53 protein-coding genes and 1 tRNA gene (2 of these 54 cut by a window edge) are annotated in these 57,671 nt (G+C 52.0%); 31 read left to right on the top strand and 23 right to left on the bottom strand.

Features of this window, described 5'->3' with window-relative positions:
* Window positions 1-470, bottom strand: the 5' portion of a protein-coding gene (locus G367_RS0102800; RefSeq protein ID WP_020411574.1) for an aspartate/glutamate racemase family protein. It extends 226 nt beyond the left edge of the window; 470 of the gene's 696 nt are visible here — the first part of the coding sequence; the start codon lies at window positions 468-470; its stop codon lies off the left edge, out of view.
* 48 nt (window positions 471-518) lie between these two features.
* Window positions 519-1,091: an L-alanine exporter AlaE gene (gene alaE, locus G367_RS0102795; RefSeq protein WP_020411573.1), complete on the bottom strand. Its 573-nt coding sequence runs from the start codon at window positions 1,089-1,091 to the stop codon at window positions 519-521.
* 166 nt (window positions 1,092-1,257) lie between these two features.
* Between alaE and G367_RS0102790 the strand changes: the two genes are divergently transcribed.
* Window positions 1,258-1,821: a PadR family transcriptional regulator gene (locus tag G367_RS0102790; protein ID WP_020411572.1), complete on the top strand. Its 564-nt coding sequence runs from the start codon at window positions 1,258-1,260 to the stop codon at window positions 1,819-1,821.
* 46 nt (window positions 1,822-1,867) lie between these two features.
* Here G367_RS0102790 and G367_RS0102785 read toward each other — a convergent pair whose 3' ends face one another.
* Together G367_RS0102785 and G367_RS0102780 are read right to left on the bottom strand one after the other, a co-directional pair.
* Window positions 1,868-3,013 carry a beta-ketoacyl-ACP synthase III gene (locus tag G367_RS0102785; RefSeq protein ID WP_020411571.1) on the bottom strand — a complete coding sequence of 382 codons (1,146 nt, stop codon included), beginning with the start codon at window positions 3,011-3,013 and terminating at the stop codon, window positions 1,868-1,870.
* Window positions 3,014-3,172: 159 nt separating this feature from the next.
* Window positions 3,173-3,865, bottom strand: a complete 693-nt coding sequence (locus tag G367_RS0102780; protein ID WP_020411570.1) for a ComF family protein — start codon at window positions 3,863-3,865, stop codon at window positions 3,173-3,175.
* 151 nt (window positions 3,866-4,016) lie between these two features.
* Here G367_RS0102780 and bioB point away from each other — a divergent pair, with 151 nt between their 5' ends.
* From bioB to bioC, 3 genes are read left to right on the top strand one after another with little or no spacing between them, the layout of a single operon-like run.
* Window positions 4,017-5,084 (top strand): biotin synthase BioB, encoded by a 1,068-nt coding sequence (gene bioB, locus G367_RS0102775; protein WP_020411569.1) that lies wholly within the window; start codon window positions 4,017-4,019, stop codon window positions 5,082-5,084.
* Complete coding sequence (gene bioF / locus G367_RS0102770; RefSeq protein ID WP_020411568.1) at window positions 5,081-6,274, top strand: 8-amino-7-oxononanoate synthase; 1,194 nt, start codon at window positions 5,081-5,083, stop codon at window positions 6,272-6,274. The genes bioB and bioF overlap by 4 nt, the downstream gene beginning before the upstream one ends.
* Window positions 6,271-7,818 (top strand): malonyl-ACP O-methyltransferase BioC, encoded by a 1,548-nt coding sequence (gene bioC, locus G367_RS25540; RefSeq protein WP_020411567.1) that lies wholly within the window; start codon window positions 6,271-6,273, stop codon window positions 7,816-7,818. Before bioF ends, bioC begins: the two co-directional genes overlap by 4 nt.
* Here bioC and G367_RS0102760 read toward each other — a convergent pair.
* Window positions 7,809-8,297, bottom strand: coding sequence for a L,D-transpeptidase family protein (locus tag G367_RS0102760; protein WP_020411566.1), 489 nt, complete (start codon window positions 8,295-8,297; stop codon window positions 7,809-7,811). The genes bioC and G367_RS0102760 overlap by 10 nt on opposite strands.
* A gap of 229 nt (window positions 8,298-8,526) precedes the next feature.
* Between G367_RS0102760 and bioD the strand changes: the two genes are divergently transcribed.
* Both bioD and G367_RS0102745 read left to right on the top strand, forming a co-directional pair.
* Window positions 8,527-9,219, top strand: a complete 693-nt coding sequence (gene bioD / locus G367_RS0102750) for a dethiobiotin synthase (protein ID WP_020411564.1) — start codon at window positions 8,527-8,529, stop codon at window positions 9,217-9,219.
* A gap of 120 nt (window positions 9,220-9,339) precedes the next feature.
* Window positions 9,340-11,121: an acyl-CoA dehydrogenase C-terminal domain-containing protein gene (locus G367_RS0102745; protein WP_020411563.1), complete on the top strand. Its 1,782-nt coding sequence runs from the start codon at window positions 9,340-9,342 to the stop codon at window positions 11,119-11,121.
* A 75-nt stretch (window positions 11,122-11,196) separates the two neighbouring features.
* Here the strand turns inward: G367_RS0102745 and G367_RS0102740 are convergent, their stop codons facing one another.
* On the bottom strand, window positions 11,197-12,942 hold the full coding sequence (locus G367_RS0102740; protein WP_020411562.1) for a S8 family peptidase: 1,746 nt from the start codon (window positions 12,940-12,942) through the stop codon (window positions 11,197-11,199).
* A gap of 476 nt (window positions 12,943-13,418) precedes the next feature.
* On the opposite strand from G367_RS0102740, the gene G367_RS0102735 reads away from it, so the two are divergent.
* The 5 genes from G367_RS0102735 (at window position 13,419) to creD (ending at window position 17,932) form a co-directional block, all read left to right on the top strand.
* Entirely contained in the window at window positions 13,419-13,610 is a 192-nt protein-coding gene (locus G367_RS0102735) for a DUF3094 family protein (RefSeq protein ID WP_020411561.1), read from the top strand.
* Between the two features lie 10 nt (window positions 13,611-13,620).
* Complete coding sequence (locus G367_RS0102730; RefSeq protein WP_026304899.1) at window positions 13,621-14,289, top strand: nitroreductase family protein; 669 nt, start codon at window positions 13,621-13,623, stop codon at window positions 14,287-14,289.
* 70 nt (window positions 14,290-14,359) lie between these two features.
* A complete protein-coding gene (gene creB / locus G367_RS0102725; protein ID WP_020411559.1) occupies window positions 14,360-15,046 on the top strand; it encodes a two-component system response regulator CreB in 687 nt (228 codons plus the stop codon).
* 1 nt (window position 15,047) lies between these two features.
* Entirely contained in the window at window positions 15,048-16,472 is a 1,425-nt protein-coding gene (gene creC / locus G367_RS0102720; RefSeq protein ID WP_020411558.1) for a two-component system sensor histidine kinase CreC, read from the top strand.
* Between the two features lie 113 nt (window positions 16,473-16,585).
* A complete protein-coding gene (creD, locus tag G367_RS0102715) occupies window positions 16,586-17,932 on the top strand; it encodes a cell envelope integrity protein CreD (protein WP_020411557.1) in 1,347 nt (448 codons plus the stop codon).
* Window positions 17,933-17,968: 36 nt separating this feature from the next.
* Here creD and G367_RS0102710 read toward each other — a convergent pair whose 3' ends face one another.
* Window positions 17,969-18,430 (bottom strand): EVE domain-containing protein, encoded by a 462-nt coding sequence (locus tag G367_RS0102710; protein ID WP_020411556.1) that lies wholly within the window; start codon window positions 18,428-18,430, stop codon window positions 17,969-17,971.
* A 120-nt stretch (window positions 18,431-18,550) separates the two neighbouring features.
* Here G367_RS0102710 and G367_RS0102705 point away from each other — a divergent pair, with 120 nt between their 5' ends.
* From G367_RS0102705 to G367_RS0102650, 12 genes are all read left to right on the top strand, one after another.
* Window positions 18,551-19,639, top strand: coding sequence for a sensor histidine kinase (locus G367_RS0102705; protein WP_020411555.1), 1,089 nt, complete (start codon window positions 18,551-18,553; stop codon window positions 19,637-19,639).
* Between the two features lie 4 nt (window positions 19,640-19,643).
* A complete protein-coding gene (locus G367_RS0102700) occupies window positions 19,644-20,459 on the top strand; it encodes a LytR/AlgR family response regulator transcription factor (protein ID WP_020411554.1) in 816 nt (271 codons plus the stop codon).
* A gap of 292 nt (window positions 20,460-20,751) precedes the next feature.
* Complete coding sequence (locus G367_RS0102695) at window positions 20,752-23,847, top strand: efflux RND transporter permease subunit (protein ID WP_020411553.1); 3,096 nt, start codon at window positions 20,752-20,754, stop codon at window positions 23,845-23,847.
* Complete coding sequence (locus tag G367_RS24840) at window positions 23,844-24,968, top strand: efflux RND transporter periplasmic adaptor subunit (RefSeq protein ID WP_020411552.1); 1,125 nt, start codon at window positions 23,844-23,846, stop codon at window positions 24,966-24,968. Before G367_RS0102695 ends, G367_RS24840 begins: the two co-directional genes overlap by 4 nt.
* Window positions 24,969-25,064: 96 nt before the next feature.
* Entirely contained in the window at window positions 25,065-25,661 is a 597-nt protein-coding gene (locus tag G367_RS24835) for a DUF6515 family protein (protein WP_020411551.1), read from the top strand.
* A gap of 118 nt (window positions 25,662-25,779) precedes the next feature.
* The gene (locus G367_RS0102680) at window positions 25,780-27,945 is read left to right on the top strand and encodes a mechanosensitive ion channel domain-containing protein (RefSeq protein ID WP_020411550.1); all 2,166 of its coding nucleotides are present in this window, start codon (window positions 25,780-25,782) and stop codon (window positions 27,943-27,945) included.
* 148 nt (window positions 27,946-28,093) lie between these two features.
* The gene (locus G367_RS0102675) at window positions 28,094-29,506 is read left to right on the top strand and encodes a rhomboid family intramembrane serine protease (protein WP_020411549.1); all 1,413 of its coding nucleotides are present in this window, start codon (window positions 28,094-28,096) and stop codon (window positions 29,504-29,506) included.
* Window positions 29,507-29,583: 77 nt separating this feature from the next.
* Window positions 29,584-30,051, top strand: a complete 468-nt coding sequence (locus tag G367_RS0102670; RefSeq protein WP_020411548.1) for a cupin domain-containing protein — start codon at window positions 29,584-29,586, stop codon at window positions 30,049-30,051.
* A gap of 20 nt (window positions 30,052-30,071) precedes the next feature.
* Window positions 30,072-30,437, top strand: a complete 366-nt coding sequence (locus tag G367_RS0102665; RefSeq protein WP_020411547.1) for a thiol-disulfide oxidoreductase DCC family protein — start codon at window positions 30,072-30,074, stop codon at window positions 30,435-30,437.
* A gap of 410 nt (window positions 30,438-30,847) precedes the next feature.
* Window positions 30,848-32,137 carry an aminopeptidase PepB gene (gene pepB / locus G367_RS0102660; protein ID WP_020411546.1) on the top strand — a complete coding sequence of 430 codons (1,290 nt, stop codon included), beginning with the start codon at window positions 30,848-30,850 and terminating at the stop codon, window positions 32,135-32,137.
* A 215-nt stretch (window positions 32,138-32,352) separates the two neighbouring features.
* Window positions 32,353-33,489: a DUF3667 domain-containing protein gene (locus G367_RS0102655; RefSeq protein ID WP_020411545.1), complete on the top strand. Its 1,137-nt coding sequence runs from the start codon at window positions 32,353-32,355 to the stop codon at window positions 33,487-33,489.
* A 647-nt stretch (window positions 33,490-34,136) separates the two neighbouring features.
* A complete protein-coding gene (locus G367_RS0102650; protein ID WP_020411544.1) occupies window positions 34,137-34,862 on the top strand; it encodes a CARDB domain-containing protein in 726 nt (241 codons plus the stop codon).
* A gap of 60 nt (window positions 34,863-34,922) precedes the next feature.
* On the opposite strand, the gene G367_RS0102645 is transcribed toward G367_RS0102650, so the two are convergent.
* A complete protein-coding gene (locus G367_RS0102645) occupies window positions 34,923-35,198 on the bottom strand; it encodes a hypothetical protein (protein ID WP_020411543.1) in 276 nt (91 codons plus the stop codon).
* A 571-nt stretch (window positions 35,199-35,769) separates the two neighbouring features.
* Here G367_RS0102645 and G367_RS0102640 point away from each other — a divergent pair.
* Window positions 35,770-36,717 (top strand): GlxA family transcriptional regulator, encoded by a 948-nt coding sequence (locus G367_RS0102640; protein WP_020411542.1) that lies wholly within the window; start codon window positions 35,770-35,772, stop codon window positions 36,715-36,717.
* Between the two features lie 339 nt (window positions 36,718-37,056).
* On the opposite strand, the gene G367_RS0102635 is transcribed toward G367_RS0102640, so the two are convergent.
* Both G367_RS0102635 and G367_RS0102630 read right to left on the bottom strand, forming a co-directional pair.
* Complete coding sequence (locus G367_RS0102635) at window positions 37,057-38,070, bottom strand: zinc-dependent alcohol dehydrogenase family protein (RefSeq protein ID WP_020411541.1); 1,014 nt, start codon at window positions 38,068-38,070, stop codon at window positions 37,057-37,059.
* Entirely contained in the window at window positions 38,070-38,615 is a 546-nt protein-coding gene (locus G367_RS0102630; RefSeq protein ID WP_020411540.1) for an SRPBCC family protein, read from the bottom strand. Before G367_RS0102630 ends, G367_RS0102635 begins: the two co-directional genes overlap by 1 nt.
* 292 nt (window positions 38,616-38,907) lie before the next feature.
* Here G367_RS0102630 and G367_RS0102625 point away from each other — a divergent pair, with 292 nt between their 5' ends.
* Both G367_RS0102625 and G367_RS0102610 read left to right on the top strand, forming a co-directional pair.
* A complete protein-coding gene (locus G367_RS0102625; protein ID WP_157533303.1) occupies window positions 38,908-39,417 on the top strand; it encodes a hypothetical protein in 510 nt (169 codons plus the stop codon).
* A 775-nt stretch (window positions 39,418-40,192) separates the two neighbouring features.
* On the top strand, window positions 40,193-40,516 hold the full coding sequence (locus tag G367_RS0102610; RefSeq protein WP_020411536.1) for a hypothetical protein: 324 nt from the start codon (window positions 40,193-40,195) through the stop codon (window positions 40,514-40,516).
* A gap of 539 nt (window positions 40,517-41,055) precedes the next feature.
* On the opposite strand, the gene G367_RS0102605 is transcribed toward G367_RS0102610, so the two are convergent.
* The 6 genes from G367_RS0102605 to rpsU all read right to left on the bottom strand — a co-directional run bounded on the left by G367_RS0102605 (window position 41,056) and on the right by rpsU (window position 46,866).
* Window positions 41,056-41,132 (bottom strand) — tRNA-Ile (locus G367_RS0102605).
* A gap of 307 nt (window positions 41,133-41,439) precedes the next feature.
* Complete coding sequence (locus G367_RS0102595; protein WP_020411534.1) at window positions 41,440-41,859, bottom strand: diacylglycerol kinase; 420 nt, start codon at window positions 41,857-41,859, stop codon at window positions 41,440-41,442.
* Window positions 41,860-41,950: 91 nt separating this feature from the next.
* The gene (rpoD, locus tag G367_RS0102590) at window positions 41,951-43,813 is read right to left on the bottom strand and encodes an RNA polymerase sigma factor RpoD (RefSeq protein WP_020411533.1); all 1,863 of its coding nucleotides are present in this window, start codon (window positions 43,811-43,813) and stop codon (window positions 41,951-41,953) included.
* A gap of 195 nt (window positions 43,814-44,008) precedes the next feature.
* Window positions 44,009-45,985 carry a DNA primase gene (gene dnaG / locus G367_RS0102585; RefSeq protein WP_020411532.1) on the bottom strand — a complete coding sequence of 659 codons (1,977 nt, stop codon included), beginning with the start codon at window positions 45,983-45,985 and terminating at the stop codon, window positions 44,009-44,011.
* A 19-nt stretch (window positions 45,986-46,004) separates the two neighbouring features.
* A complete protein-coding gene (locus G367_RS0102580) occupies window positions 46,005-46,451 on the bottom strand; it encodes a GatB/YqeY domain-containing protein (RefSeq protein WP_020411531.1) in 447 nt (148 codons plus the stop codon).
* Window positions 46,452-46,650: 199 nt separating this feature from the next.
* Complete coding sequence (gene rpsU / locus G367_RS0102575) at window positions 46,651-46,866, bottom strand: 30S ribosomal protein S21 (protein WP_020411530.1); 216 nt, start codon at window positions 46,864-46,866, stop codon at window positions 46,651-46,653.
* A gap of 173 nt (window positions 46,867-47,039) precedes the next feature.
* Here rpsU and tsaD point away from each other — a divergent pair, with 173 nt between their 5' ends.
* The 3 genes from tsaD to folK are packed head-to-tail and all read left to right on the top strand — an operon-like array spanning window position 47,040 to window position 49,003.
* Entirely contained in the window at window positions 47,040-48,074 is a 1,035-nt protein-coding gene (tsaD, locus tag G367_RS0102570; RefSeq protein ID WP_020411529.1) for a tRNA (adenosine(37)-N6)-threonylcarbamoyltransferase complex transferase subunit TsaD, read from the top strand.
* 45 nt (window positions 48,075-48,119) lie between these two features.
* A complete protein-coding gene (folB, locus tag G367_RS0102565) occupies window positions 48,120-48,509 on the top strand; it encodes a dihydroneopterin aldolase (RefSeq protein ID WP_020411528.1) in 390 nt (129 codons plus the stop codon).
* A 2-nt stretch (window positions 48,510-48,511) separates the two neighbouring features.
* Complete coding sequence (folK, locus tag G367_RS0102560) at window positions 48,512-49,003, top strand: 2-amino-4-hydroxy-6-hydroxymethyldihydropteridine diphosphokinase (RefSeq protein WP_020411527.1); 492 nt, start codon at window positions 48,512-48,514, stop codon at window positions 49,001-49,003.
* A gap of 68 nt (window positions 49,004-49,071) precedes the next feature.
* Here folK and G367_RS0102555 read toward each other — a convergent pair whose 3' ends face one another.
* Window positions 49,072-50,184, bottom strand: coding sequence for an NADH:flavin oxidoreductase (locus G367_RS0102555; RefSeq protein WP_020411526.1), 1,113 nt, complete (start codon window positions 50,182-50,184; stop codon window positions 49,072-49,074).
* Window positions 50,185-50,598: 414 nt separating this feature from the next.
* Between G367_RS0102555 and G367_RS0102550 the strand changes: the two genes are divergently transcribed.
* On the top strand, window positions 50,599-51,060 hold the full coding sequence (locus G367_RS0102550; protein WP_026304897.1) for a winged helix-turn-helix transcriptional regulator: 462 nt from the start codon (window positions 50,599-50,601) through the stop codon (window positions 51,058-51,060).
* A gap of 21 nt (window positions 51,061-51,081) precedes the next feature.
* On the opposite strand, the gene G367_RS0102545 is transcribed toward G367_RS0102550, so the two are convergent.
* The 5 genes from G367_RS0102545 to G367_RS0102525 all read right to left on the bottom strand — a co-directional run bounded on the left by G367_RS0102545 (window position 51,082) and on the right by G367_RS0102525 (window position 56,296).
* Window positions 51,082-52,140 (bottom strand): type 1 glutamine amidotransferase domain-containing protein, encoded by a 1,059-nt coding sequence (locus G367_RS0102545; protein ID WP_020411524.1) that lies wholly within the window; start codon window positions 52,138-52,140, stop codon window positions 51,082-51,084.
* Window positions 52,141-52,351: 211 nt separating this feature from the next.
* A complete protein-coding gene (locus G367_RS0102540) occupies window positions 52,352-53,599 on the bottom strand; it encodes a sensor histidine kinase (protein WP_020411523.1) in 1,248 nt (415 codons plus the stop codon).
* Window positions 53,583-54,278: a response regulator transcription factor gene (locus G367_RS0102535; RefSeq protein ID WP_020411522.1), complete on the bottom strand. Its 696-nt coding sequence runs from the start codon at window positions 54,276-54,278 to the stop codon at window positions 53,583-53,585. Before G367_RS0102535 ends, G367_RS0102540 begins: the two co-directional genes overlap by 17 nt.
* 76 nt (window positions 54,279-54,354) lie before the next feature.
* Window positions 54,355-55,074: a pteridine reductase gene (locus tag G367_RS0102530; protein ID WP_342664441.1), complete on the bottom strand. Its 720-nt coding sequence runs from the start codon at window positions 55,072-55,074 to the stop codon at window positions 54,355-54,357.
* A gap of 1 nt (window position 55,075) precedes the next feature.
* Window positions 55,076-56,296, bottom strand: a complete 1,221-nt coding sequence (locus G367_RS0102525) for a multifunctional CCA addition/repair protein (protein ID WP_026304896.1) — start codon at window positions 56,294-56,296, stop codon at window positions 55,076-55,078.
* Between the two features lie 536 nt (window positions 56,297-56,832).
* On the opposite strand from G367_RS0102525, the gene G367_RS0102520 reads away from it, so the two are divergent.
* Window positions 56,833-57,405, top strand: a complete 573-nt coding sequence (locus G367_RS0102520; protein ID WP_020411519.1) for a helix-turn-helix domain-containing protein — start codon at window positions 56,833-56,835, stop codon at window positions 57,403-57,405.
* Between the two features lie 79 nt (window positions 57,406-57,484).
* Here the strand turns inward: G367_RS0102520 and G367_RS22930 are convergent, their stop codons facing one another.
* On the bottom strand, window positions 57,485-57,671 hold the 3' portion of the coding sequence (locus G367_RS22930; protein ID WP_020411518.1) for a SpoVR family protein. Its footprint extends 1,403 nt past the window's final position; the window shows 187 of its 1,590 coding nt (coding positions 1,404-1,590); its start codon lies off the right edge, out of view; it ends in the stop codon at window positions 57,485-57,487.

Below are 57,671 nucleotides of genomic sequence, written 5' to 3'. Positions count from 1 at the left end.
TCGACAATCTGCAAGTTGCCGATGCCAATTACTTTTGCAGTTTTATTGCGCTCGAGGATTTCACGTTCGATATTGGCGCAACTCTGGCAGTTAGCTGCGAGCAGGCCAAAGTTGCGATAGCGCTGTGTCAGTTCGGCGTAGACTTCCAGGGGCGAGACAACCTCAATGGGGGAGGCGGCTTTGACTGCCGGCATATCTACCGCACCGGAAAGGGAGTTGCAGTAGATCATGGCAGCATCAGCACCTGCTTCGTGCAATTGCTTGATGGCTTCGATCAGTTGCTGAGTGAGGGCACCGCGCTCCAGGGCTTGCAGTTGGGTCTGGGCTTGTGGCGATGCTGAAAGTGAAAGGCCCAGCCCGCGAAACTGTCGTGCAGCAAGGAAATCGAGACCAAAGCGGGTATCTGTGGGGGTGCCGGCGACTATGCCAATGGTCATGGAACTCTTCTCAATGGCGTTATAGGTCAACACAGCGAATTTCCTCTCTCTCGTAATGCTCAGTCGAGTGTTATTGTTCGCCTAGGAGACCCTTCTGCTCCACAGGGAACTGACATTATTAATCCATACTCGGCGCACCCAGTCGAGATAAATCCCATAAGGGCGCCCGAGAGCGCCGGCGATTAGCATAAACGTGATACTGGCAGTGGCGATTTCATCCCAGCTGGCGCCGCCGAGGCGCATATTGCACAGATACAGAGGAAACTGAAAGCTCAGAAATACGAAGGTGTCCACGAGGTAGGCATTGACCACACCGCCTCCGCCAAATCTGTTCACAATCCAGCTGCGATAAACACTGAAAGGACGTGCTATCAGAGTGTTGAATACCAGCGCCATCAATCGCACTTTCAGGTGTTCATTCCAGCTCATACCGGCCAGGACCAGCTCAATGGGAATTGCCACAGCCCAGGAGAAGCTGTTCATTGCGAAGATATCCAGCAGAAAGTCCCAGCGGCGAGCATTGGGCGTTTCTGTGTCGGCGTCTGGGCTGGATGGAGTGATTGCGGGCGCGGACATGGAGCTGGAAACCTCGTAGACTTCTGACCGCCTGATACAGGGTGGCGGCAAGCCGGCGATTATATCTACAATTGGCATAAATGCTAGCCCCTACATCTCGACTGGTAAGACTTGTCGAGATAAACATCCTAAATTTTTTTAGAAAATTAATCTAATTATCTTATTGGCTCCTGGTGCCTCCTGGCTATAAGGGCTATTCAGCAGTTAATATGCAACTCTTTGCATAAGCTTAATCGGAGTTCCTATGTCCTTGCGCTATGCTGTCCTCACCTTGCTGGATATCGAGCCCGGCAGCGGTTATGACCTAAAGCGCCGTTTCGAGCGCAGCGTTTCGCACTTCTGGAGCGCCAGCCACCAGCAGATGTATCGGGAACTACACAAGTTACACGCTGAAGGTCTGTTGAATTGCGTGGAACAGCCCCAGGAGGGAAAGCCGGATAAGAAAGTCTACAGCCTCACTGATAAAGGCCGAATGGAACTGCGCGACTGGGTGACCCAGCCAGCGGCGCCGCAAAAGATCCGCGAGCCCTTCTTGGTGCGTATGTTTGCCGGCCACCACCTGAGCCAGGAAGAGCTACGCTCGGCACTGAATACGCAACTAAGGCTTCACCGGGGACTTCTGGATAACTACAGTGAGCAAAACGAGCGAGTACTAAATAGTGATATTGCCCTGCAAGAGCGCTACTGGCTCGCGCACCAGACCCTGTTGTTGGGTATTGAGGCGGAGAAGACCTGGATCACCTGGGCGGAAAAGTTGCTCGAAGAGCTGGATGAGAAGTGCGAAGAGGATGGCCAGGCAGTGAAATAAAAAAACCGGGCCGGGCCCGGTTTTTTCAGGTCTGAAGTAAGTCTAATCAGACCGCGATCTTTTCTACCACCAGACTGCCGATGGAATAGCCGGCGCCGAAGGAACAGATAATGCCGCGATCTCCAAGCTGCAAGTCGTCACTGTGCAGGTTGAAGGCGATTACCGAACCGGCGCTTGCGGTATTGGCATAGCGGTCGAGTACTACTGGGGCGCGCTCGATGCTGGCTTCGTCTCCCATCAGTTTCTTGGCGATCAGGTTGTTCATATTGATATTGGCCTGATGTAGCCAGTAGCGGCTCACGCTTTGCGGATTGGTATCGGTTTCCTGCAGGTGCGCCTCAATATGGGCTGCAGCCATGGGGCAAACCTCCTTAAAAACCTTGCGACCGTTCTGGCGGAACAGTTTGCCTGGGCCGAAGGGATCAACATCCGCGGCGCGCGCTGCATATCCGAAGTTTGAGCGGATATTGTTGGAGTAGACGGTCTTGGCCTTGGTGCCGAGTATTTCCCAGGCACTATCTACAGAGCATGTCTCACGGCGCTCGATTACGCTGGCTACAGCCACGTCCCCGAAGATAAAGTGACTATCGCGGTCTGTGAAGTCCACTTGAGGGGAGGCCAGCTCCGCGTTAATCACCAGCACAGTGCGCGCTGCGCCAGAGCTGATCGCATCTACCGCTCGTTGTAAGGAGAAGGTTGCAGAGGAACAGGCGACTTCCATATCAAAGGCAAAGCCGTCGATACCGAGAGCACCCTGGATTTCGATAGCAATAGCTGGGTAGGCACGCTGCATATAAGAGGCGCCGACGATTACCATATCCACATCGGAGGCTTTCTTACCGGCTTTTTCCAGCGCCAATTTGGCAGCATTCACGCCCATCTCGGCCTGTACACAGAGATCGTCGTCATTGCGCTCGGGGATAAATGGGCGCATGCGCTCTGGGTCGAGAATCCCCTCGCGGGTAACTACATAACGGCTTTTAATCCCTGAGGCTTTCTCGATAAATTCTGCAGAGGATTGGGGTTTGGCTTGCAGTTCCCCATCTTCAATTTGCTGCGCGTGCTTCAGGTTGTACTGTGTAGCGTAGGTATTGTAAGCATCTACCAACTCTTCATTGCTGATAGATTCTGGTGGGGTCCATAGGCCTGTCCCGCTGATGACAATGCCCCTTGGCAATTTGTACTCACTCATCGCTGAATTCCTGGCCCGCACCAAAAATCGTGCGAGCAATTAGTCACTGAATAGAACCTTAGCAGCGCTGGCTGATGTGGGACTTTCGTGCCAGAACGGCAAGGCATAATATTGTGACGCTATTGTGACTACTGGTCTATCTGCGGTCGCGCCGATGAGTCATGGCGTTCTGGCCAAAATAAAGGCACTTACCTTGGTTGCGCCTGCTTCAAGCAGTTTCAGTGCTGCTGCTTCCAAAGTGGCGCCGGTGGTCAACACATCATCTACCAGGCCGATGTGTAGCCTCTCAACATTTTCATCGACAGAGAAGCTATGGAGTAAATTGCGCAGGCGCTGGTTACGGCGCAATTGAGATTGTGTCTGGGTGGCACCGAATTTTCGCAGTAATCGAGGGCGTACCGGTAGTTGCCACTGCTTTCCCAACTCAGCTGCTACCAACTGCGCCTGGTTATAGCCGCGCAGCCAATAACGACGCCAGTGAAGAGGGATGGGGACAAGCAGGTCTGGCCCTTGGTTGGCTGGTTTGAAAGCTTGGGCGGCCAACTGGGCAAGGCTGTGACCCGCAGCCAGGTCGCCATGGTATTTGAAGCGTTGTATCAGTTGGTTTATCGGGTAAGCATAATGCCAGGCGGCGCGGACTCGGCTGTAGTGTGGTGGCTGCCTCAGGCAGGCGGGGCAAAGCTGGGAGGGCGGCAGCAGCGGCAAAGCACAGGTCTCGCAGGCGTTTTCCAGAAAGGGCAGATCCTCTATGCAAGCGGGGCAGATCCCATAATCGCCGGCCCGGTCACCACATAAAAGGCATTGGGCCAGGTTTCGGGTAATAAACAGTGGGGAGATAATCCTGTAAACCATAATCGGGTGATTGAGTTGACAGCGATACGGGCCTGGCTAAACTGGCCAGTCTGTTTGGTCGAGTCTGCCACTGCAATTAGTGATAGTCACCACGGCCCTGCGAATAAAAAAACAGTACGAATAACTCCAGCAACTAGAGAGAGTAAGCCCTGTGACTGTCGCCCAGCAATTACCCGCCGCTGAGATCCGCCACGATTGGACCCGCCAGCAGATTCTGGACCTCTTTGCCCTGCCGTTTAGCGACCTGATATTTACCGCCCAGCAGGTGCATAGGGTGCATTTTGATGCTAACCGGGTGCAGGTGAGCACGCTCTGCTCGATTAAGACTGGCGCCTGTCCGGAAGACTGCGCCTACTGCCCCCAGAGTGCTCGCTACGATACCGGGCTGGAGCGGGAAAAACTGATGAAGGTGGAAAAGGTTTTGGAGGAGGCCAGGGCGGCCAAAGCCGGCGGCGCTACCCGTTTCTGCATGGGTGCCGCATGGCGCTCGCCCAAGAAAAAGGACATGCCCTACGTCACCCAGATGGTGCGTGAAGTTAAAGCGCTGGGTATGGAAACCTGTATGACCCTGGGTATGCTGAATGATGACCAGGCGCAGGAATTAGCGGATGCCGGGCTTGACTATTACAACCATAATCTGGACACCTCTCCGGAGTATTATGGTGAGATTATCACCACCCGCACCTACCAGGATCGTCTTGAGACTCTGGGTAGGGTGCGCGAGGCCGGTATGAAGGTCTGCGCTGGTGGCATTGTCGGTATGGGTGAGGGGGACAAAGATCGCGCAGGGCTACTGATGCAGCTGGCCAACCTGCCTGAACACCCGGAGTCGGTGCCGATCAATATGTTGGTAAAAGTAGCGGGTACGCCGTTAGAGCAGGAAAAGGATCTGGACCCCTTCGAGTTTATCCGCTGTATTGCCGTGGCCCGAATTATGATGCCTAAGTCCCATGTGCGCCTGTCTGCAGGACGTGAGCAAATGAGCGATGAAATGCAGGCAATGGCTTTCCTCGCCGGTGCCAACTCCATCTTCTATGGGGAGAAGCTGCTGACCACCGCTAACCCTGAGGCCAACAAAGATATGCAGTTGTTCAACCGCTTGGGAATCCTGCCGGAGGAATACCAGCAATACGCTGACGAATCAGAAGTGGAAGCTGAGCTGTCCGCCCAGATCAGCGAGCGACAAAACGATGCCTTTTTCTACGACGCGGCCAAATGACCCTGGATCAAACCCTGCGCCAGCGGCTAGATGAGCGGCGCAGGCGTAACCTCTACCGGGAAGTCAAGACTCTGGATTCGGTGCCGGGGCCTGAGGCCAGGGTTAATGGCCGAGAACTGCTTACTTTCAGTAGCAACGACTACTTGGGGCTGGCAACCCATCCTGAGGTCATCCGCGCCCAGCAGGCCGGAGCTGAGCTGGGCGCTGGTGCCACTGCCTCTCACCTGGTCAATGGGCACTTGCAAGTCCATCAACAGCTGCAATACAGTCTTGCTGAAGTCACCGGGCGCGAGGCTGCATTGGTATTCTCCAGTGGCTATATGGCTAATGTGGGCACGCTTTGTGCGTTACTGGGCCGTGCCGACAATATTATTTCCGACAAGCTCAACCACGCTTCACTGATTGATGGAGCACGCTTGTCTGGCGCTAACAGCTTGCGCTTTCCCCACAACGACCTTATTGGTCTGGATCGCCAATTACGGCGTGCTGCCAGTCGAGGTGGCAATATCCTGGTGGCGGTCGACGGTGTTTACAGTATGGATGGTGACCTGGCGCCGCTGGCAGAGATTGCTGATCTGTGTCGTGAGTATGGTGCCTGGTTGATGGTGGATGAGGCTCACGGATTTGGGGTAATGGGCAGCGAAAAATTTCCTTTCGCTGGCAGTTGTACTGCGGCGGGTCTTGACCAGTCCCAGGCACCAGTGATCATGGGCACCCTGGGCAAGGCCGCTGGTAATGCCGGAGCCTTTGTGGCTGGTTCTCGCGAGCTGATTGATTATCTGGTGCAATTTGCCCGTACGTACATCTACACCACTGGAATGCCTCCGGCGGTGGCCGCGGGCTGTGTTGCCGCTGTTGATTTGATGCGTAGACAGCCTGAGTTGACCAGGCGCCTGGAGTCTAACATTGCCCACTTTCGCCACTGCGCCAGGCAATTGAATTTACCTCTGGCTGACTCCCCCAGCGCAATTCAGCCGCTCCTGCTCGGCTGTGAAGAAACCGCTATTTCTATTTCTGAACAGTTGGAAAAACGCGGTTTTTTGGTGAGCGCTATTCGCCCTCCGACAGTGCCCGCGGGTACTGCCCGCCTGAGAATTACCTTGAGTGCTTCACATAACCATCACCAAATCGATGCGCTTCTCAATGCCTTGGCGGAGGTCCTCCGGGAAAACAAGGCGGTGCACTTGTGAGCCAGATAGAGAACCTGGTGTTCTTGCATGGTTGGGGCGGAGACAAGGGGCCCTGGCAGCCACTATTGGAGGCTGTGCATGAACAACTGGGGCTACCGCTGATTTGTATCGAGTTACCGGGGTTTGGTGAACGCAGGGAGCAGGCATGGCCAAGGCTAGAGGTGCTTCTACAACAGCTTTACCAAGCGCTACCGCAAAATTGTGTTTTGGTAGGGCACTCCCTTGGCGGCATGTTGGCTCTGCAGATTGCCGCCAGGCCAGGACAAGAGAAAATCCATGGAGTTGTCACCATCTCCGCCAATGCTTGCTTTGTAGAGAGGGACAATTGGCCCGGCATGCCCCGTCGCACTTTTGATAGGTTCCGTAGCGCTTTCGTGCAGGATCCCTATGCTACCTGGGAGCGCTTTTGCGCCCTGCAGTCCCATGGTGATAACGCCATGCGTGCCCTGGTCAAGCAACTGAAAGCGCGCAAACCCAACATTAACCCCGGAGCCTGGGTTAAGGCCCTGGACTGCCTGGCAGAGCTGGATAATCGGGATCTTCTGCAGTCGCTGGAAATCCCCGCACTCCACCTGTTTGGCAAGCGGGATGCCCTGGTGCCGCTGGCGGCCATAGAGGAAATCCAGGCCTATGGTGCGGCGGTAGAGGTGATGGAGGGCTGCGGCCACAAACCACAGTTGTCACAACCTCGCCAAGTGGCAGAGCGATTACGACACTTTGTCGAGAGTTTATCCCCCTCTAGTGCCCTAGCGGCAGAGCCCTTTGATAAATCTGCGGTGGCGCGCTCCTTCGGCCGTGCCGCCGCCAGCTATGACGATTGCGCACATATACAGAGAGCGGTGTGCCGTCAACTGATAAAAATGGCGGAACGCCACTGGGAACCTCGTACCATTGTTGATTTGGGCAGTGGCACCGGCTTTGGCAGTGAGTTGCTGCGCCAGCATTTTCCCAAGGCAAAAATTATCGCCCTGGACCTGGCAGAGGACATGTTGCGCTTTGCCCGCACAGAGAGGCCGCTGGCAGATGGCTATATCACTGCGGATGCGGAGCAACTGCCCCTGGCGGAAGGTACTGTAGATCTGGTGTTCTCCAGTATGGCACTGCAATGGTGCTACCGATTGCCGCAGTTATTCGCCGAGTTGCGTCGGGTACTTTCTCCCGCTGGACAATGTCTGGTGGCGACATTGGGGCCGGGTACCCTGGCAGAATTGCGCGATAGCTGGGCTCTGGTAGACAGCGGTGTTCACGTTAATCGCTTCCTGCCACTGGCCAACTGGCGTGAGGCAGCGGCGCAATCGCAGCTTTGTGGTGAAGTACTCGACGAGCAACGCCTGTTGCATTTCGACAGTCTGCGCCAGCTGATGAAGGAATTGAAAGGTGTGGGAGCACATAATATCAACCGCGCGGCCAAGCGAGGCATGACTGGGCGAGCCCGGTTACAGCGATTGGCCGAAGCCTATGAAGGTCTCCGGCAGCCAAAGGGGCTGCCGGTGAGTTACGAGGTGATTTATATGAAGCTGGCCCTGGGAGGTAATCAAGGGTAGATATCGATGGGGATGGGGGTTTTCACCAGAGCCCAAATTTCATCCATCTCCCGGTTGGAAGCGACGGCGATACAGCCATCGGTCCAGTTGTTACGGCGCAGGTGGTTTTCCATATAGGCCCATTCGGGTTTGATGCCGTGGATCATGATATCGCCACCGGGGCTGACCCCCATCCTGGCCGCCCGCGCTCGGTCCTGTTTATTCGGGTAGGACACGTGGATGGAGCGGTAGAAGCGGCTATTGGGGTTTTTCCAGTCCAGGGTGTAGCGTCCTTCTGGGGTTCGCTCGTCCCCTTGGCGGACTTTGTGTCCCCTGGGGTTATCGCCGAAGGAGACTGTGTAGCTTTTCACTACCCGGCCGTCGCGAATAAGCTGCATCAGCTTCTTCGACTTGTACACAACAACATGATCGACAGGGGTTACTTTTGCTGAGGCGAGCAGTGGCATCGCCAGCAATAGGGCAAGAGTCAGGTATCGCATGGTCTCTAAGCTGCTTGAATGTTTTCAGTTATTTCGAGATTTTCCGCGTCCCTGCAGAGCATTTTCCCCTTTTGGGGGAGTTATTTTGTTAGCGCTACCCCGTGCCTTTGTTATCAGTGCTCGGCTTGATTTGTTCAAAATCTGCGCTACATGGATAAATTATCATCAAGTTGATGGCGTGAAAAGTCACCACAAGAAAAAAATTGAACTTTTTTGATTAGCGGAGGCGATGGCCTTGGGCAGAACCTATTTTGTGGCCGGTACCGATACCGAAGTGGGCAAGACCTTTGTCAGTACAGCCCTGCTTACAGCAGGCGCAAACGCGGGATTACAAACCGCTGCGGTGAAGCCGGTAGCGTCTGGCTGTGAGCGGACTGAAGATGGATTGCGTAATGAAGATGCCCTGCTATTGCGGGAGGCGATGACCCTGCAGCTGCCTTACCAGCAGGTGAACCCTTTTGCGCTAGAGCCTGCAATCGCACCTCATATTGCCGCTATTGAGGCGGGAAAGCAGTTGAGTGTGTCACGTATGGCGGGCGTTTGCCGTGGTGTGATGTCTGCCGGCGCCGACCTGGTGCTGATTGAGGGCGCTGGAGGCTGGCGTACCCCTCTGGGACCAAGGAGCTTCCTGTCCCAGTTGCCGAGGGAACTGAATATCCCTGTGGTACTGGTGGTGGGTATGCAGCTGGGTTGTATCAACCACGCTCTACTTACTGCCGAGGCTATCCGCCGTGATGGTCTGCCGTTGGCTGGCTGGGTGGCTAACTTTGTTCGTCCGGGCATGGAGCGAGCCGAGGAGAATCTGGCCACCCTTGAAGCCCTGATACCTGCATCATTACTCGGTGTACTGCCCCATAGCGAGGGGCGGGATTATCGTGAGGCAGCCGAAAACCTGGATATCCGCCCGTTGCTACCCGCCTGAAGAACCCACCGTAAAGGCCGTTCCATCCGGGGCCTGAGAGGGCCCAAACCAGTTGACTTTGCCCGCCTTCGGCCCTAGATTCAAACAAGCGTTTGAAACACTTGAATGAGGATTGGGAGCATGGCCGACTACAAGGCGCCCCTGCGGGAGATGAACTTCCTGCTGCACGAAGTCTTTGCTGCAGAAAAACTCTGGACGGAACTGCCCGGACTTGCTGGGGTGGTAGATCGCGAGACCGCAGATGCGATTCTCGAAGAAATGGCCAAGCTGGCTTCCAATACCCTGGACCCTATCAATCGCAGCGGCGATGAAGAGGGTTGTCACTGGAATGAGGGGGTTGTAACCACCCCGGAGGGCTTCAAGGAAGCCTATGCGACTTTCTGCGAGGGCGGCTGGGGCGCACTGCTGGGTAACCCGGAGTATGGCGGTATGGGTATGCCGAAAATTTTGGGTGCTCAGGTCGAGGAAATGATCAATGCCTCCAATATTTCCTTTGCTCTCTACCCGGTATTGACCAACGGCGCCTGCCTGGCGATTGATGCCCATGCCAGCGAAGAGCTGAAACAGAAATATTTGCCCAAGATGTATGAGGGCACCTGGGCTGGCGCCATGGACCTGACCGAGCCCCATGCGGGCACCGACCTTGGGATTATCCGCACCAAGGCAGAGCCCCGCGAGGATGGCAGCTACAGCATAAACGGCAGCAAGATTTTTATTACCGGCGGCGACCAGGACCTGTCCGATAACATTATTCACCTGGTACTGGCCAAGCTGCCGGACGCACCCCAGGGCCCCAAAGGCATCTCCCTTTTCCTGGTGCCGAAATACAAAGTGAACGAAGACGGCAGTGTTGGCGAGAGCAATAACGTGAATTGCGGCTCTATTGAGCACAAGATGGGCATCAAAGCCTCCGCCACCTGTGCGATGAATTTCGATGGAGCCCAGGGCTGGCTGGTGGGCGAAGAGAACAAGGGTCTCGCCGCCATGTTTACCATGATGAATTACGAGCGCCTGGGTGTAGGTATCCAGGGCCTCGGCGCTTCCGATCGCTCCTACCAGAATGCCCGGGAATACGCTCGCGACCGTATTCAGAGCCGCTCTCCGGCCGGTGCCCAGCAGCCAGAGAAAGCAGCCGATCCGATTATCGTACACCCTGACGTGCGCCGGATGCTGCTCACCCAGAAAGCTCTGGTTGGTGGTGGCCGCGCCCTGTCCACTTATGTGGCCCAGTGGTTGGATATTTCCAAGTTTGGTGAGGGTGAAGAGAAGAAGAATGCCGAATCCATGGTGGCATTACTGACCCCGGTGGCCAAGGCCTTTACCACCGATATGGGCCTGGACTGCACCGTAATCGGTCAGCAGGTATTCGGCGGCCACGGATATATTCGTGAGTGGGGTCAGGAGCAGTTGGTGCGCGATGTGCGCATCACCCAGATTTACGAAGGTACCAACGGTATCCAGGCCCTGGATCTGGTGGGCCGTAAAACTGTCGCCAGCGGTGGTGCCCTGTTTGAGCTGTTTGCCGCGGATGTACAGAAATTTATCGACAGCCAGGTGGATCGAGAGGCGATGGCGGAGTTCGTGCAGCCGTTGGCAATCGAGCTGCAGCGCCTGCGCGAGGCCACCGAGAAGATGATTGCGGCTACCCAAGAAGATCCCCACGCGCCTGGTGCGGCATCTGTAGAATACCTGCATCTATTCGGCTATGTGGCCTACGCCTTTATGTGGGCCAAGGTGGTTGCAGTAGCACTGGATCAGCAGGAGGCAGATAGCTTCTACAAAGGTCAGGTGAAAACTGCGCGATTCTATTTTGCGCGTTTGCTGCCGCGCACCCAAGCACTGGCTGCAAGTGTAAATGCCGGCAGCGCGACCCTTATGGATCTGGAGGACGAGCTGTTCTAAGGGGGCTGGAGAGAATCCCAAAAAGCCCCGCATCGCGGGGCTTTTTTATTTTGGTTGTTTAGGTTTCAAAGCTTGTCACGGCTTGGCTTCAGCAGTCAAAGTCAGTCCGTTAAATGCTTCATAGCCATGCAGGGCGATATACCATGTACCGGCAGAGGGGTTATTGAAAGAGCAGCTCTCAGTGTTATATCCGTTGGTGTTTCCTACCCACTCGTAAGGTACGCAATTCTCAGTATCATTCACTACGCTCCCCCTGGTCGGGCTGCTTCCGTAACTAACATAGAGGTCGACTTCACCGTTATCGTTGAATATCTCAATATCCAGGGAGGACATGCCTGGCTCTACCTCAATCTGGTATGTCAGCCAACTGCCAGACGCACCTGCAACATTAGTTTCCACAAGACTGGTGCCGTTGCCGGTATTGCCATTTCCGGTAATAGACGCTACCGCAGCCGCAGCATCGACGATGCCTGCCCCGCAGCCAGTACATGAAGATGGGAAGCTACGAGTAGTGTTACTGAGTACGGATTCAACTTCATCTGGGGTCAGGTTCGGGTCTACCGAGTAAAGCAAAGCGGCAACGCCGGCAACATGTGGCGCGGCCATGCTGGTGCCTTGGCTGTAGTAGTAGGCATCACTTCCGGGGCTTCTGGTACCGCTATTGTCTGTCGAGAGGATGCCATTGGAATCATTGGCGAAGCTCTGTGCGCCTCCAGGAGCGGCCATATCGACTGCATTGCCGTAATTGGAATAGTAAGCGCGGCCGCCATCGCGATCTGTTGCGGCAACGGTGATAACGCCATCACAGCTCGCCGGGGTGTATCTACTTGCGTAATCATCGTCATTACCGGCGGCCACGACAACGGTTGCGCCGAGACTGCGTGCGGTATTAATAGCCGTTTGGTAGGCCGAGCCACAGGTACCCTCACCACCGAGGCTCAGATTGAGAACCTGTGCCGGGTTGGCATTAGTCGGTACACCGGAAACACTGCCCCCTGCAGCCCAAACGATGGCATCTGCGATATCTGAAGTCAGACCGCCACAGCGGCCGAGTACTCGAACTGGGACCACCTTGGCTTTGTAAGCGACGCCGGCCACTCCCATATTATTGTTGGTAGTGGCTGCGATAGTGCCGGCAACGTGGGTACCGTGCCAGCTGCTGTCGCTTTCGTAATTTCTGGGGTCATCACTCTGGCAGGCATTGTCTGTGTGCCAGTCACCTGGGTCAGTGGCATCGCCATCACGTCCATCGCCATCGACTGAGACAAACGTATTGGAAATCATATCGTAGCCAGGTAGCAGGTTGTCGACCAGGTCGTGATGGGGGCGATAGCCGGTATCAAGGACGGCTACTACAGCGCCCTCACCCTGTGTGACATCCCAGGCTGAGGGCAGATTGAGGCCACCTGTGGATTCCCGGTAGTGCCATTGATTCCAATAACTGGGATCATTCGGAGTTGCCATTGGACGCATCAATAAATCTGGTTCTGCGTACTCGACATTGGGGTCCTGCTTTAGCCGCTCAACTATTTTTTTCAGTTCCGCCTTGCTTTTGCGGCCCTCTAGGCGCATGACCTGGGCTCCTGAGGCCATACGGCGCTTGTGGCGTAACTTGTGGCCGGCTCGCTGAGAGGCCTTATCAATAGTGTCTTGTGCAAGCTTGGCACCATGACCAATTTTTGAGCTTTTCTTGTACTTGATGATGATGCCGTCAGTCAGGCCGGTCTCATTCGCATGAGCCGCGAAAGGGGTAGCACACGCAAGCGAAACTGCCGTTGCGATTGCTGTTTTTTGCATCAGGGCTTTTATTGATGAGCGCATTATTATTGTTTTCTCCACAACTTTTGGAATTATCCGCACTGGCTACTTTGTCAGTACGTTTTTCATTGTTGGCTCCAAGTGCGCTCGCTAGCCTAATAAGTTTGACTGATCCCTGAGCGGGCGGCCTTAGCCTCAAGGCTCTGTGCATGTAAGACACAGAGTCCAGGAATTTCATTCTTCAATAAATACTCACCTGGGCATATTTTGTAACGAATTCGTAACGTTAGCCTTCAGGCTTTAATTGAATTTTGCTTATAAAATTATCTAATAAAGTTATTACTTGTTTGCCGGTTGAGGGTAACTTGGGCCCACTTCCCTTCGCTTGGGAAACCTGGGTATAGGGAGTGGCCCTAATATCAGTCTCCCGGGAATTTCGCTGTTTCATAATATTAAGCAATAGGAGATGGCGTTTTTTGTGGAGTCACTTTTCGCTTTCTCCTACACTCGGGACAAAACAATAACGAGCGAAAGAGCCAATGTCCGATACCCCCCAAAAGAAACTGTCCGCAGAAGACCAGGCCCGGGTCGATCAATACCTGCAAAGTGGTGTGAATCAGGTGGAGCGAAAGCCCTTCAGGCCCTGGTTATTGCTGCTGGTGGTTGTGGTTGTACTAACTCTCTTGTCACTGCTCAGTGTATTTATCGCACAGACCAAAGGTGTGGTTTGAGGGGCTGGATATGACGACTGAAAAAATATTCCAGCCCTTGAATTTTACCCACCTTGACGATGATGAGATGTGCCGTCGTGCAGGTGAGTTCTTCCGACTGATGCGCCGGCGCCGCTCGGTGCGGGACTTCTCTGCAAGGCCCGTACCTCGTGAAGTTATCGAGGATGCCGTGCGCGCTGCGGGCAGTGCTCCCAGCGGGGCTAATATGCAGCCTTGGCATTTTGTCGTAGTTGAAAGTGCGGAGGTCAAACGCCGCATTCGCCAGGCAGCAGAGGAGGAAGAGCGTGAGTTTTACCAGCGGCGTGCCTCTGAAGAGTGGCTCAATGCCTTGGAACCACTGGGTACGGATGCGCACAAACCTTTCCTGGAAACCGCCCCTTACCTGATCGCAATTTTCCTGAAGAAATTTTCCAGTGCGGAAAATGGTGAGCGATTAAAAAATTATTACACTGCAGAATCAGTGGGTATTGCTACTGGCATGTTGATTGCTGCTTTGCATAATGCCGGTGTGGCGACTCTTACCCACACCCCCAGCCCGATGAAATTTCTCAATGAAATTCTCGGTCGCCCGGTTGAGGAAAAGCCCTATATGATTTTGGTGGCCGGGCTGCCGGCGGAGGGCGCCCAGGTGCCGGCGATTGCCAGAAAATCCCTGGATGAAATCTCTGATTTTATTTGAGTTATGGCTAAAGCAAGCGTAGGGCTCAGTAAAAAATAGGTACACTGGCAGAATTTGAGCTTGGGGTCCTATGCCAAAAATACTGATCGTTGAAGATGAAGGCGCTATTGCCGATACCCTGGTCTATGCCCTGCAGACCGAGGGGTTTACCACTCGCTGGGTGGGGGTGGCCGGCGAGGCGCTGGTACTGCTTGAGAATGAGCCTTTCGACCTGGTGATCCTGGATGTGGGACTGCCGGATATCAGTGGCTTCGAAGCCTGTAAGCAGTTGCGTCGTTTCTCCGAAGTGCCGGTGATATTCCTCACTGCCCGCAATGCAGAAATAGACCGGGTAGTGGGGCTCGAGATCGGTGCTGATGACTATGTGGTGAAACCTTTCAGTCCGCGCGAAGTGGTGGCGCGGGTAAAGGCCATCCTTAAACGCATGACATCGGGCCCTGATAAGTCACAAAAAATAGAGCTGAAAGGGCCTTTCCGCATAGAGCAGGGGAGTTACCAGATTCATTTCCGCGAGCAGTTATTACCTCTGACGCTCAATGAATATCGCCTGCTGGAAACCCTGTTAACCCAGCCGGGACGAGTGTTTTCCCGTGCACAATTACTCGATGCACTGGGGGTGGCACTGGAGGCGGGTTATGAGCGTAATATCGATAGTCACATCAAAGGGCTGAGAGCCAAATTGCGAATGATTGCACCTGATGCCAAGCCAATACAGACCCACCGGGGCTTGGGGTATAGCTGCTGCCTGGAATCCTAAAATGTCATTGGGCATTCGTATTTTCGCTGTCTATTTCCTGTTTGTTGGCTTGGCCAGCTGGTTTGTATTGAATACGGTGATGGAGGAGATCCGTCCCGGGGTACGCCAATCCACCGAGGAAACCCTGGTAGATACTGCCAACTTGCTGGCGGAAATCCTGCGTGATGATGTCAGGAGCGGTAATCTGGCTCAGAGCCAACTACCTGAGTTGCTGGAAGCTTATGGTCGGCGTCAGCCACAGGCAAATATCTGGGGACTGACCAAGAGCCAGGTGAATCACCGAATTTATGTCACCGATGCTTTCGGCCGAGTTTTATTGGATTCCAGCGGTCGGGCGGTCGGCCAGGACTATTCTCGTTGGAATGATGTCTACCTAACCCTGCGTGGCGATTACGGTGCGCGCTCTACGCGCGAAGATCCTGACAACCCGGATTCCTCGGTGATGTATGTGGCGGCGCCCATACTCGACCGGGAAGAAATTATCGGTGTGGTCTCCGTGGCCAAGCCCAATCAAACCCTACAGCCTTATATTGATCGGTCGCAACGGCGTTTGATGTGGCTGGGGGTGGGATTGGTCGTACTGGGATTATTGGTCGGCGCCCTGTTGTCCTGGTGGCTGGGCCGCTCACTGGGAAAACTGACCCAGTATGCCCAGGCTGTGAGTGCGGGGCAACGAGTCGAGCCACCGAAAATGTCTGATGGTGAGCTGGGGCAGCTGGCACTGGCCCTGGAACAGATGCGCTCTGAGTTGGAAGGCAAGAATTATGTTGAGCGCTATGTGCATACTCTGACCCACGAATTGAAAAGTCCGCTGGCGGCCATTCGCGGTGCTGCTGAACTGCTCGATAGTGAGATGCCCGCGGATCAGCGCCGGCGTTTCATAAGCAATATTCAACAGGAGACCTCTCGTTTACAGCAGTTGAGCGAACGATTGTTGCACTTGGCCCAGGTAGAGCAGCGTCAGGGGCTGGAGGAGAGGGAGGCCATTCCACTGGCACACTTGCTGGAAGAGCTGTTGCAGGCCCGACAGGCGCGTATTACCGCTGGCGGTTTTAGTGTGGAGTGGGCAGTGGAAGATACTCTGAGATTGTATGGCGAGCGTTTCTTATTGAACCAGGCCCTGGCCAATTTGCTCGACAACGCATTGGATTTCACTCCACAAGGTGGCCTGCTTCGCATTGGCGCCGGGCGGTGTGAGGGATGGATAGAAATCTGCCTATACAACCAGGCTGAAGCTATTCCCGAGTATGCCCTGGCGCGCCTGACGGAGCGTTTCTACTCACTGCCTCGTCCCAGTGGTGGACGTAAAAGTACTGGTCTGGGACTCAACTTTGTAAAGGAAGTGGCCGAACTGCACGGTGGTGAATTGACTATCGCCAATGTGGAGAGAGGTGTTGAGGTGCGCCTGACTTTGCCAGCTGATTAAGTTGAAGGCCAAAGTTCACATAATCTCCACAAAATCTCCTTTTAGACCCCATCGGCATCCCACCCGGGCCGCTCAGACTCAGCAGATCGAAATTCGACACTGAGGTCTGAACCATGAACCGAACCCTGGCATTTAAATTGGGCGCGATCGCCTTTTTGGTGTTATTGCTGTTGATACCGCTGACTATGATTGGCGGTTTGATCGATGAGCGGCAGCGATACCAGGGAGAAGTACTTCGGGATATTGCCCGAAGTTCCAGTTACAGCCAGAAAATCGTTGGGCCTATTCTGATAATGCCCTATACCAGAACAGTGCAGCACCTGAAGATAAACGACCAAACTGGCGAACGTTATCAGGAACAGCGTGAAACCAGTGGGCGGCTGTATTTTCTGCCGGAGCGATTTATTTTTGATGCCGAACTGGGCACCGAGCGCCGCGCCCGGGGTATTTATGAGGCGCTTCTTTACCATAGTGATAGCAAGGTGAGTGGGGTGTTTCGGTTGCCACAGAAGTTGGGTTTGGGTGAAAAACTGGATCAATATCGCTTTGATGCACCCTTCCTCTCCGTTGGTATCAGTGATATTCGAGGTATTCGTAAAGACCTGAAATTGCGTTTGAATAACGAAAGTCTGGAGTTCGCGCCCGGCAGTGGTACCTCTATGCTTGGCGCGGGTGTTCATGCGCAACTGCCCATGATAAATCCAGAGGGTGGTCAGGACCTGGAATTTGCCTTTGATCTGAACTTGCAGGGTACCGAGCATTTGCAGTTGGTGCCGGTAGGTCGCGATAGCCGGGTGATGCTGGCTGCTGACTGGCCCCACCCCAGCTTTATCGGCGAGTACCTACCGAGTCGCCGAGAGATCACCGATCGCGGTTTCACTGCCGAGTGGCAGACCAGTTTCTTTGCGACCAACCTGGAAGAGGTGTTGCAGCAGTGTGGGAAAGATAGCGAGTGTGCAAATTTACTCGGGCGCAGCTTTGGCGTCAGCTTTCTTGACCCTGTGGATCAGTACCTGAAGACTGATCGGGCGATTAAATATGCACTGCTATTCCTCACTTTGACCTTTGCCACTTTCTTCCTGTTTGAAGTACTCAAGCGACTGTCCGTGCATCCGGTGCAATACGCACTGGTGGGTTTGGCGCTGGCGTTGTTTTACCTATTGTTGTTATCGCTGTCGGAGCATATTGCTTTTGCCAAGGCCTATGCAGTTTCTGCAGCAGCCTGTGTCGGCCTGATTGGTTTCTATACCAGTTCTGTGTTGCGAAGCTGGCGTCGGGGTTTGGGTTTTGCCGCTCTGCTGGCAGCGCTTTACGGACTCCTGTATGGATTGCTCAGTGCTGAGGATTACGCCCTGCTGATGGGGTCACTGCTGGTATTCGCGGTACTTAGCTGCACTATGGTGTTGACCAGAAAACTTGACTGGTACAGCGTGGGACGTTCCCCTCACGAAGATAACTAAATTACCCGCAGCGGCGCCAAAGGCGTCGCTATGCCGTCAGCTTAGTCCGAGTTCGAGAATAGTGTCCCACTCACTTGCTTTTACAGGCTGTATCGACAACCGCCCCTGCTTAACCAGTACCATCTCCTCAAGTTCAGGGGTCTTCTTGATTTCGGCCAGTGGAACAGGTCGTGCAAACTCACTGCGCCAGGTTACATCGACACAGTACCAGCGAGGCTTGCTGGGGCTGGCCTTGGGATCGAAGTATTTGCTCTCAGGGTCGAATTGGGCCGGGTCTGGATAGGCGGCCCTGACCACTTCGGCGGTACCCACCACCGCTGGCACCTTGCAGGCACTGTGATAGAACAATACTCCATCGCCCACTGAGACCTGATCGCGCAGGAAGTTGCGCGCCTGAAAGTTGCGGACTCCATCCCAGCGTCCGCTGCCAGTGTTTTCGGCGGCGAGGTCCTGCAGGCTGTATTCGTCCGGTTCGGATTTGAATAACCAGTATGTCATGCGGCAGTTTGTCCCTGTGCTGCGCCGGTTGGTGTTTCGCCGGCGATCGACCCCATTTAGTATGAAGCCATACAAAAGTGTCAAATCGACGCCATATTTTGATGTCTTCAGCGGGAGATTATGGGAAATAAAGCATTTCAGTGGCTTTCACAGCGCCTTTCGAGCCATAAGTCCCAATACTGGGCCCTGCAGCTCAGCGGTTGGGCCGGCTACACCCTAATGACTTTTATCAGTAGTTTTTTCTGGGTGAAAGACCACTGGGTCCATTCGGGCTATATCGCCATGGCCACCACTGCCGGGATTTTGCTCAGCGGTTCCATGCGCTATGGCTTCCAGCGCCTGTGGAACAAGCCCCCGGCAACCCGTTTCCTGGGGTCACTGCTCTTGGTAGTGCTGGTAGCCGCGCTCTGGGCAGCCATCAAGTTCGGAGGTTTTCTGTGGTTGTACGGTAAAGTGAGCGATGAAAACCCGGTTTGGCAAGCCACCTACTGGTTTTCCTATTCATTTATGATTCTCACCACCTGGGCGGCACTGTATTACGGCATTAAGTATTATCAAACCTCGCAGACCCAGCAGGCGAAGGCCCTGCGTGCTGAATCTATGGCGCACCAAGCCCAGCTGAAAATGTTGCGCTACCAGTTAAATCCCCACTTCCTGTTTAACACTCTCAATGCCATTTCCACACTGATCCTGGATAACGATGGGCGCACCGCCAACAATATGGTAATGCGTTTGTCACAGTTCCTGCGCCACTCCCTGGACAACGACCCCATGCAAAAGGTCACCCTGGCCAAGGAGGTGGAGGCACTGATGCTCTACCTGGATATTGAGAAAGTGCGCTTTGCCGATCGTCTCGGTGTGCGCCTGGATTTACAGGGAGAGTCGCCTCAGGCGCTGGTGCCCAGCCTGTTGCTGCAGCCTCTGGTGGAAAATGCGATTAAATACGGCATTTCCCAGTTGGAGTGGGGCGGGGAAATCGGTATCAAAGCGCGGGTCTTTGCTGGAGAGCTTCTGTTGGAAGTCACAGACAATGGTCCAGGCATGTCGGAAAAGGAGTTGCGCCTGATTGGCAAGGGCTATGGTGTTGGCATTCGCAATACCTGCGAGCGCCTGCGCGCATTGTATGGCGAGGATCAGAGAGTGCGTTTCCGCAATCGCCCGGAGGGCGGCCTGTCGGTAAACATTCGCATTCCCTATGAACAGGAATAACGAGATGAGTGCAGTTGAAAACCTGACCGCAATTATTGTCGATGACGAACCCCTGGCCCGCCGTGGCCTGCGGCTGCGCTTGGAGCAGATGCCTGGTGTAAAAGTGGTCGCAGAGAGTGGTAATGGCCGAGATGCCCTGGAAAAAATTCTCGAATTCGGGCCCGATGTGGCTTTTGTGGATATCCAGATGCCGGGTATCAATGGCCTGCAGCTTGTGCAACAGATTCCTTTAGAGAAGTTGCCGCAAGTGGTGTTTGTCACTGCTTACGATCAGTACGCTGTAGAGGCGTTTGAAGTTAATGCAGTGGACTATGTGTTAAAGCCCATTGAAGAGGAGCGTTTAGCGTTGGCGCTGGCGCGCGCTCGCGAGAAAATGTCCACTGCAGATATTGCCATCCAGCGTGAGCAATTGCTGGAGGCTGTGGCGGATTTAACCAAGGAGTCTCCGGAGGCCTTAGAGCAAAAGCTGGTGAGTGGCCAGTTTGCCGGTAGTGCCTATCCAGACAAAATTGCAGTTAAGGATTCGGGGAAAATCACCCTGGTCCCAGCGCGTGAGATTGACTGGATTGATGCTGCCGGGGATTACATGTGTGTACACGCTCAGGGTGAAACCCATGTCATGCGTATCACTATGAAAGAATTGGAGCAACAACTGGACCCTAAACTATTTCAGCGTATCCACCGCTCCACAATTGTGAATTTGAGCCGCGTGCGCGAAATTAGAGCGCATATAAATGGGGAATACCATTTGGTTTTGGATAATGGTGAGTGCCTGAAAATGAGCCGCAGCTACAAGAGCAAAGTGCAGCACTTCCTTTAACTTTCCTGTGGGCCACATCATTGGAAAATATCGGATGTGGCCTGATCGATAATTCCCGGCACTTGATCGCAAGTCTCTTGTTTGCCGTTTTTATTGCATTAGCCTTCACACTGGTTGGTCCGGCAAGCTCTTTCCGGATGAATTACGCGGTATAGGACAGTGCAGCAATAGTGTGAGCCCAAAAGCATGAAGTCTGTGTAAAAAGCTGCATGGTTTTTTCGGAAATCAGTAAACAGGGGCGGGAAGCTCCGTCTTATTCTGTATTTATAACTAAAAAACAAGGGCCTATGGAATGGCGCTGACGAGAGTCGCTTTGAAAAATCCCGCCGCAGCCGGCGTGGCTGTGGTATTGGCTGTATTACTGGGAGCTTTTCTTGCCAGTCGCCTGCCGGTACAGCTTTTCCCCGATATAGAAAACCCCCGTATTGCCATCCAAGCTGGCTGGCGTGCCGCCGCGCCGAAAGAGGTAGAGGCGGAAATAGTCGAGCCTATCGAATCGGTACTGCAGGGCCTCACTGGCCTGGAAACCATGGAGGTGAATGCAGGTCGAGGCGGCGCTTGGGTGAACCTGGAATTCACCATGGGCACCGATATGGATAAGGTGCTGATCGATGTGATCAGTCGTATGAGCAGCCTGCCGCCACTGCCGCGGGATGCGGAGCCGCCGAGGGTTATGCTTGGAGGATGGGGCGGCGATGCCACCGCTCTCACCTATTTCTTTTTGCAAAAACTGCCTGGTAACGCCAATCACCTCGATGACTATGCAGGTCTGATTGAGGATGTACTGCGGCCGGAGCTGGAGTCTGTACCGGGTGTTTCCAGTGTGGAAGCTCAGTCCGGTCGCGCCGCACAGGAGGAGCTGCAAGTCATTTTTGACCCCTGGAAAGCGGCTGAGCTGGGCATTCAGTTGCCGGCGATCAGCCGTCAGCTGGCCTCGGCGCGGGACGTCTCTGGTGGATTTACCGATGTGGGGCGTCGCCGCTACACATTGCGTTTTGTCGGTGAATATGAGCCGGCCGATTTATCTGAGCTGGTGCTGGAGTGGCGCGATGGCCAACCGGTGCGACTCGGCGATATTGCCGAGGTGCGGGTTGGACCGTCTGAGTCCCGTGGGGTTACAACGCAGAACGGCAATCCTGCGGTATCTATGCGCATTAACCGCACCAACGACGCAAATATGCTTGCCACACTGGAGCTGGTAAAGCGGAAAGTTGCGGAGCTGAACGAAACCAAACTGAAAAACGAACAGCTGGTGCTGGTGCAGTCCTTCGATGCCTCGGTGTTTGTTTACCGCGCCCTGAATTTGCTCGGCGGCAATCTGATACTGGGTATACTGCTGGCGGTAGGGGTGCTTTGGTGGTTTTTGCGGCGTATGCGTGCCACCCTGATTGTTGCGGCGGCGATCCCTATTTCCCTGCTCTCGACCTTTGTAGTGCTGTCCGCTGCCGGACGCAGTGTGAATGTCATCTCCCTCGCCGGCCTCGCCTTTGCCACAGGTATGGTGCTCGATGCCGCGATTGTGGTGCTGGAAAATATTGTGCGTCTACGGGAAAAAGGCCTCGGCCCCGAGGAGTCATCAGAGCAGGGAGCCGGGCAGGTTTGGGGAGCACTGTTGGCGAGCACAGCAACAACTGTGGCGATCTTCCTGCCGGTATTTTTCCTCAATAGTGTCGAAGGGCAGGTATTTGGGGACCTGGCTCTGACTATTGCCGTGGCAGTGGTGTTTTCCCTACTGGCCGCTGTGGCAATAGTGCCATTGGCGGCGAAGCTTTGGCTGCCCCCTATTTCCAGCGAGGATCGCCTGGCGCGCGTTTGGGGAAAAATCACTTCCCAGGTAATGGCACTAACCAGCACTCGCGCTCGTCGCTGGCAGGTCATAGGTGGCTTCCTGTTGGTACCTGTTGCCGCGACATATTTTCTTTTACCAAACCTCGATTATTTACCCCCGGTAAAAAGGGATGCGGTGGATGTGTGGATGAATTTCCCTTCGTCCACCAACACCAAAACAATCGAAAAGGAAATCGTCAATGAGCTGGACCGGCGCATGGCACCTTATATGAGTGGTGAGCGGGAGCCGGCCCTGAAGAACTATTACATTATTTCCTGGCCCAATGGCGGCACCATGGGTGTGCGCGTTAAGGATATGGACCAGGCCAAGGAGATGGAGCGGCTGCTGCGTGAGGAAATCCTGGTGGATATTCCCGATTTTCAGGGATTTGCTGCCCGCGGCAATCTGTTTGGCCAATTCGGTGGAGATCGCCGGATAGCTTTGCACTTACAGTCGCGCGATGCCGATGGCCTGATGCGTGCCGCCGCCCGTGGTGTGGAAGTCATGGAAGAGGTGATGCCGGGCACACCGGTGCAGACCAATCCGGGGCTTTCTTTATCGGAACCTGAGCTAACTGTGCGCCCGAACGACCGTGCAATGCTGGAGCAGGGCTGGAACCGCCAGGATATGGGCAGCTTGATTCGCACCCTGGGTAATGGTCTCTATGTGGGCGAATATTTTGACGGGGAAAAACGTCTGGATGTGATTTTCAAGGCACAGCCCTGGAGCACCCCGGAGCAGTTGCAGAATACCCCGCTGGTCACGCCCCGCGGTGAGGTAGTGCCGCTCAACCAGCTTGCCAATGTTGAGCGCACTGTGGGTCCGGGCAACCTGCGCAGGGTGGATGGTCGCCGCACTATTACATTGAATATTGTGCCGCCTGATGATGTGTCCCTGGAGGAAGTTCGCGCGCAGCTGGAGGCGGAAGTGCTGCCGCAAATCCGCGAGGCTCTGCCAGATGATGGCAGTATTCTGGTGGGTGGTAATGCCAGTGATCTGGATAAGGCCCTGGTATCCCTGTCACAGAATTTTGTTTTGGCGTTGTTGATTCTATTCCTGTTGATGAGTGCCTTATTCCGCTCCTTGCGTGATGCTGGGCTGGTTTTGCTCACCGTGCCACTTGCCACGGTGGGTGGAGTGTTGGCTCTACAATTCCTGAATTTAATTGGCTTCCAGCCTCTCGATCTTCTCACCATGATTGGCTTCGTTATTTTGCTGGGCCTGGTAGTGAACAATGCCATTCTGCTGGTGCACCAGACCCGTGCTGCGGAAGATGCCGGCGCTAGCCGGGTAGAGGCAGTAGAGCAGGCATTGCGCCTGCGTCTGCGCCCGATCTTTATGAGTACCCTGACCAGTGTGTTTGGTATGTTACCCCTGCTGGTCGCGCCGGGTGAGGGCAGTGTGATCTATCGCGGGCTGGCTGCGGTGATCGTCGGCGGCATGGCAGTCAGTACCCTATTTACCTTGATATTGTTGCCGGCGCTGCTGCAGACCGGGCGTGTGCCACTACCGCAATTTACCCGCCTGCGCCAAAGATTGGCTGTGAGGAGTTCCCAATGAGAAAGTTTTTAGCCGGGGCCGCCTTGTCCCTGCTCATCGCCGAGCCGGTTTTGGCTCAGGGCGGGGCAGTGGCAGTCACTGTCGATAGGGCGCAAACCCGTGAAGTGGTGCCGAGCCAATGGTCTGCCGGGGAGGTGGTGAGTCGTCGCGATATCCTGATTTCCTCTGAATTGGATGGCGTGCTGGAATTTGTCGCCGAGCCGGGCAGCCTGGTGAAAAAAGGCCAGCGCCTGGCACAGCTGGATGCTACGCACTGGCGCCTTCAGTTACGTAACAGCGAGAGCCGGATAGCGCAATTGCAGGCACGCCTCACTTATATGGATGCCCAGCTGCAGCGGTTGAGCAAGCTGGCGGAAACCAATAGTACTTCGCGCTCGGCGCTGGAGGAACAGCACGCCGAGCGCGAGGCAATGGCCCAGGATCTGCTGGCTGCGCAAATTGAAAGAGACAGGCGAGCTTACGAACTCTCCAAAACCAAAATTGATGCGCCTTTTGATACTTTGGTGGCGAGCCGTGAATTACAGGCAGGGGAGTATGTGCGCACTGGTTCCGAGTTATTGCGCGCCCTGGATATGTCGCAACTCGAAGTGGAAGCGGATATCCCGCTAGCCGCTCTGCCGTTGATCGCTGCTGGCGATACCATAGCCGTGCGCAGTGATGCGGTATCTCGCTCTGAAGGAGAGCGCACCAGCGACCAGGTTTTCACTGGCCAGGTGCGCCAGTTTGTACCCGTGGCCAGTGATAATTCGCGGCGGGTGAAGCTGATGGTGAAGTTACCGCAGAGCGCACCACAACAGTGGGACTGGATTGTAGGAATGCCGGTCCAGGTCGCTGTGCCCCTGGCCGAAGCCCGCGCGACTATGGTGGTGCCGCGGGACGCTCTGGTTCTGCGTAATGGTGACACCTTTGTATTCCGCGTGGGCGATGAGGATAAAGCGGAGCGCTTGTCGGTCCGTATTGGTAGCGGTGATGGAGAGTGGATAGCCGTTTATGGTGACCTCGATAGTGGTGACCGGGTGATTGTTCGCGGTGCTGAGCGCCTGCAGCCGGGGCAGGAAGTGAAGATACTCTCAGAGGTGGTACGTGATGAGGATGGTACCAATATTGAGGGGGATAGCTGACCAGTTTTACGGTCACAGTTTTATTTAAATAAATTGGGGAACAGTGTTCTCTGACAATACACTTCTGCGACACTTAATTGCTCGTCGAGGTGTCTCATGCGTTTCCTGTTTGCGCTGCTGTTAATGACTATTACCTCAGCACCCCTAGCGGAAACGCAGGCGGAGCGCCTGCCGGATGGGGCGCGCCTTGTTGAAGCCAATGATGAGATTTATTTCTACGTGGGTGGATACTTCTATCGCCAGGGGCCGGATGGGTATACCCGAGTGGAACCGCCTCTGGGAGCTAGGGTGCCGGAAGTACCTACGGGTACTTCATTTTTCCTAAATGGAAAGGACTACCGGCGGGCGGGCAATGGCACCTTTTTTGAGTTTGACCCGCAGGACAACCAATTTGTCGTAGTCACACCGCCAGCTAACTGGCGCAATTACAATCGCAATCCCCTCGCACGCCAGGTGGAAATCTATCAGCGAGCCTACCCACCCAAGTATGAATCTCCCCGGCGTGTTAGTCAGCTGCGCAGTTTGCGCAGTTCGGATCGTAACATCGGCCGCAGGGAACTGTTTTGTAAGGCCAGGGCCGCCAATCTTGTGAGAAGTGTGCACCAGCCCGGCAGGGTGTCAGTGATCAGCTCGCGCGCCTATCGCAGGCAGTACCTCAATTGTATGCGTAAGTATGGTCGTAGACGTTATTGATACCGCTTTGAGCTGTCTGTCCCGGGAGCCTGGTCGCTCTCGACTACACTGAAATATATGCCCTCGAGGGGGCATATTTTCTTCCTCGCGATTGTTTCTCCACGGACAGATGTAATCTATGGCGGGCGCTGGCGGTTTCTCCCTCCTTCGAAAGAATTTCACTGAATGCCCGCAGCTTCGCCTGCTTTCTCTCTTTACTCTCCTCATTGTTGTCGCGCTATTCTCTCTGCCCGCAAGTGCACAACTGCCTGGATCGAAGCCGAAGGAATTTAAACCGGAAATTCCCGACTTTGCTGAACCTTCCGCGGATTGGTGGACGGGATGGAGCAATGCCTCACCGGAGCAGCGACGCGAGTGGTTGGACGCATTGCAAACTGCTTGGTCTGAGTGGGAAGGAGAGTTACCGGAAGACGACGAAGCACTACAAAAAGGCGCGAAGAAAATTTCCCAGAGCCTGGATGGGATAGAGATAACCTGGAAGAAGCGTCAGGAATATTTAAAAGTAGAACTGATGCCGGAGGTGAAATTCCCGGAAAATCCGACAGTACTCGACTGGGCCAGAGCGGACTCGGCAATCAGTCGTGGGCGGCGACGTTTGAGTGGGGTACAGCTGGAGGCGCGGCAGCTGCGGGATACCCGCTCCCAGTCCCTGTCGCAGTTGCGCAGGCAGGTGATTGTACTGCGCGATGCCAAAGGCAAGGAGGAAGATGAAGCGGCTCAAGCACTGCTGCTGGCCCAGATTAATCACCTCAATATTATTGAGCAGCTGGCGACAGTGAATGATTTCCTCGGTACTTGGCAGGAGAAAATTGAACTGGCTGAAAGCAAGCTGCGACGCATGCTCGACGATCTGCAATTCAGCGAAAAAGATGCCAAGGAACTCGAAAAAGCTATTGCTGATACAGATAAGAAAATTGAGCGTATAGCCGCAACCCGTACCAGTATACAGAGTACCACCGAGCCCTCCACCGACCCCGATACCAATATGAAAAAAGATCTCACCCTGATGCAACTTGAGGTGGATCTGCTGGAGGAGCACCTCGGCAAGCGCAAGAGCGAATTGCTGCAGTCTATTAACACCGTACTGGACCCGGCGGCAGAGGAGCGCCCGTTAATTGTCAGCAGGGAACTCTTGGAGAATGCAAATACAGTGATTGATGCTACGTCGCGGGAACTCGCTATCCGTCAACGCCAAGTGGTGGCCTGGCGGGGCGAAGATGAGAGCGAGGACCTCAGTCGCTGGTGGAATTATTTTGAACGGATCGGCAGTGGTTTGGCTCGGGCCAACGACCTGGAACAGGATATCCAGCGCTATGAAAAAGCACAGCTGGAAGTTTACCGCGAGCGCCAGGGTTGGTGGGCCACAGTGCGTGAGCGTGTCTCTCTGGCTGCCCGCCAGGTATACAAGCGCTGGCGCACTTTGGCTGATTACCAGTTATTTACCATCGCACAAAACCCGATTACCCTGCGCCTGATTGCCAAGATGATATTTGTCTTGGTGTGTGCCTGGCTCCTGTCGGTGCTGACCAGGGCTTTCTTGCGCCGCCTGGTGCGCAGGGAGCATGCCAGCGAATCCTCCATGTATAACCTGAGCAGGGTGTTGCACTACACCTTTGTTGCAGTCGCCCTTGTTATTGTATTGAGTATGCTTGGGCTGGATACATCCAAGCTAGCGCTGGTGGCTGGTGCGCTCTCCGTAGGTATTGGTTTTGGTTTGCAAGCCATTTTCTCCAATTTTATTTCCGGGCTTATTTTGTTGTTCGAACGGCCCTTGAAGGTGGGGGATTTGGTGGAGCTGGAGTCTGGTGTCTTTGGTCGGATTCGCGACATCAACGTGCGTTCTACCCGTATTACCACTCGGGACAATGTGGATATCCTGGTGCCTAACACCGAATTTGTTGCCGGTCGTGTAATCAACCATACCCTGGATGATCCGGTGCGGCGTATCCATGTGCCTTTTGGTGTTTCTTATTCCTCAGATCCAGACCTGGTACGTGAAGCAGCGCTGGAGGCCGCTGACCGGGTCAATATCACCCACACCGACTGGAAACGCAAAACCGAGGTTTGGTTGATGGAGTTCGGTGATAACTCGCTGAACTTCAAGCTGGTCGTGTGGGTAAACAGCAATATGGTCACTTCTTTGGGGGACTCATACGCGCTTTATAACCTGGAGTTGTTGAGAGAGTTTCGCGAGAAGGGGATCGAGGTGCCTTTTCCACAGCGGGACCTACACCTGCGCAGCTGGGATGTACCGGCCATTATTGGCCGAGCGGCTCGGAAATAGCCCAATAGCACCGCGGCGGGTATTCAGCCTCGGCGAATATGCGTAGTATTTTCCCTGCGGCCGATGTGACAATCGGCCCCGTCCAATTCACTTTGTATTGCTGCGTTTTGCTACCGGGCGCTCGAGCAATAGTAACAAGGAAACGCCCGTGCTGATCATCCCTATCGAGAATAAGCCGGACTGGCGTCGCCCGCCGTTGATGTGCTTTGCGTTGATACTCGCAAATTTACTGGTATTTATGTTTTACCAAGGCGGTGATGAAGCTCGTTGGCTGGAGGCTGAAGATTACTATTTTGCCAGTGATCTTCCGGATCTGGAGGAGCAGCGTTTTCTGATGTATGTCGATGAAATGCATCCCGAATGGCGCCTACAGATGGATGCGGAAGGCGAGGAGTTTGTCTACCGGGAGCTGCTGTGGAATCCGGAGTTTCACCACTGGCTGTTACCTAAATTAGAGCTGGAAGGGCAAACCCTGTGGCTGCAGCAGCGCGAGCACTTTGCCGGGTTACGTGATCGTATCAGCAGTATGGCCTTGGGCCTAACACCGGCGGAGCCGAGTATTGGAGGCATGTTTGGGCATATGTTCCTGCACGGAAGTTGGGATCATCTTATCGGCAATATGATTTTCCTGCTGCTATTTGGTTTGTCGGTAGAGCTGGCGCTTGGCGGGCTCTGGTTTATCACACTCTATTTGCTTGGGGGCCTGGCCGCTGCTGGCTTACATATGCTGGTGGAGGCTGGTAGCTATGTGCCAATGGTCGGTGCTTCTGGAGCCGTGTCGGCGATTATGGGAATGTTTGTCGCTATCTACGGAGTGCGGCGCCTGCGTTTTTTCTACACTGTTGGCTTTATGTTTGGCGAATTCAGTGCCCCGGCACTAATGGTATTGCCCTTGTGGCTCGGCAAGGAAATTTTCGGCTATCTCTACGGAGATGCCGGTATTGCTTACTGGGCTCATACCGGTGGCCTTTTGGCCGGTTTTGCCTTGGCGCTAATGTTGATTTACTGGCGTCCGCCAGTTCGGGTTATGCCAGAAGAAGAGGAAGAACTGCCGTCGCCACAAAAAAGTGCTCTCACTCGTATCGATCGCTTTCAGGAGGAGGGTAAATTGTTGGAGGCCGCCGACGCTGCGGCCGCTGCGGTGCGGCAGTACCCGGATTTTTTGCCGCTCATCCTGCGCTATATAGAACTGACCGCTGTTTCCCCGGATAGTGAGGCCTACCACCGCGCCAACCTGGCACTATTTTCCCAGGCGGCCAATTCGCGGATTGATACTTATGTCCTGGCAGATGGATATCGCAGCTATTTGCAGGCTACTCAACAACCTCACGCATTGAGCTCTAAAGCGTGCCTGTTAATGGCACGCCGCGCTGCGGAAGCTAAAAACTGGCCGTGGTTGGAGGAGCTGCTTCAGAGACTAATTTCACAGGGGGTACAGCACCCATTAATACCCAAGCTCGGTTTGGCCCTGGTAAATTATTACCGGCGTATGGGAGAGGAAGGCAGTGCGCGGAAAATGAAAGAATTAACCCAGGCAGTGGAGATACAGGGGCAGTCCTAGTAGCGACCTTTTAAATTTGGTAGGGAGAGCACAATTTTTAGGTCACCAGTAAAAGATTGGATAGGTTAAGGAAAAGCATGAGTAAAAATATTCTTAAGAATGAAGAAATTCTGGAAATGGAAGGCGAAAAGAAGGTGCACTTCCTCAATCCAAATGCCGTGCGCCGCAATAAATCTTTCGGAGATATGACCGGAATTACCGGTTTTGGATTTCATGTTATTGAAATAGAACCGGGTTATGAGTCTACGGAATTTCACTGCCATCAATTCGAGGATGAGTGTGTTTATATCCTGCAAGGTCAGGCGCAAGTTCAAATTGGTGAGAAGGTATACGGGGTATCGGAAGGGGATTTTATTGGTTATCCGGCTGGTGGACTGCCACATGCAATGAAAAATACCGGCACTGAGACCTTGCGCTGTATTGTAGTGGGCCAGCGCCTGGATCATGATGTGGCCGACTACCCCAATAAAAGTAAGAGGATTTACCGCAATAAAGGGCTGCCCTGGGAGCTGGTAAATCACGATGATATCGAGAAACCCAGGTAAATTGACCGATTTCTTTCCTCATGACCGCCAAGATTCGTGTTTTCTATAATTCCGCCTGCCCAGTGTGCAATGCGGGTATTAGTGCTCAAAAGAAAAAGCTGACTACCTGTGAAGTAGCCTGGGAAGATGTACATCTGGATAATGCCAAGGTAGAAGAGCTCAATGTGGACCTAGAGTCTGTGCGTGAGCGTTTGCACGTGATTGATACACAAGGGAGGCTACAGGTTGGTTTCGAGGCGTTTATTACAATTTGGGAGAACTCCCCTGGCGAGCATTGGAAAGCAAAAGTGTCCAAGGTTCCAGGAGTGCGTTGGGGACTCAACAAAGCTTACAATGGATTTGCCCGCTGCCTATATCTGTGGAATAAGGCTTTAAAGCACTGGTGATCTCTTCTGTCAGATAGATCAGTTTGTGGTTTCTGCGTTACTCAAAACTTTCCACTGGCTGTGTGCTTGGTGAGTAGCAAATAAACAGCATCCAGTTGTGGATATTTTCCTTGTGAAGGCTATTTAGCATTTGTGCTACCAGTTGGTAACTGTGTTGTTGATAGAGCAATTGGAGCAGGGCGTGACAAATTCCCAGCTTTTTACACTAGAGTGGATTCCATGGCGAGATAAAGCTCGGTTGCTTTATTAGGCCTATTTAATATTGTGTGGAGAGAAGAAGACGGTAGTAATACTCTTTGAGAAATTTATCGTTGGGATAGTGGCGTAGTCGTCGAGTATTTTTGACGTACTGTTAGAATGTAAAAAGAACTGCAAAAAAATTGGCATAAAGGTTTCAAGAAAGGTGTTGTATGACAAAAGCTATGCGCGTTCAGTTGGTTGAAGGTAAGGCAGGTGATCCGTGGAGCGATTCTGCGCTTTTGAGTTTTACTGGTGGCGATGCTTTTATCCATATTGGCGCAAGCAATGGTGCCTCTTTGGTAGCTGCACAACGTGCAGCTCGCCGGCTGGATGGCATGGGAGTAACCGAAGTTGCCCTGAGTGGCGACGGCTGGGATATCGAAAGCCGCTGGGCCTTTTGGGCTGGTTATTTCAATCCCAAGGTAACCAAGACTATCCATTGGGGCTCAGAGGATGACGAAGAGATAAAAGAACTGGCTGCCCGCGAGAGTGCCGCACGTTGGGTACGCGAGATTACAAACGGCACACCGGATGATGTCTCTCCCCGTGTACTGGCAGAAAGTGCTGCTGAAATGTTGCAAAAACTCGCCCCTCAGGCCTTAAGCTACCGGATTGTTGCGGGAGATGATCTGCTGCGCGAGGGCTTTGTGGGTATCCATAACGTGGGCCGTGGTAGTGTGCGTGAACCGGTGATGCTTCAGGTGGACTACAACCCAACCGGAGAGGATACTGCGCCGGTAGATACCTGTTTGGTGGGCAAAGGCATTACTTTCGACTCCGGTGGCTACAGTATTAAACCGTCAAGTAACATGGCCACCATGAAGTCTGATATGGGTGGTGCCGCCATGGTCACTGGTGGCCTCGCTCTGGCTATTGCTCGCGGTTTGAACAAGCGGGTGAAGATGTACTTATGCTGTGCTGAAAATCTGGTATCCGGTCATGCTTTCAAGCTGGGCGATATCATTAAATACAAAAATGATGTCACTGTGGAAGTACTGAATACCGATGCCGAAGGGCGTCTGGTACTCGCCGATGGACTAATCGCGGCCTCTGAGGAGCAACCGCGCTGGCTGCTAGATGCTGCTACCCTGACGGGTGCTGCGAAAATGGCTGTGGGACGTGATTTTAATTCCGTATTCAGTTTTGAGGATGAAATGGCCCGAAAAGTCCTGGATGCTGCAGCTCAGGAAAACGAAAAAGCCTGGCGGTTACCTTTAGAAAATTTCCATCTGGAGCAGACTCCCTCCAGCTTTGCGGATATATCCAATATCGGTATTGATGGCAGTCCAGGCGCCTCCACCGCAGCGGCTTTCCTGGCTCGCTTTGTGCCCAATGAAGGCCGCAACTGGGTTCATATGGATTTATCCGGTTCCTACCAGCCAGCAGCTAATGATCTTTGGGCCACTGGTGCCAAGGGCCACGGCTTACGCACTATCGCGCGCTTTTTACAGGAAAATTGACTCTTATTACCGCACAAAACGATTACAGAGACAGTAGAAAAACGCGTCTATTATAAGGCGCGTTTTTCTATTTGGGACTGATGAAATTGGCACAGCTGGTGGTCCAGTGTTTTGTTGAATCCAGTGTGATTAATATCCAGTGGCTAGTTAACCAGCAACAAAGAATTTTGTAATACTATCCGCGCTCTGGTAAGAAAATAAAAGGGGAGATGTAAATGAGTACCTCTGGGGTAACAGAAACGAACTCGGTGAAGCAGATCCGTTGCGCCAACTGCCAGACTGAATTACTGGGGCCACACTGCTACTCCTGTGGCCAACCTATTAAGGGGATGGTTCGGCACTTTTCCTCTATAATAGGAGACCTTTTTGACACCCTGCTAGCATTAGACTCCCGTATCTGGAAAACCCTGCCACCCCTTCTTTTTAAGCCTGGCTTTCTAACCGCTGAATACTTTGCAGGTCGCAGGGTACGTTATGTCAGTCCTGTACGTCTGTTTATTTTTTTGTGCGTAACTACATTCTTTGTAGTGCGTATGAGTAGCGACTGGAGTATCAACTTCGGTGCTGATAGTAGTAGCTCGAAAGAGGCAGTTAATATTGCTGAAAAAAAAGTAAATGACGCCCTGGATACAGTGGAGCAGGCAAAGTTAGCTAATGCTAATAATCCAGAACTTTTAGCTGAGCTGAATAAAGTTCAACTAAATTTGACGGATGATACTGAGGCGTTGCAGGATGAGGTAGCCACTATTGAAAGTGGAACAAGTGAGCCGGAGAAATTAACGAAAGCTGAGGTTACCTCGGGGTTAAAACACGCAATTACCGAAGTAGATCGGGATTTTTTAGAAATTGATGGTTTACCGGAGGGGTTCACGAATTGGCTTGATAAAGAGGTTGCCAGGGCACAAGACAATATTGCACGAGTCTCCGATGACCCAAACCGCTTTAAAAAGGCGTTTCTGGGTTCTCTTCCCTCTACGTTACTTATTTTGGTGCCACTCTTTGCACTAATGCTTTGGGTAATTTATCTCTTTAAGCGCCGCCTCTATATGGAGCATCTGATAGTCGCTCTTCATAGTCATGCCTTTATTTGTTTTGTATTGTTGCTGGTGACTTTACTGGGAGATCTTCAAGATTGGCTAACTAACAACAGTTTGATTGATACTTTATGTAATTGGACCCTGGTAGCACTTATCTTATGGATACCTATTTACCTTCTGCTTATGCAAAAACGGATTTACCAGCAGGGTTGGATTATAACTCTGATGAAATATTGGGCATTGGGTATTTTGTATCCTGTATTGTTGATATTTGGTGCAACCCTGACAGCCCTATATACTCTTGCTGAACTTTAAATATTGAAAATAACGAATTGGCTTTCAACGTTAACGCTCCTTTATCATAGAACGATGATATAAAAAACAGAATACACTTATAAGAAAATAGTAATCCTGGGAAAATCTATTGCAGTACTTTCTGTGATTGCTTTGGAGTGACTGTTGCTAAGGGAATCATCAATTCGCCTGAGTTTGGGGTTATATTTTGCTCTAAAATTTGATGCTTTTGAAATTAGTATATAAAAAAATCAACAAATAAGATTAATTTAGCTTGTATTTCTATAATACGTTGTTTTCTATTCTTTTCCCCTAAGTATTTTTGTTGGGTGGGTAGGGTTAGTTGAAGTGAGTCTGTATGTGAGTAGTTTAGCGCCAGTAACTGTTTTTGGCTCGTTTAAAGAGTTGTACCGCTTATTTCGATCGAAGTAAATATCTTTAAATTATTTGTTTTTGAATTATAAGCAGGCTATCAGGAGCTATTCCACTAGAAATATATCCTTACAGTGCTTATACATGAATTGAAACTACGCCATTATTTTTCGATAGTACATAGAATTTTATAAATGCCTTCTTAAAATCGGTTTGCTCATCAAGTAATCCTGAAACTCTTACCAGTTATTGATTGAGCATATTTTTTGATATTAATATTTCTTAGGGAGGATGATATGTTGAGGCATTTATTAGCTCTTTTGGCTTTAGGATTAACTTGGTCCTTGGCAACTGTTAGTTATGCAGATCCAATCCAGGATCTGAGTATGCAGAACTACGAGGCGGGTTGGTATCCCAACTTTTGGCAGGGTCAAGGTCCTTTGACCTGTCGTAGAACCTGTTCGATCTGGGTGGGAGGTGTGCCAGAATCAGAAATGACTAAGGATATGACTGAGGAATTTGAGCGCACTAACGTTTGTAAAATTACGCGAGATCCGGAAATTATTGAAAAGCCGATTAATGATCCGCTTTCCCATTGGCTCTATGGAAATCAATTTGATGATAAAACCAACTGTTATGTCGGTACGCCTTTTGGAGTGAAAGAGGATGATCATTATATGTGCTTGTGTGTTTGCGACAAGCCGGACTTAGTGGTGAGTAAAATATATGATCCAGTTTGGGATGGCGGATCGGGCCAGTCGGTGATAACCGTGGATATCACCAATGTCGGCGCATCGGCTTCTATAGCCAGTTTTGCCCGATTGATAGACCCAGATACTCTGGCAAATGATGTTCAGGCTACGCCGGTTATTGCTCCGGGAGCAACTGTGACACTGGTTTTTACTTTGGGCTATTGGGTGTTTGATCCAGATGCGCATCTAGAAGTCACAGCCGACTATAAGGAAATGGTCGAAGAGTGTGATGAGACCAATAATACCTTGGTGTACAGTAAGCAAGGATAAGAATATTTAAATAAGCCTCCCCAGAACAGTGATTGGGGAGGCTGGGATCAGATTAATGAGTTAGCGGGCGAGGTAAACGTTAATTACTTGGCAATTTTGCTTATTGACTGTAGCAGTGGGGGAACCCCCTTCTTTCAATTTCTTGTCGAGCTTTTTTGGGACTATCAAATACATACGTGGATAGTTACGCACCAGATAGTCTTTCTTATTGGCGCTTTGCCAAGGGTATTCATAAGTAATAGCAGCTACGCCTCTAGCGAGCGCTATACCATCGGTGCAGGTATCTGGCGTTGCACTGGTTGCAAGCAGGGCTATAGCAATAGAAGAAAGGCTCATACTCGTTTGGCTACAGTTTGAGAAAAAATGGTACATCTCGACGAATAAGCCCGAGTATAGCGTAAGGTAGGAAATATCTATAGTACATGGCTCTAGATGCCTATCTATTTAGACGACGAAGTGATTGAAGCATGACTCAGGTGAAACTTAATCTATTTATGTGGCTAGAGGAAATTTCAGGTGCGTTTCAAGTTGGAATTTAATAGGGCTTATTTGTTGATGTATCATCTTTGGCATAATCCAAGTGAAGCCAATAAAACAAGTATCGCTCTCAGGTTGAGATTCAGATTATTTACTTTCTCGTAAGGCTTTTACATTCAACTTTAAAATTCTTAGGTGAAATAATCTATTTCATTAACGGCAGTAAATAATCGAACTGCCTAAAAGCAGTAGACTTCCATCTCTCCTTAAGACCACATCGTCATGAAAGCCACCATCAAAGCCAGTGAAGTATTTGATATTAAGGTTTTACGATCTTTATGAGTTAGGAGTATTAAATGTCTGTTTAGGCCGTATTTGTGTCTTTTCCGACTTGGATGAAGGTTTAAAATGCAGTCACGGAGGAGACGTTATGGCTAAGAGAATAGGTTTTTTTATTGCTAATGGGTTCCAAGCTTTAGACCTTTTTGGTCCCCTGGATGCATTTATGGAGGTAAATAGCTTTGTAAGTGAGGCTTATATTTGTAGCCTGATTGGCCTTGAGGCCGGCCATGTCAAAACCGCTTATGGTCAGTCTCTAACTGTAGACGGCGATATTTATCAGTTACCTCAGTTCGACTACTTGGTTATCTGTGGTGGAATTGGCATGCGGCAACTAGAGCTGAGCTCCAAGCAGCTCAATGCGCTAAGGTTAATTGCAAATAGTGCCAGTAGGGTTGTGAGTATTTGCACCGGTGCCTTTGTTTTGGCTAAGATCTTCCCCGAGCAGAGCCACAGAGTTACTACACACTGGCGTCATTGCCAGCAACTGGCTCGGCAGGCCATTAATTACCAGGTAGAACAAGATCCATTGTTTATTGAAAGTGGGGCGATTTGGTCCTCCGCTGGTGTTTTGTCCGGTGTCGATTTGGCCTTGGAGATTATTCGTCGGGATCATGGTAATACGATTGCAGCGAGTGTGGCGAAGGAGCTTGTCATATACCTGCAGCGTCGAGGAGGTCAAGCCCAGTACTCAGACCTGCTTCAGGTACAGTCTGGCGATAGTATGCGTCTCAACCCATTATTGGAGTGGTTGGCTGAGAACTACCAGAAATCTATCAGTGTTCCGGACATGGCGGAGAGAATATCAATCAGTGAGCGCCAGCTTACTCGCTTATTTAAACGCCATTTGCAGAGCACACCAAGCCAATATCTAAATCAGATACGTCTAAATCGCGCGAGGGACCTTATTACTTGTGAAAGTCTCAACCTGGAACAGGTTGCTTTGCGCGTCGGATTCGCTAGTTATGATAGCTTTCGTCGTGCGTTTTATGCCCAATTTGGCGTATCTCCCTCCTACTTCAGCAGAAATCATGGTTAAACAGAAATTTCTTTGTGCATTTGGGAAAATAAATAACCCACTAGATCTGCGATCACTGGATTTCCGGTTTCCGCCGTTATGTGTAAGAGCAGCTTAAAACGTAGCGAAAGGAAACTTTTTATTTCTACTGGGTATTAGCTACACAATATCTTCCGAGAAGCTGACGTAATCATTTCCTGGCTTATTCTCATAATTAATAGATACTCGGATAGTTATATATCCCCTTGTTAAGTGAAGTCAGTAATTCTCTATTTAAATTTAGTGGAGAGTTTTTAGCTTATCCCCGCATCAGGGTTTTAAAATCCTGTTGCGGGAGGTAAAAATTTTTTTTAAAAGTAATTACCACTCTACACAGATTTTTCCAAAGTGTGACCCTTTGGCCTGGTGCTCGAAGGCCTTTGCCAGATCAGTAAAGGGGAGGGTTTTATCAATTACCGGATGGATATTATTGGCTTCCAATGCGGCCACATAGTCTTGTTGCTCACAGCGATTTCCCACAACAAGCCCTTGTAAACGGGCTTGTTTACCCATCAGCAGGGCGGTTGGAATTTCACCCTGCCTCCCAGTCAAAACACCAATCAGTGAAATATGCCCACCGACCCTGACTGATTGAATCGATTGTTCCAAGGTGGCAGGGCCGCCTAATTCAATAATATGGTCGACACCTTTTCCATGGGTTAACTCCAATACCTTTTCTGACCACTGGGCATGGGTTCTATAGTTGATACCCTCAGTCGCCCCCAAGGCTTTTGCCCGCTTCAGCTTCTCATCAGATGACGAAGTCACGATCACTTTAGCCCCTAGCATGTTGGCAATTTGAATCACTGCTATTGATACGCCACCGGTGCCGAGGGTTAATATGGTGTCACCTGGCTTCACTTTGCCGTCACTCACCAGGGCTCGCCAGGCAGTGAGGCCGGCTGTAGTGATCGTGGCGGACTCTGCATGGCTCCAGCCTGTAGGTGCGAGGGTAAATGCGTTGGCGCTACGAACAACATACTGAGCAGCCATTCCATCAATACCATCGCCCGGCGTATTGCCGAAGCCCCAGACGTTGTGGCATGCAGGCCCTGCTTGCCACTGGGGAAAGAAACAGGAAACTACAGAATCGCCAACTTTAAATTCACTCACACCTTCTCCAACAGCTTCCACTGTGCCGGCGCCATCTGACATCAGGATGCGGCCGTCTTCCGTGGGTATACTGCCGTTGGCGACAAGCAAGTCATGGTAGTTAAGTGAAGATGCGCCAATAGCAACTCGAATTTGATTTGGGCCTGGCTCCCCTGGGTCTTGCATATCGCTTACAGATATGTGATCCAGTCCACCAGGTGCTTTTAGTGTCAGTGCTTTCATTATTTTCTTCCTTTAATCTTAAGTGCCTCTGTTCTCAGGCCCTCTAGCCAATCTTGGTGGCCGTTAATCATAGGGTTAGGTCGTGTTTTCGCTAATTCAATGGCTGGTAAACCATTCTGTGTTTCCTGGGTGAGGATACGTACTCGGTCGCCGGATAGATCTTCTATTAACCAGGCGTGGTGAACATCTAGACGAGCATCTCCTTCACCAGCCCATCCATGCCAAGCTACTCGCGCGGGCTGCCCTTTGACCGGGGCAAGGTACTCTACACAGCGCGCTTCAACCGGAAAGCCGAAAGTTTCAAATGAAAACCGCGTACCCTCTCTCAATTCAGGCCCCAGTCCATCCTGGAATTGGATATTGGCAGAGTTCGCATAGTAGCGGGGCCATAGCGATGGGGTGTTGAGTAATGGCCATATATCCGCAGTAGATAATCCGGCGACAATTAGCTCATTAGAGCAATAGTTATCGGTAAATCCTGGAACAAAGCCCTGGGGCCAAATAATTTCACTCATTGTGATTTTCTCGATTTCGACACCGGCCATTCACTTATTCCCTGCGGGTTTACCGGCATCTCGTTCAATCTTGCAGGTCTACTTTAGGGAGTTCATAAAATTATAATGGCGGATAAATATAAATTTAATTTATAATTTCTTATATAGCCAAATCTTATATCTGATTGATGTTTTGAGTTCCCCCAATAAATTTGATCAGAGGGTTAAAATTACAAAAACCAACAATTGTTTAACTAATTAAAGAGTATTTGGCGTTCTTGTCTGCTTCAAGCTGCTATAAGTATTTAGCAGACATACACCACTGGTTAACTGGTTATCGCTCATGACGAAGATATTGAATGGGAATAAATTGCTGATGACTCTGATAGTTTGTTTATCAGTAACAAATTTTGCATATTCTGAGAGTTACGACACTGGTAATGAGCGAGACTGGTTGTTAAACGCAGAAAGTGAGAAAGATCGCTTGATTTTGCTGCAAAACTATCTTGGTGGTTTTTCTGCTTCAATGTGGGAAGTGGGATATCGATACAAAAGCATTTTCTTGGCTTTACAGGATGAGAATTTTGATCTTGCCATATACCACTGGGAAAAAATAAAAACTGCTATTAAAAATGGCTATCTCAAGCGCCCCGCACGCAAAGCCAATGCCGATGCTATTTTCTTGGACTTGGTATACGGTAATGTGCTTGGTTCATTTGAGAGTAGAGATATCAAAAAGGCATGGCAGGGATTTTCTAATGGTCGTTCAGCCTGTATGAAATGCCATGCTGCTGAAAAAATTCCATGGATGAATAATCAACCATTATTTCGCACTACTGTAGCTCCACTGTAGTACAGGTTTTCTTTTATATGATATTCGGTATTGAGCATTTAAAATGCCATGGTATATAAGCTTTTTAGATCGTTAAGATTTTAATTCTTAAAATATCTTTGATAGGCAAATAAGTGTCATTTTATGACAGCCTATATTTATCTTTTCGAATTATGGTTTGGCCGGACTGTACATTTTTATGATGTTAAGATTGTTTTTTGGCAGGGTAATAATCTAACAGGAATTTTAGAAAATTCTTCTATTGAGTGGCTCTAAAAATATTTTTCAGCATAGTTTTTTGAATTTTTTAATTAGTTGTTTGCTATCACTTAACTCCTATGCCGAGCCTCTGGTTGTGACATCTAAGGGGATTCTGGTTCCGGTTCTCTTCGCGCTGTACTTTCCATAGCCTCTAAACTTTCGACTCCTCCTATAATTAGCATTGTAACAGGCGGTGATATTTGAATTGCGGAGTCTTTGGAGTACTCAGGTAAATTGCCTTTGGTTATCCATGGTGTGGACAAATTATTATAACTCAAAATAATGTTGACCTTTTACGAATCAGTGAGGAAGCTGATTTATCACTCTCAAATCTGAATTTTGAAGGCCCTGGTTGTTTTCATATTGAGAACAGAGTGGATCTTGCTGAACCTGGTGGGAAAGGTATTTATCTCAAGGTAGGCGAGAGTCAGAAGGGCACTGTAAATATTATTCTTGAAAAAGTTCATGTTAGCGGATCGGCTCATCATGGTATTCACATATCCGACTGTGCTCTTCGCATAAATGTGGAGGTGGCATGGGTGGCGGTGGTGATGGTTCACCAGCGTCTATATCTGCACATTTGGCGAATGTAAAGATAGAATCTGTCGGGTATGGAGCCTTTGATGGTGATGGTATCTGGATTGATGAACGTGGCGAAGGCAGTATCTATACAACTGTCATTGACTCACTTTTTTCGCGTGTTGGTGCTGACGGCATTGAGCTTGATGAAGGGAATAAGGGAGATGTTACGGCACAAATTATTCGAAGTCGTTTTGTAGATACTGGAAATTATTGTGATCCGACTGTTCTGAAAAAGTGTATTTCCAAGCGGCAAAGCGAGGAAGAGCTAAGAAATTAGCTTTTAAGTTTTGGGGGAATATGGTCCCTCCGTCAGCCGAATTGACTTTCTAACTCACTGATATATGAGTTTGTGTTCATTCCATATGCAATGTGCCTCCAAATACTTGCGATGATATTGAGGGTCTATTCAATTACTAGTATGCGCTATTTATTAGCCCATAAAAATTGAATTCTGTAGGGCTGATATTTAAAAATAGCTTAGGTTTTTTTTAAATTATGCGTAGTTTTTAATTGGTCACCAGAAAAGTGGGCCGAGGATGTAAAGCTAACGAGCGTAAGTATGGATTGTAGTGGGCTGACTGAAGATGTTGGGAAGAGAAGGTGAGTGGAGATTTTTGAGAGGGCTTTGCTGTTTTGTCTGCGGTCAGTTTTGCTTATCTATGGAATATAACCTGGCCACAAGGGACACTATATGGTTTCAATAGGGCAGGGCCTCAGAATGCGGTGGATAATTTAGCTATCCTATGGGACCAAAAGTTGGCCAAAGCGGACAAGCTTTGATCGCAACAACATGGGGTTCACTGGGGGATTTAAAGGTGGTGGGCCCTCCGGGACTCGAACCCAGGACCTGCCGATTATGAGTCGGATGCTCTAACCAACTGAGCTAAGGGCCCACACTTTGCTTGCGGGGATCGTTGCAAGCGGTTGGGGAAAGTACAAGATTTTTCCTTTCAAATCAATGCCTTTGTGGCAGAGATTTCCTCTCGGCAGCCTTTGCCTGCCAACGTGAACTTTATCGTTTATTTTTTATACGAAATACTTGGCGGTGTATTTTAGTGTCAATGGTAAGGCAGTTGGAATTTACAGCTTTCTATATTAGTACGACCGTATGATTTTAGGGTTTTAACTGGTACTGCCGTTTAGATGGGGCGGGAAGTTAAGCTTCCCGCTTTTCTCTTCAAGCTTTTACACAGATCGCGGTTAGATTGGCAGCTTGGGAATTACTATGCAGCCCCAGACAATCAGCCATGAAATAAGAGCCACGGCTACGGCGGCGGAGCCTGTGTCCTTGGCAATCTTGGCCAAAGGGTGTTTTTCTGGGCTTATGCGGTCCACGGTAGCCTCAATGGCGCTGTTGATTAGCTCAAGGGGCAGTACCACCAAGCTTACGGCGATTAGTATGGCGCGCTCTGCCGGTGTATCTCCGACCCAGATGGCGAGAGGGATAATGAAGATTACGAGGATGATTTCCATACGGAAGGCTTCCTCATTACGCCAGGCGGCGGCGAGGCCTTCGCTCGAATATCTGGCGGCGGCGATCAGTCGAGCAAGGCCTTTTTTGCCCGGCTTATTGGCGACTCCTTCAGACTTTTCCGGTTTGCTGGCGACTTCTTTTTGCATATTACTCTCCTGCCATCCGTAGACCCTTGAGGGTGGTCTTTATTGTGTCACATAAAAAAGCCCGGTCGAAACCGGGCTTTTTAGTTGGCGCTTACTCGTCGAGGAAGCTCCGCAGGTGCTCCGATCGGGACGGGTGTCGCAGCTTACGCAGGGCCTTGGCCTCAATCTGTCGGATACGCTCACGGGTTACATCGAACTGCTTACCCACCTCTTCCAGAGTGTGGTCAGTGTTCATGTCAATACCAAAGCGCATACGCAGTACCTTGGCTTCACGCGCGGTCAGGCCGGAGAGCACGGAGCGGGTGGCATCGTGCAGGCCGGTCTGGGTGGCGGTGTCCACCGGGGAGGACTGGTTCTGGTCTTCGATAAAGTCACCCAGGTGTGAGTCTTCGTCATCGCCGATGGGAGTCTCCATGGAGATGGGCTCTTTAGCGATCTTGAGGACTTTGCGTACCTTGTCTTCCGGCATTTCCATACGCTCGCCCAACTCTTCAGGAGTGGGTTCACGCCCCATTTCCTGCAGCATCTGGCGGCTGATACGGTTGAGCTTATTAATAGTCTCAATCATATGCACTGGAATACGGATGGTACGTGCCTGGTCAGCAATGGAGCGGGTGATCGCCTGACGAATCCACCAGGTGGCGTAGGTGGAGAACTTATAACCGCGACGGTATTCGAACTTATCCACAGCCTTCATCAGGCCGATGTTGCCCTCCTGAATCAGATCCAAGAACTGAAGGCCGCGGTTGGTGTACTTTTTGGCGATAGAAATCACCAGGCGAAGGTTGGCTTCCACCATTTCCTTCTTGGCGCGGCGAGAGCGGGCCTCACCAATGGACATACGGCGGTTGATCTCTTTGATCTGGCCTACGTCCAGTCCGGAGCGTTCCTGGCACTGGGCCAGTTTACGCTGGGCGCGTACTATATCGTCCACTACATGGCGCAGGGCGTCGGAGTAGTCGCGCTTCTTTTTGATGATCGCCGGGATCCAATCCTCATTGGTTTCGTTACCGGGGAACTCTTTGATAAAGGTCTTACGCGGCATGCGTGCACGCTTGATGCACAGGTTCATAGTGATGCGCTCTTGTCTGCGCACACTGTCGAGAATATCGCGCACTTCGCCGTAGAGCGGATCGAACTGGCGCGGTGCCAGTTTGAAGTAGCGGAAGACTTCAGCCACGGCTTCGAGGGCTTCGCCTGCTTCCTTGGAGTCGCGTCCGTGGGCGGTAATGGCTTCGTCTGCAACTTTCTGAGCAGTGATTAGCGCATTCATGCGCTCTGCCAGTTCCTCTGGGTCGAGGCCACCGGCGTTTTCCTCTTCTTCCTCTGAGGTACTGTCGTCATCCTCGTCGTCGGCAGATTCGTCATCGCTATCGCTGGTCTCACGGGATTCCGCGGCTTGGCCAGCTTGAGCACCAGGTGGTACATCTTCGGCGGGGTCGAGCCAGCCGGAAATGACATCAGGAACACGGCGCTCTTCTTTTTCGATTAGCGCGTACTCATCAATGATCTGTTGTACTGCACCTGGCCAATAGGCGAGAGCGGCCATCAGCTCACGCAGGCCCTCTTCGATGCGCTTGGCAATGGCGATTTCGCCCTCGCGCGTGAGCAGCTCAACGGTGCCCATTTCGCGCATATACATGCGTACCGGATCGGTGGTGCGGCCTACATCGGATTCTACGGCGGCCAGTGCGGCTGCTGCTTCGGCTGCGGCGATCTCGTCAGCGGAGCTGTCGCCTTCAGCCATCAACAACTCTTCGGCATCTGGTGCGCTTTCGAACACCTTGATACCCATGTCGTTGATCATGCCAATAATGTCTTCCACCTGATCGGGGTCGGAAATATCTTCCGGAAGGTGGTCGTTTACCTCCGCGTAAGTGAGATAGCCCTGCTCTTTACCGCGGGCGATCAGCTCCTTAATGCGGGAGGTCTGTTGCTGGGTTTTGTCGGTCATGCACAACCCTGAATTCTGGGGATGAAAATACGGGACAAAGACGCGGGATTATAGCGTATTTGCAATAGCAATAACCACTTTAGCTGTCAAGTAACGGCGTTAGTGCGTAGTTTAGGGTGCTGGGGTTCCCGTTCCCGCCCGGCGGGGTGTGTGAATATAGTGTTGAGCCCACAGTTTTCAAGGGGTTAATGCAGATTAATTGTCTTTTCTGCGCCAGTTGGCCAAAAGCGCCAGCTGTTCTTCCTGGCTGAGCTGGGTGCCACTTTTGAGTTGGGCGAGTAAATCACGCTTACGCTGCTTGTCAGCGGCTTGTTTCAGGCGCTGCAGGCAGTCGCTGAATTCAGTTTGTGGATCGTATTCCAGGTTGCTATTGCCTTGTGCTAACTGGCGAATACTGGAGACCAGCTGGGATGCGGCGAGCTGGGCCAGGGTATCGCAGGATTCGGCACCATGATGGGCGCGCCAATAGCCGAGTAGCTGATTGAGGTTATATTCGGGGCGGTTCCTGAGTAGTTCTACCAGCTGTGCAAAGAGTGCCAGATCGGGATCACTACTTGTCCGGAAGTGCTCCAGGTCCTTTATTTGTGCAGAAAGTTGTGGATGGTGCAGCAGAAGGGCAATAAGCATACGTTCCGTTGGCAGGCGGTATTGCCCGCTGCGTCGCAGGTTACCAGGTTCCTGTGGGGAGGCTTCCGCCAGGTAGGGGGCGCGATCTCGTGGCCAGGGCTCTGGCGGAGTGCGATGCTGGGAGTCCTGATTGGGCTCTAGCGTCGTCCTATGTTCTTGTTCGGCTGTTGTTTGTTGAGGTTGCCTGCGCTGTACCTGGGTGTTGCGGGCTTTCTCCGCTTGGATAACCTCCTGCAAAGTCTCTTTGTCGAGACCTGTGCGTGAGGCGAGTTGTTGGAACATCAGTTGGCGGTAAACACCTTCTGGTAGCAAATCCAGTAGAGGAGCGGCGAGTTTGGACAGGCGCGCGCGGCCGTCCATGGTTTGTAGGTTGAGATCCTCGCTGAGCAAATCAAAGAGAAAATCTTCCAGTGGCAGGGCCTGTTCCTCCATTAGCTGCTGAAAGCGCTCTCCGCCCAGCTGGCGCACCAGGGTGTCTGGGTCCTCACCTTCCGGCAGCAACAGGAAGCGAAGGCTGCGGCCATCCTGCATTTGTGGCAGAGCAGACTCAAGGGCACGTCGCGCGGCAGTGCGGCCGGCGCGGTCGCCGTCAAAGCAGAACAGCAGCTCTGTGGTGTGGCGGAAGGCGAGTTGGATATGGTCTTCGCCACAAGCGGTCCCCAGGGTGGCGACGGCGCAACGGATATCGAACTGGGCCAGGGCCACCACATCCATATAGCCCTCTACCACAATCAGGCGTTCAAGGTTGCGATTGGCCTGACGTGCTTCCCACAGGCCGTAGAGCTCACGGCTCTTGTGGAAAATAGGGGTTTCAGGGGAGTTCAGGTACTTGGGTTTCTCATCTCCCAGTACTCGTCCACCGAAGGCGATAGCGCGTCCGCGCTGGTCGCGGATTGGGAAAATAATACGATTGCGGAAACGATCATAATGGTGGCGCGAGTTGGGCTTAGTATTGCCATCGCTATCCTGGCGGCGAATGGCCAGGCCCGCCAGTTCCAGCTGGTCCGCTTTTTCTGGAGTATCGGCCAGTGCGTTGAGCAGGTTATCCCAGCCCGGGGGCGCCAGGCCTATACCGAAGTCGCGGGCAATCTCCCCTGAAAGGCCGCGGTTGCGTAGATAAGCCACGGCATTGCCGGCGGTAGGGTGGCTGCGAAGTTGCTCGCGGTAGTAATCTGCGACTTTCTCTGTGAGTTGGTAGAGGGACTGGCTCTCTTTTTGGCGTTTCTCTTGCCCTGGTGCGAGTTGCTCCCGGGGTACCTCAAGGCCGCGGGTTGCAGCGAGTTTTTCTACCGCCTCAGGGAAGGGGAGGCGGTCGTACTCCATGAGAAAGCCAATGGCGTTGCCGTTGGCGCCGCAACCAAAGCAGTAATAGAACTGCTTGTCTGGACTTACGGTAAAAGATGGAGTTTTCTCATCGTGAAAGGGGCAGCAGGCGGAGTAGTTTTTGCCGGTTTTGCGCAATTTAACCCGGCTGTCCACCAACTCGACAATATCTGCTCTGGCGAGCAGGTCATCGATAAAATGCTGGGGGATCTTGCTGGGCATAGTGCTTCCCGTGTGAGGATTAGCCCAGTTGGGCTTTTACCAGCTTACTTACTGCGCCCATATCTGCACGGCCCTGTACCTGGGGTTTAACCTGGGCAATAACCTTGCCCATATCGGCCATGCTGCTGGCGCCTGTGTCTTGCACAGCGGAAGAGACAATTTCGTTGATTTCAGCCTCGGTCAGCTGCTTGGGCAGGAACTCCTGGATTACCTCGATCTCAGCCTGCTCCACTGCCGCCAACTCGGCGCGGCCTGCCTTTTCGTACTGGGCGATGGAATCGCGACGCTGTTTGGTCATCTTGTCCAGCAGGGCGAGGATGCGGGCGTCATCAAGGTCGATGCGCTCGTCGACTTCAACGCGCTTAACTTCGGCATTGATCAGGCGCAGGGTAGCCAGGCGCTCTTTGTCTCGCGCTTTCATTGCGTCTTTGGTGGCCTGGGTCAGGGTTTCCTTGAGAGTGCTCATAACGAGTGTTCCGGGATTGTTGGCAATGAATTTTGGTTTCGGGTGCTTAGAATAGCTTGTCTGCTGGGCGGGGGAAAATGCGTTAGCCCAAACGCAAAACGGCGCGCGAGTATGGCTCGCACGCCGTTCTTTATAGCTCCGCTACGAGCTGAGCCCGTCCGGCCGTCTCGCTGCGACAGGCTTATGCAGCCTGCGGCTCTTAGTAGAGACGCTGGAACTTGCGATTTTCGCGCTGAAGCTTTTTAGCGTGACGCTTAACAGCGGCAGCAGCTTTGCGCTTACGAACAGCGGTGGGCTTCTCGTAGAACTCGCGACGACGTACTTCAGACAGTACGCCTGCTTTTTCACAGGAGCGCTTGAAGCGGCGCAGGGCGATATCGAAAGGTTCGTTGTCTTTAATTCGTACAGAGGGCATTAGGATACCTGTTAAAATTCGTTTCTCTCGGCCATTCCGGCAATGCTCTCGCAGTTGCATCCGGTGGCCGGTTCACAGCGAGGGCGCAAATTCTAAACACTCCCCTACGGGATCGCAACCCCATTTTCAAGTATGATAACGGCCCCTCGAAGCAGTCACGAGTGTGAGATCAAGTGCGCGTCCTCGGTATAGAAACTTCCTGCGATGAAACTGGCGTAGCTATCTACGATTCAGAATCCGGCCTGCTAGGCCATGCCCTGTTCAGCCAAGTGGATCTGCATGCAGATTATGGTGGTGTGGTACCGGAGCTGGCGAGTCGCGATCATGTGCGCAAGCTGCTACCCCTGGTGCGCCAGGTAATGGCCAAGACCAATACCAAGCCCTCTGACCTGGATGGCGTAGCTTATACCGCGGGGCCTGGTTTGGTTGGTGCCCTAATGGTAGGTGCCTGTGCTGGCCGCTCCTTGGCATATGGTTGGGATGTTCCAGCGGTGGCGGTGCATCATATGGAAGGGCATCTATTAGCACCCATGTTGGAGGAAAACCCTCCGGCCTTTCCTTTTGTCGCCTTGCTGGTTTCCGGCGGACACACCCAGCTGGTGGAAGTGCGTGGTCTTGGTGACTACGAACTGATGGGGGAGTCCCTGGATGATGCCGCCGGTGAAGCCTTCGATAAGGCCGCTAAAATGCTCGACCTGGATTACCCAGGCGGCCCGCGTTTGGCTGCCCTGGCGGAGAAAGGTGACTCCAAACGCTTTACCTTCCCGCGCCCCATGACTGATCGGCCAGGGCTGGACTTCAGTTTTTCAGGTCTTAAAACCTTCACTCTGACTACCGTGCGCCAGCACGCCCTCGAAGATGGCTTGCCGGATGAGCAAACCTGCGCGGATATCGCTGCGGCCTTTCAAGAGGCCGTAGTGGATACCCTGGTGATTAAGTGTCGGCGCGCCATTAAGGCCTCCGGTTATAAAACCCTGGTGATTGCCGGTGGGGTTTCCGCAAATAAACAGCTGCGCGAGCGCCTGGAAACAAGTCTGAGCAAGGACGGTGCCAGTGTCTATTATCCGCGCCATGAATTTTGTACCGATAACGGCGCCATGATTGCCTATGCCGGTAGTTTGCGTTTAAAGGTCGGGGAGCAGACTGATTTAGCTGTGGATGTGCGCCCGCGCTGGCCTATGACAGAATTGCCCAAGACCGAACTTTAAAAATCCCAGGAGCAGCCTGGCAGTTAAAAAGAAAAGAGCCAATAAATGGATATTGTTTATATACGGGATTTAAAAGTGAATACCATTATTGGTATTTACGATTGGGAGCGGGAAGTGCGCCAGACCGTCAGCCTTGATCTGGAGATGGCCTTCGATATCAGTGAGGCGGCGCGCACAGACAATATCGAGTACACACTTAACTATAAAGCGGTGGCCAAGCGCTTGATCGCTTTTATTGAAAGCAGTGAGTTTCTGTTGGTGGAGACCATGGCAGAGCAGGCTGCGGCAATTGTCAGGGAAGAGTTTTCTGTAAGCTGGCTGCGACTGCGGTTGTCCAAGCCGGGTGCGGTCAGAGGGTCCAGGGATGTGGGTGTCATTATTGAGCGCGGCGAGAGGCCGGCAAAAGGTGCAGCAGCGATGTCTGCGGGAGTGTAAACGTGGCTCAGGTGTATCTCAGCCTCGGCAGTAATATCAATCGTGCGCAATATATCCGCGCAGCGCTGAATGCCCTGGCCGGGCGGTTTGGCGAATTACAGGTGTCCCGGGTCTTCGAAAGTGAAGCGGTGGGTTTCCAGGGCGATAACTTTTACAACCTGGTGGTTGGGCTGCAAACTGACCTGCCGGTAGGGCAGCTGGCCCTGTGTCTGCGAGGTATTGAAGATGCCAACGGCCGCCTGCGCTCCGGGCCTAAGTTCAGCGCACGCACCCTGGATATTGATACCCTCACCTACGACCACCTGACCGGAACTGTCGACGGGGTAAAATTGCCTCGAGGTGAGATTGTAAAAAATGCCTTTGTATTACAGCCTCTGGCAGAGATAGCACCGGAAGTACTGCATCCGGTCGAGCAGAAAACTTACCGTCAACTGTGGGATGAGTACGACCAGGCTTCACAAAAATTGTGGCCGGTGGAATTTATTTGGCCGTGATTCCAATAATTTTTTAAAAAATGCAGATAAAAAAGCAGCCCTTTAAGGCTGCTTTTTTTTAGGAATAATTAACTTAGGCTCATTAGCGCTTCTTTGGTGAACGGAGTGATTTCCTCCGGGCGATCTTCACGCACCTTGGCGAACCAGTGTGGGTCTTGTAATAGCGCGCGGCCAACGGCAATCAGGTCGAACTCCTGGTTGTCCATACGGCGGGTCAGTTCGCCTAAATCGGTAGGATTGGCAGTACCGCCCATGCCCTGGTTATTGCCGCCGATAAAATCATCGTCAAGGCCGACACTGCCGACAGAAATTACCGGTTTTCCAGTCAATTCCTTGGTCCAGCCTGCCAGGTTGAGATCAGAACCCTCAAATTCTGGCACCCAGAAGCGTCTTGTAGAGGCGTGGAAAATATCAACGCCGGCTTTAACCAGCGGTGTTAGGAAGCGTTTCAGTTCTTCTGGGTTTTGCGCCAACTTGGCTTCGTAATCCTGCTGCTTCCATTGGGAGTAGCGCAGCACTATGGCGAAATCTTCGCCTACGGCTTCACGTACCGCTTTGATAATTTCCACTGCAAAGCGGGTGCGATTTTCGATGGAGCCACCGTACTCGTCATCGCGTTGGTTGGTACCTTCCCAGAAAAACTGGTCGATCAGATAGCCGTGGGCGCCGTGAATCTCTACGCCGTCAAATCCAATTTCCTTGGCTGCTTTCGCCGCGTCTGCAAAAGCTTGTACAACTTCTTGGATGTCCTCTTTGCTCATCGCCTGGCCATTGGGCTTGCCGGGTTTGAACAGGCCTGAGGGGGAGTAGCCGGGCACTGATTTATCCGGGCCTATGCCCTCTTTGCGCACGGAACCTACGTGCCACAACTGTGGGATAATCTGGCCACCGGCAGCGTGTACTTCGTCTACCACTTTTTTCCAGCCGGCGAGAGCGGCTTCACCGTAGATTGCCGGTACATTCTCGTAGCCGTTTGCGGCTTTATGATTAACGAAGGTGCCTTCGGTAATAATTAGTCCCACTTCACCTTCAGCTCGGCGGCGGTAATAGCCGGCCACCTGGTCATTGGCTGAATAGCCCGGTGACATAGTGCGGGTCATGGGGGCCATTGCGACCCGGTTGCGCAGCTTTAGGGATTTATGCTCGAAAGGACGCAGTAGGTTGTCCAGGGAACCACTCATATTTCTCTCCTGAATGTCTCGATTCAACACTGGGACTCACTGGTCCCACTAGGTCACAATTAAAACGGTTGCGTTATAAGACCTTATTTTAAGGTTGAGTTCAATATCTGGTTTCGTATTGCAACTCTTTTGCCGGTATACTGGCTAGGGAGCCTCTGAATAACTCCGTAATGCCTCTGCGGGCCATGAAGGCTGCAGATGTTAGGCGCAGCTCGCCGCGAATGGCTCAGTCCTTTGCAAGAGCTGCAACGCAGCAGCTGTGGCCTTCAAGGCCCGCCCTTCGGGGCTTGCAGAGCGATTCACACTCCGCGTTGCGACTTCTTGAAAGGTCTAGACATTCCTGTGAAGCCGCGCCTTGATTGTGAACCGCTCTGCATGCCAGAGGTATCACGGAGTTATTCAGAGGCTCCCTATATGTCACGTAAACGCTTTGATGATCTTGATTGCTCCCTGGCTTGCGCCCTGAATGAGGTGGGGGACTGGTGGTCCCTGCTGATAATTAAGCAGGCGATGCTGGGTACCCGTCGTTTTGTGGACTTCCAAAGAAACCTGGGAATCGCCAAGAATATCCTTGTGGATCGGTTATCCCGTCTGGTGGATAACGAGGTGCTGGTGCGCTTTGATGCGGGTGAGCACGGCACACGCTACGAGTACCGCTTAACGGAAAAAGGTCGCGACCTGTTTACGGTGGTAATCGCCCTGCGCCAGTGGAATCTGCGCTGGAATGGCAATAAAGACGGCGTGCATCTGGTCGATAAAAACAGCGGCGAACCTATCCCTGAAATGGTTGTGCAGAATGCCCAAGGGCAAAAACTCAGTATTCGCGATGTATTATTTGTGGATGAAAATGGCCAGCCGCTAGAGCAGGCTGGCTAGCTGGCTTTTTGAGGGGCTCTATCAGTCCTGGCTCTTGGACAGCAGTCTGATTATGTCCAGAGCCCTGCCCGGCTCCCAGCGCATAGCAGAGACAACGCCGTGCATGGCCAGTAGGCGCTGGTCTATTTCCCCTTTCTCTTGAAGTTCCTGTAATTTCTCTGCGGCCTCGGTAAAGCCGTGCTTCTCATAAGTGAGTAGTAATTTGACGGTCTGCTCCACCGGGGTGACTTGGCGTGGAACTGGGGTATACCCCATCGCCCTTACCATACTCTCAGCCGCCAGCCAGGTGGACCAGGGGTTTTGTCCGGTAATAAGCTGGCCATCCACGCTGACTTGTTCCAGGTAAGTGGGCCCAGCCTGGAACACCGCGCCTTGCTTACGTAAGCGATCCTCCAGCAGGAATGGAAATCGTTGCTTGGCGTCGGGAATAAGAAAAAGCTCCTCTTCGTTAGTAAAAGCACTAATCTGCCGATCGGCGATCAAGGGCTCGCCATTATCCAGGGTGACATTGGCAAGGGCTGCTGGCCCGTGGCAAACCGCTCCGATAATTTTGCCGCTGCTATAGATTTCCCGCACCAGGGACTGGATATGGGGATTGTCGGGGAAATCGAACATGGTGCCTTTACCGCCGACAAAAAATATTGCCCGATAATCCTCTGCCGATACCTGATCGATAGGAATACTGTTATTGACCTTTTGTTGTGCCTCCGGGTCATTGAGAAAGGCATAGTCGAAAGGCCCAAGGTCATCTTTATCGATCACCGCAGGCGGTTTGCCGCCTCTGGGACTGGCAATATCGACAATAAATCCGTTGGCCGAAAAGATGTAATAGGGGCGTGCCAGTTCCGTTAACTCATAACCAGTAGCCTTGCCACTATCTCCCATCGTTTCAGTACTGGTGACAACAGCTAAGATTTTTCCTCGGCTTTCCCTGGGTAATTGTTGTAAATACGGTAGATCACTGACCGTCGTAGTGGAAAAGTCCTGCTCTTGGGGTGGAATTAGGCCCTTAATCCAAATAATAAAACCAAAAAATACCGACAAAGTCAGTGCCAGGGAAATAACAATTTTCTTCAACATATTAATCTCCAAAATTGCGGTAGCAGACGGAAAATCTTCTAGTGAGTTCGTAGGAGAATAGGGGGTGGAAGGTGAAATTCAGGTGAGATGGTAGTTGCTAAATAGGAAGAAAGAATAAACTGCACTCGGGATCGTATAAGGCATGGGTGCCAATTCACTGTGCGTCTCGAGCGCAGTATGTTTTTGCGGTAAAAATCTGGACCTTAGAAAATTACTGTGTAAAAGACAGAGCACACTGATAAATATTTTTTCGACATTTGACGGCGATGGTCCAATTTAAGGCTTCACAGATTCTCTTGGCCAGGAAAAGGCCTTGACCTATACCGTCACTGCCCTCCCTCTTTTGGCCGGGCAAGAGGGAGGTTTCTAAATCTAATTGGTTGTCTGTGGCGTTCTCAAAAAAGAGTGTGTTCCCCTTATAGGTAATAATCAATTTAGGGTTGGAGGCGTGCTGTAATGCATTGCTGATTAAGTTATCGACTAGCAGACTTACCAGGTGTCGATTGGCCAGGACTCTGACTTTGTGCCCTAACTTTAAATCAACATGAAACTGCTTTTGTACAATTACCTGGTGTTGAACTAAAAGACGCTCCTCCAGTAAAGCACGCAATGGGATATCTTCCGACTGTAGAGATTCTGAGCGGGCGAGGGCCAATAGTGTCTTAACAGTTTTTTCCATACCGGCAACAGTTTCTAATAGCTCATTTTTCTCAGCTTTAGTCATTTCCCGATTTTGACTGAGAGCCAGTGTGCTTTTCAGAATGGTTAGCCCGGTGCGCAACTCATGGCTCGTATCCCGGGTAAACTCGGTTTCCCTGCGCAATGTCAGCTTGAGCTGGTTAAGTGTATCTTGCAACGTGCTTGCGAGATAACCGATTTCATCTTGTTCATTGTTATAGGGCAGGGAAATTTGAGAATCGCAGTTTCTCTGCTGCTGAACTGCTTTAGCGAGGGTTACCACAGGCGCGATGGTTTTACGGGAAATACGATAAGCACAATAGAGGGCTAAGAGTAGGGTCAAGATACAGGCGCCGGCAAAGAGCCAGAGAAGTTGCGAGGATTGTCGCGTAACAGTGAGTAATTCACTGACTTCAGCTACGAGAACGGCGGAATCGTTGCCCGGAAAATGTACTCTGCGCAGATGGAAGTGATGTTCCGTATCACTAAACCATTCTGCCTTTTCTGCATGGCTAGGTAGGGCAGTGCGCAGTTCAGTAGGAATTACTTTGCTTTCAGTGTATAGCGTTAAATAGGGTAGGCGTGGCTCTGGGATTGTTTTAGCCTGTTTTGCCTGCTGTTCGAGGTAGCGGACTTCCCCGACCAATAAGTTATCGAGTAAATGGTCTTCAATTACATAGGCCACCATCATACAGATGGCAAAAAACACCAAACATAGCAGCAGGGTAAAACTGCCAAAAATAGCGAAGACCTTCCTCTGTAAATTACTGGTTTCGCGCATTGGGAATTTCCAACTGATAACCGAGATTGGTGATAGTTTTCAACATGGGAACCAGGAAAGGCTTATCCAATGTTTGGCGAAGACTATAAATGTGGGATTTTAAGGCGTCTGTTTCTGGGGGGTCGTCACCCCAAATATGGTGGATGATTGCCGAGCGGCTTACTGGTGCTGGCGACGCCTGGGCGAGCATAGTGAGAATGCGAAAACCGATAGTTGTCAGGGGCAGAGGTTGTTTATCCCGGTAGGCGGTTTGCTGGCGCTGGTTTATCTGTAAATCACCCACCTTGATTTCTTCACTGGTATGCAGCTGGTGTCTACGTGCCAGGGCGCGGCATCTCAGTATCAGTTCCCTTGGTTCGAAGGGCTTACATAAGTAGTCATCGGCACCGATACCAAATCCGCGTTCTTTATCTGCGAGAGCATCGCGGGCAGTTAACATCAGAATTGGCATGTTAACTGGCGCTTGTGCCTTGATCTTTTCACAGACCTCCAAGCCGTCTATATCCGGCAGGCCCAGGTCGAGAATGATCAGGTCGAAGATTTGTTCCAGGGCCAGCTGTAAACCCTGGCGACCCCGATGGGCGTAATCTATCTGCCAGTCCTCAGCGTGCAGGAATTCGGCAATCTGGCGGGCGATAGTGAGGTTATCTTCAATCAACAATATCTTCAGTGAGGGCACCGGCAAACCTCTTGTGGCAGAGTAAGTTGCCAAACATTCTGACAGAGTGTCGGTGAAATTGAAGTGAAGCCCCGCTCTAGATGTTGAGGTTGCGGCCGCCGTCAACAGCAATAATCTGGCCGTTGATATAGGGGGCGTCACAGACCAGGAAGCGCACGGTTTTGGCGATATCGCTGGGGTCACCGGTTCGGGCCAAAGGAATGCGCTGGGTGATCTGTGCTTTCTTGGCTTCGTTAGTTGCCTCTTGCTCTGGCCAAAGAATGGCACCGGGGGCGACTGCATTGACCCGGACCTGGGGAGACAGCTCCAGAGCGAGGCTTTTTGTCAGCATTACCAGCCCAGCCTTGGCGGCGCAGTAAATAGTGTGCTCGGGCATCGGGCGCTCGGCGTGGATATCCGCCATATTAACAACGCAGCCCTGTTGTTGGCTGAGTGTTTCTTTCAGGGCCTGAATGAGAAAGAAGGGGACTTTGAGGTTGCTGCCTACCAGCCGATCCCAGTCCTCCTCGGTCGCCTTTCCCACAGGTGTGGGGTGAAATGCTGAGGCATTGTTGACCAGAACATCGATACCGCCCCAGGCCTCTTGTGCGCGCTGGGCCAGATTGGAACAGGCTTCGGCGCTATTCAATTCACTGTGCAACGCTATGGCAGAGTTGGGGCGAAGTCGGTTCAGCTCGTTTGCCAGGGCCTTGGCTGCATCAGCCGAGTTGCGATAGTGAATAACAACCCTGTGATCTCTATGCAGCTCTTTGGTAATAGCACGGCCCAAGCGTGCGGCAGCACCGGTAATCAACACATTACGCAATGTAATTATCCTTTATTTTGGCGATTGCCTTGATGCGCTCCCGGTCCAGTGCCTGCCCCAGCTTCGCACCCTGGTAGCCCTGTTTAATCAACTCCTCGGCAGTTACCGCCGATGCTGCTTCGCGAGCGGCACGTAAAAAGTCCACTTGTGGATAATCTCTATTCTCCAGCCCCTCACGACCCCGGGCATCTGCCTCGCAGGCGCGTAGAAAGTTTTCAAATCGCTCGGGACGTCGCAAGGCATCCAGACTGCGGATCATTTTCATAATGGTCTGTGGGCGCAATTCGAAGGCCCTGTGGCAATGCAGGTGGTATTCACAGACCCCGATAGCCAGTGCAGTCAGGTCTTTTGGGGTACGCCAGCGCTCACAGACGGCCTTTACCAGGGGCACGCCGGCGGATTCGTGGCCGTGGTGGCTAGGGAGAATCTCTTCGGGAGTTAACCCCTTGCCTAAGTCGTGCAGTAAGACTGCGAATCGTACTGGTAGCTCGGCAGGGGCGTTGTTAAGTGCCAGTAAAACATGCTCACCAGTATCCACTTCAGGGTGATGCTCTGGTGGTTGGGGGACACCGAACAGGTTCTCCAGCTCAGGAAGCAGGATGGACAGGGCGCCGCACTCCCTCAGTACCTGAATGAAGACATCGGGGTCGGGCTCGGTAAGGGCGCGGCTTACTTCCTTCCAGATTCGCTCCGCTACCAGATATTCAACCTCTCCAGCCTCGACCATTTGGCGCATAAGCGCCATTGTCTCCGATGCAACAGTAAATCCAAGGTGGTGGTAGCGCGCCGCAAAACGGGCTACACGCAGGATGCGCAACGGATCTTCGGCGAATGCTGTGGATACATGGCGAAGTAGCCGTGCTTCTAGATCGGCTTGCCCACCGTAAGGATCGATCAGGGCACCATCCTCTGATTCAGCGATCGCGTTGATAGTAAGGTCGCGGCGTTGCAGGTCCTCTTCAAGAGTAATACTGGCATCCGTATTTACGGAGAAGCCACCGTAGCCGCGTCCGCTCTTACGCTCTGTTCGCGCGAGTGCATACTCCTCGCCGGTCTCCGGGTGTAGAAAAACGGGGAAATCTTTTCCTACAGGATGGAATCCAAGATTCAACATCTGTTCTGGACTACCCCCAACTACCACCCAGTCGTGCTCGGTTACAGGGCGTTTAAGTAATTTGTCGCGTACTGCGCCACCAACGAGATAGGTCTTCAATAGAATCGCTCCAAGGCTGGAGAAACCGGTTTCCCGGTGAAGAGTTGCACTGCCATAAATCCATTGGTTCCGGCACTGCCCATTAAACAGGATATTGGGCAGGAATTTCAGGGAAGGTAGGAGTGAGATTTTGGCAAGATAAAAAAAAGGCCCCGAAAAAACAAGGGGGCCCAGGGTCTTAGGGTATTCGCTTAGCAAACATCTAATTGCCAAAAGTGGGGTATCTGACTTACCGGCCACCCCACTGGAGAGGATCAGGCGACACGTCAGGTGTCGCGTAATCTATGGCCATTCTATGAGACCTGTCATACCTGTCAACTATATCTTTTAGTATTTTTTGAGGGGGTTGTTTCGCTGTTCGTTAATAAATTACATGGACCGAATTTCGGGCTGGTTTTGCAGCATTAAACAGCATAATTTAAAGGGGCGGTTCTATTGGGCAGGATAATTTCGCGCCTGACTTCGGGGGATGGGGTCTGGGCGTGAGAGGCTGATCTGAGCATCAAGGACTGCAGTTGTTGGGGAGAAAAAATAATATGAGCGAACTACATGTGCTAACCACCGGCGAAGCAGCCAGGTATTGCGGCGTCAACTTCCGTACGGTGATTCGCTGGATAGAGCGCGGGCAACTCAAGGCTTACAAACTTCCAGGTCGCGGTGACCATCGTATTTGTGTGGAGGATTTCGTTGGTTTCCTACGTGATAACTCCATGCCTGTTCCAAACGATCTAGCAGTGCCCAGCCGTAAGGTACTGTTGGTAACTACAGACCCCGAACTGACCTCGTCGGGAATCCAAGCCTTAAAGAATATAGGCTGTGAGATCGAAGTTGCAGGTGATAGCTTCTCTGCTGGTATTTTGTTAGCTGATGCCAAACCCACTCTGTTAGTGATTGATGCGAGTTTGGTCGGCGATGGCGGCTTCCAGGTTCTGGATTATTTGAGAAGCCGCAGTGAGTACGCTAACCTGCGTATTCTGGTTGTGCCCTCTGACGATGATCTGGATAAGGCTCGTTGGTTGGATGCGGGGGCCGATGCCTTGTTGGCAAATCGCGAGGAGCGAGGAGAGCTGGCGGCTAAAGCGAAGTTGTTACTGGAAGCTGACGACTAAAGTATATCAAGCTGCGACTGGCTTAGTTTCCCACCCCTTCTGTGCGGGACCTGCCTATAGGCAGTCCCGTGCTGAACGCTTAAATAGGTTTCGGGATTAACATAGACTCCTCTTCTCCCTCCTGGCGGTCGCGACCTTGCTCGGGGCAGTGAAAGCTGGCCATAACCTCATCACCATTCAGGCTGTTGAGGTGTACATCAAAACCCCAGAGTCTGTGTAAGTGCTTGAGCACTTCAGTAGTTTCCTTACCCAGAGGGCGGCGCTGG

This window comes from Microbulbifer variabilis ATCC 700307 (assembly GCF_000380565.1).
Lineage (GTDB): Bacteria > Pseudomonadota > Gammaproteobacteria > Pseudomonadales > Cellvibrionaceae > Microbulbifer > Microbulbifer variabilis.
This window is presented reverse-complemented; position numbering and strand designations above follow the sequence as displayed.

Bases quoted from the DNA above. Each gene is read 5' to 3' on its own strand.
- G367_RS0102710 (WP_020411556.1), bottom strand. From the start codon at position 18,430: ATGACATACTGGTTATTCAAATCCGAACCGGACGAATACAGCCTGCAG.
- G367_RS0102735 (WP_020411561.1), top strand. From the start codon at position 13,419: ATGTCCGATACCCCCCAAAAGAAACTGTCCGCAGAAGACCAGGCCCGG.
- G367_RS0102540 (WP_020411523.1), bottom strand. From the start codon at position 53,599: ATGCGCGAAACCAGTAATTTACAGAGGAAGGTCTTCGCTATTTTTGGC.
- creC (WP_020411558.1), top strand. From the start codon at position 15,048: ATGTCATTGGGCATTCGTATTTTCGCTGTCTATTTCCTGTTTGTTGGC.
- G367_RS0102680 (WP_020411550.1), top strand. From the start codon at position 25,780: ATGGCGGGCGCTGGCGGTTTCTCCCTCCTTCGAAAGAATTTCACTGAA.
- folB (WP_020411528.1), top strand. From the start codon at position 48,120: ATGGATATTGTTTATATACGGGATTTAAAAGTGAATACCATTATTGGT.
- dnaG (WP_020411532.1), bottom strand. From the start codon at position 45,985: ATGCCCAGCAAGATCCCCCAGCATTTTATCGATGACCTGCTCGCCAGA.
- G367_RS0102665 (WP_020411547.1), top strand. From the start codon at position 30,072: ATGACCGCCAAGATTCGTGTTTTCTATAATTCCGCCTGCCCAGTGTGC.
- G367_RS0102670 (WP_020411548.1), top strand. From the start codon at position 29,584: ATGAGTAAAAATATTCTTAAGAATGAAGAAATTCTGGAAATGGAAGGC.
- G367_RS0102520 (WP_020411519.1), top strand. From the start codon at position 56,833: ATGAGCGAACTACATGTGCTAACCACCGGCGAAGCAGCCAGGTATTGC.
- G367_RS0102700 (WP_020411554.1), top strand. From the start codon at position 19,644: ATGAGTGCAGTTGAAAACCTGACCGCAATTATTGTCGATGACGAACCC.
- G367_RS0102545 (WP_020411524.1), bottom strand. From the start codon at position 52,140: ATGTTGAAGAAAATTGTTATTTCCCTGGCACTGACTTTGTCGGTATTT.
- G367_RS0102610 (WP_020411536.1), top strand. From the start codon at position 40,193: ATGGGTGGCGGTGGTGATGGTTCACCAGCGTCTATATCTGCACATTTG.
- G367_RS0102760 (WP_020411566.1), bottom strand. From the start codon at position 8,297: ATGCGATACCTGACTCTTGCCCTATTGCTGGCGATGCCACTGCTCGCC.
- G367_RS0102785 (WP_020411571.1), bottom strand. From the start codon at position 3,013: ATGAGTGAGTACAAATTGCCAAGGGGCATTGTCATCAGCGGGACAGGC.
- G367_RS0102645 (WP_020411543.1), bottom strand. From the start codon at position 35,198: ATGAGCCTTTCTTCTATTGCTATAGCCCTGCTTGCAACCAGTGCAACG.
- G367_RS24840 (WP_020411552.1), top strand. From the start codon at position 23,844: ATGAGAAAGTTTTTAGCCGGGGCCGCCTTGTCCCTGCTCATCGCCGAG.
- G367_RS0102635 (WP_020411541.1), bottom strand. From the start codon at position 38,070: ATGAAAGCACTGACACTAAAAGCACCTGGTGGACTGGATCACATATCT.
- G367_RS0102790 (WP_020411572.1), top strand. From the start codon at position 1,258: ATGTCCTTGCGCTATGCTGTCCTCACCTTGCTGGATATCGAGCCCGGC.
- G367_RS24835 (WP_020411551.1), top strand. From the start codon at position 25,065: ATGCGTTTCCTGTTTGCGCTGCTGTTAATGACTATTACCTCAGCACCC.
- G367_RS0102650 (WP_020411544.1), top strand. From the start codon at position 34,137: ATGTTGAGGCATTTATTAGCTCTTTTGGCTTTAGGATTAACTTGGTCC.
- G367_RS0102555 (WP_020411526.1), bottom strand. From the start codon at position 50,184: ATGAGTGGTTCCCTGGACAACCTACTGCGTCCTTTCGAGCATAAATCC.
- G367_RS0102630 (WP_020411540.1), bottom strand. From the start codon at position 38,615: ATGGCCGGTGTCGAAATCGAGAAAATCACAATGAGTGAAATTATTTGG.
- G367_RS0102640 (WP_020411542.1), top strand. From the start codon at position 35,770: ATGGCTAAGAGAATAGGTTTTTTTATTGCTAATGGGTTCCAAGCTTTA.
- G367_RS0102550 (WP_026304897.1), top strand. From the start codon at position 50,599: ATGTCACGTAAACGCTTTGATGATCTTGATTGCTCCCTGGCTTGCGCC.
- bioD (WP_020411564.1), top strand. From the start codon at position 8,527: ATGGCCTTGGGCAGAACCTATTTTGTGGCCGGTACCGATACCGAAGTG.
- G367_RS0102625 (WP_157533303.1), top strand. From the start codon at position 38,908: ATGACGAAGATATTGAATGGGAATAAATTGCTGATGACTCTGATAGTT.
- G367_RS0102730 (WP_026304899.1), top strand. From the start codon at position 13,621: ATGACGACTGAAAAAATATTCCAGCCCTTGAATTTTACCCACCTTGAC.
- creB (WP_020411559.1), top strand. From the start codon at position 14,360: ATGCCAAAAATACTGATCGTTGAAGATGAAGGCGCTATTGCCGATACC.
- rpsU (WP_020411530.1), bottom strand. From the start codon at position 46,866: ATGCCCTCTGTACGAATTAAAGACAACGAACCTTTCGATATCGCCCTG.
- G367_RS0102655 (WP_020411545.1), top strand. From the start codon at position 32,353: ATGAGTACCTCTGGGGTAACAGAAACGAACTCGGTGAAGCAGATCCGT.
- G367_RS0102695 (WP_020411553.1), top strand. From the start codon at position 20,752: ATGGCGCTGACGAGAGTCGCTTTGAAAAATCCCGCCGCAGCCGGCGTG.
- bioF (WP_020411568.1), top strand. From the start codon at position 5,081: ATGACCCTGGATCAAACCCTGCGCCAGCGGCTAGATGAGCGGCGCAGG.
- rpoD (WP_020411533.1), bottom strand. From the start codon at position 43,813: ATGACCGACAAAACCCAGCAACAGACCTCCCGCATTAAGGAGCTGATC.
- creD (WP_020411557.1), top strand. From the start codon at position 16,586: ATGAACCGAACCCTGGCATTTAAATTGGGCGCGATCGCCTTTTTGGTG.
- pepB (WP_020411546.1), top strand. From the start codon at position 30,848: ATGACAAAAGCTATGCGCGTTCAGTTGGTTGAAGGTAAGGCAGGTGAT.
- alaE (WP_020411573.1), bottom strand. From the start codon at position 1,091: ATGCCAATTGTAGATATAATCGCCGGCTTGCCGCCACCCTGTATCAGG.
- G367_RS0102705 (WP_020411555.1), top strand. From the start codon at position 18,551: ATGGGAAATAAAGCATTTCAGTGGCTTTCACAGCGCCTTTCGAGCCAT.
- G367_RS0102595 (WP_020411534.1), bottom strand. From the start codon at position 41,859: ATGCAAAAAGAAGTCGCCAGCAAACCGGAAAAGTCTGAAGGAGTCGCC.
- G367_RS0102780 (WP_020411570.1), bottom strand. From the start codon at position 3,865: ATGGTTTACAGGATTATCTCCCCACTGTTTATTACCCGAAACCTGGCC.
- G367_RS0102745 (WP_020411563.1), top strand. From the start codon at position 9,340: ATGGCCGACTACAAGGCGCCCCTGCGGGAGATGAACTTCCTGCTGCAC.
- G367_RS0102580 (WP_020411531.1), bottom strand. From the start codon at position 46,451: ATGAGCACTCTCAAGGAAACCCTGACCCAGGCCACCAAAGACGCAATG.
- G367_RS0102740 (WP_020411562.1), bottom strand. From the start codon at position 12,942: ATGCGCTCATCAATAAAAGCCCTGATGCAAAAAACAGCAATCGCAACG.